The organism is Bradyrhizobium sp. S3.7.6, from assembly GCF_054061875.1.
The window spans coordinates 493,598-548,422 of record NZ_JBSSEQ010000004.1 but is presented as its reverse complement, the minus strand read 5'-3'; the positions used below and the strand labels follow the sequence as shown (position 1 = coordinate 548,422).

Genomic DNA, 54,825 nt, shown 5'->3' with positions numbered 1-54,825 from the left:
CACTTTCTATCAGAGCTTCATCCAGCAAAACGGGCCGGAGGCCCGTGCGCGTCGTCTTCTCCGCGAATGGTTGTCTCCGGATCAGTGTGCGCAGTTTGACGCCAATGATTATTTCGAAGTCACAGGTTGTCACACCGGCAGACGATATCGAGTCCACTATGGCACCATGAGCAATGTTGTAGAGGTCGACGCATCTGGGTTGCCCGTGATCGGTTGGTGTTTCGTTCCCGACCGTACTACTCTGGCGGCTGGCGATGTGATGCTTGCCCAGAAGATCGCGCTTGAAACCGACGAAGCTGCAGTGCTCGCGCTTGCCCACAGGTTCTCTCCGAGAATGTCCCGGCTCCGAGTAGTGCGGCCTGCTTATTAGGCTGGTCACGCGCGCGCCGACCGCTTGTGGCGACGGCCCCTCGTGGCGAAGGCCTCGATACGAAGCGAGGATGCCTTCACGACTGCATCGAGCATCGGCACAGCGTCAGCGAGCGCAAGAGCCTTCGTACGTTTGTATTACTTGGGTCGCTTAACGACGTCGGACGGCTTCGTTGATCGGCTCCGTGAGACCATTTCCTTAACAGTCCGTAGCATCCGAGCGAATTCGGACTGACGATACCGAGCGTGCGCCGTATCTTTTGGCTCTGAGAGGAAAGCAATTTTCACAAGGAAACTGTTCAATATCGCTGTGACCGGAAGATTGTCGGAATGCTGCGAGCGCAAAGCCGTGATCTGTCGTCGCAGCTCGATGAGGTCAAGCGGATCATCGTCCAGTTCATTCGTCACAACGAAGCCCGCGTTATCGACGGTGAAACGAAATCGCCGCGCCGAGTATCTTGGCGCGACGACCCCGCCATGGTGAACCCGGACGGGCAATGTCCGGTGCGGAGAGGCTAGCGCTCCGTAGCTCCGGTGCAATCGAAGACGCGGATTAAGCTTGATGTCGCCGCGGAAAGTTAAATCTGGAACAGGGGCCGCTGTCGCGCGGCAGCATGCCAGCGCGGCGCCGGCATGCAATATAGCCGATCGGGCCGACCTGCCGACGCCGAGGATCATCGAAGAAGTGGAAGTTGCGCTTCGAGGACTGTTGCGGGGGCGGTTTTTTGCAAGCCGATTTCTAAGTGGACGCCAGGGCCGATCGTTCTGCTAGGAGGCCACCCGAAGATCGTATCGGCGCTTCAACCGATCGCTTGTGACCTTGGCGGCATATTGAATGCGGTCGAGATCGCCTCCGTCGTTCGCTATGACACACAATTGCGAGTTGATGCCCTGTGCTTGATGGGCCTCGTATTCGACTTCTACTGAAACGATATGTTCGGAGCCGGGGAAACTACGAATGTCCTGAAGCGCAATGCGTTCGAGGTCCGGCTTTGAAATTAGAGCTTTTGCCACCTTCATCTCCTGAGTTGGCAAACGGCCGCCGACCGGCACACGCTAACCAACTGAGGCCTGCGTGGCAAAGTTCCTATGGGGCTGCAATGCTTCAGTCCTCAGGCCGCGTCGCACAGCGGGCCTTTGCCGATGTCAAAGGCGCCAAGATGGTAGTCTTCAGCGACCGATTGCCCAATCGTCGGCCGCGCGATCAAAGTGACGTCGCATGGGGGTAGCGCGTCCACACCTGAATGTCCTCTGAGGTGACGGTCACATATCCGAAAAAGCACTTATATCGACCCGGCTCCGTTACCCGGCCGATTTTGTTCCGTGTGATTTTATTAACGCGCATCGCTAGCTCCTCTCATTCTCAGGCAACGAGCCCGAAAACGGCTTGAGCTTTTCGAGGCCGGCTTCGATCAACTCCAGTTCTTCTTGGATCGCTTGGACGGCGTTCTGAGGATTGATGCCCGACACGGCTTGCAACTGAGCGAGTACTTTGCTGCGCTGCCCCAGCAAATCCGCCAATGCGCGTCGGTTGTTCACCTTCACGTAGCCCGCGACGATCATCTCCATGGCTCGTGACAATCGCATCTCCATGCAAAAAATCAGGCGAATATTGCCGAAAAATCCTAATCGATCGTTGCGCCCACCGGCCAAGGCGGCGTGGTCGTCGAACTCCTCCAGAGCCCAATTGAAATAATCGCGTCGCGCATGCGTCGCGCTGAACGCCGTTAATAGTCCCATTTTGCCTTTAACGCCTTCCTTCCCTGCAAGTCGCGATATCTCCGTAGTCGCGTTGCCGAAGCCGGACAACGGAACTCTGTCAGGCGCCCTCCATTGTTAGCTGAGGAGGTGCCGAGGCCGACGCGAAACGATTGAAGGCGAATATGGTTGCCGGCCGATGAGGCAATAAAGAGAGCGAACCCGCAGACGGTAATGCGCGCATTCCAGTTTGCCGCCACCATGGTGGCGGCGATAATCGTCATGGCGGCTGCCACCGTCCTTAATACTTCAAGGCTCATGCTGACCTGCTCAAAACAAGGGCCGCCCCGAGTGCTCGGATGAAGCTGGTCGCGCCGCCGAACGGTCCGTCAGTTCTTCAAGGAATTCCTCGAACCAGCGCTGCGAAACCGGCTCGCCATTGCCTCGCTCCTTTGGGAGGAGAATCTGCACGAGGTAACAGTTGTTCATGACTAGCCTTCCTCTGGCGCCGCCCGGCCGCTAGCCGAGAAGGGTTTCGGTCGTTACGCACTCAACCTGCTGCCCGAAGCGGTTCATGTAGATGTTCATCATGGAATCATGCGTTTCGTCAGCCGAGCTGCACAGGGCGTCGGTGACAAGAATGACGCGGTAACCCCAGTCTACTGCGCCGAGTACGGTCGCAAGCACGCAGACATCGGTCTCGCCGCCGGTGACGATGATCGTAACGACGCGCGCCGCGCGCAGCTGCTCGTGAAGATCGCTTCCCGTCCACGGCGAGTAGACATGCTTGTCGAAGACGCGTGCGGGTGGAACGAACTGCGCAAGGTCCTGGACGAGGCCGATCATCTCCCGGCCAAGCTCCTCGATGGTCATCGATCCCCAGCGCTCGTAATAACGCCGCCACATGCCGGCGCCCTGGCCGGGCTTCTGCGCCGGGATGAAACGCGTGGGATGGGCCGCCGTCACCGCAACAATATTGGGCAGGACGCGCGGCAGCCACGGCATCTTCCATGCCGTGCTTTCCGCGAACATCCTCTGCATATCGACGCAGATATGAACCGCGTTCTCTCCGGGTGCCCCATAGCGGAGCTTATCGTTCTTTGACATCGGCGCCGTCCTCGAAAGTGAGCTCCAACGGAGCGACCCGGCCTTGGTTCCTGTCCTGAAAAGGGTTGCGACCAGCAACCCGGCTAGCCACGCGGCAATGAGCGGGGGAAGGCGGTCAAGGGTGCGGTGACGCAGCGCGCTCGTGCGAGCTTGCCCTTTGCGGCTGAAGGGGGCGGCAGAACCTTTACGCGCCAGGGATCTTTAACGCATGGCCGGGACGAAGACCCGGGTGCGGGACTACAAGGGACGCGCTAGAGCCCGGTCGCCCGCACAGCAGGCGGATGCGCCCGAAACGGAACCATGCGCCTTTGCGGATAGTTGGGACACGCATAAATGAAATCGGGGGGCCACATGAAGCGAACTCCGAAATGGCGGTCAGCGGCGAAGCGTGAGCTGATCGAGCCGCGCGGGGACAAGCGCTACATCCGTTGCGATGCGAAAGGCCGCATCAGGGAAAGCGATGACGAGAGCCGTTCGCTGTCTCAGGATCGCCTCAAGATCGCCAGGACATAAGTGAAGGCGGGGCAGGGTGACCGGGGGTGACCATAAGGCCCTCACAGCGCCGGAGCGGAAAAAGCCGAGTGCCGACAAGTAACGCGACACTCGATCTCTTCGGAGGCGGTCTCCTTCCGGAGGGTATGAAGTATGAGACGGAGTTTCTCTCTGCTGAGGAGGAGCGTCAGTTATTAACTGATGTCGAAAGCTCCCCTTCCGGGAGTTTGAATTCCGCGGCTTCACGGGAAATGTTCGTGGAAACATGGCAGAGACGTCCGCGGTATTCGTCGATGGCGATGACGTGTTCGCCATTGGCGAACGACATGAGCATTTGTCGGGTTGCGATCCATACAATCGAGCTTGCACCAGTTGATCTACATGGCTGACGGTGTAGGTCTGTGCCGGGCGCTGGAGATCTCACCCCATTGGGGACCAAGCGGTGATCATTGAAATTCTGGCCCAGATCATTTTACAACTGGCATGGTACTGTTCGGCGGCGTTGTGGCCGAGATTGCGCAGAGAACGCAAGCTGGCGCGCAATGGATGGCAACCTTTCGAAGGAAACAGCGTTCGCCAGGGCGCAGGAACTTCTCAAAGGGAGCGATCAAACTTGACCCAACCAAGGTTCATGTCCGATTACACCGCCCTCAAAGTCACCGCTCTCGACGCGGTTAACGAACTGCTCAACCATGTTGGCTGGGGTGCCGACGATGGGAGTGAGCGTTGCACGATCATCGGGGTGTGTAGATCGCATATCACCGAGAACATCGACAAGATCGCAACCACACGCGAGCAGGCCTTCGCTTTGATCGATGAAGTCGCCCAACAGATGAAAACGGATTGGGACGAAATTCACGACGTGGTCGAAAGAAAATGATCGATGCGTCAGGCACCGATGACGTCGCGCGCTACAATCGGGTGTTGCAACGCTATCCTACTGTCGAGCGCTTCAAGCAATGGGCAACCCGCAAGGGCGTCGTTTTTCACGACGAGCTGCGGCCGAGAACACGATGCACAAGTGCATCACCGCTGTGCGGTCGCTGCCGATGGAGCTGCGGCTCAAGTCGAAGCGGTGGCTGGAGGAGCGGGGATTAGAAGCGCTGGAGGATGGCGATGTCTAGATGCGGTATGGGCCCGGCTCCAGAGCAAGGGGTCATGATGGTGGCTGTCCCCCGATAGATGATGAAACGGGGTCACGACTTGAGTCGGCCCCAAGCATCTGGAGACGGAGGACAGCCGTGGAGAATTATGCCGGAATTGACGTGTCGTTGGAACTGTCGAGCGTATGCGTTGTGGATTCCCAGGGTAAGATCCTGAAGGAGGCGAAGGTCGCAAGCGAACCCGACGCCTTAGTCGAATTTTTCGAGACGCTTGGCTTTGCAGTGAATCGGATCGGGCTGGAGGCTGGGCCACTGTCGCAATGGCTGCATGCGGGGCTGCAAAGAGCAGGATTCGAGACGGTTCTGCTGGAAACACGGCATGTGAAGGCAGCATTGTCGGCGATGACAGTGAAGACGGATCGCAAGGATGCACGCGGAATTGCCCAGTTGATCCGGATGGGATGGTTCCGCGCGGTGCACGCAAAGTCGATAGGGGCTCAAGAGATCCGAGCGCTGCTGGTTGCGCGCAAGCAGCTTCTTGGGCGACTTATCGATGTGGAGTTAAGTATCCGCGGGATTTTGCGTGGCTTTGGGCTGAAGGTTGGCCCGGTGACGCGGAAGAATTTCGAAGCGCGGATCCGAGAGTTGGTTGCGGGTCAGGCGACATTGGAACGCATTGCCATAGCGATGCTTTCGGCACGATCGGCCTTGAAGGCAGAGTACGGAAGGCTACACAAAGCTGTGCTGGCAACGGTGCGTGACGATGCGGTCTGTCGCCGGCTCATGACAGTGCCAGGTGTTGGTCCCCTAGTGGCGATTACCTACAAATCGGCGATTGATGATCCTCATCGCATTGTAAAATCGAAGGCGGCAGGCGCGCTGTTCGGGCTCACGCCAAAGAAATACCAATCGGGAGAAAAGGACGTCACGGGCGGGATCACGCTGGCCGGCGACGAGATAGTGCGTACGGTGTTGTATGAGGCCGCCAACGTTCTGCTATCGCGCATCACGCGATTCTCAAAACTCAAGCGCTGGGGGATGGACGTCGCCAAGCGGAGAGGCTCGAAGCGCGCAAAGGTCGCCTTGGCACGCAAGGTCGCAGTGATCCTGCATCGGATCTGGGTCGATGGCACGACCTACCGATGGGCCGAAGCGGGCTCAATCGCAGCATAGAAGACGTGGAGGAGATCAAGAACGCAACCGGGATGAACTGAAGCCCGGTGCCCGAAGTCCCGTCGCCGGGACGGTGGATGCGGTGAAGCCGTTACACGCCCAGTGGCCGTCGTCCGACGAACCACGCGTATCTAGATAGGCTCACCGCTCCCTCTGACAGCATGATGTGGCGGCCAGGCGTCGACCACGAACAGAAGCATGAGCTCGGCGGCGTGACGTTCACTCGGGAGGCTTGACATCATCGGCCCATTACAGAAGGGCGTGTACTCATAAGGAGGAGAGGTCAGCTTTTGGGTCCAAGGAGAAATTCTTTGCTCAATCGGAGTATTGCGGTTCACGTTGCGGAATTTTCTTCGAAAACATGCGCGCTGTTTCAGGGAACATGCTGGTTGTCTTTCCGGATAGGCGCTCATCCTAACCTCGTTCATATTTCGACAGCCAAAAAGACACCGCAGCTGGTAGTGCTGCAACCAGCCCTGCCATCATCACGGCAAACGGGTCGATGAAGGGAAATCCAATGCATAAGGCCGCAGAATAGCCGAGAGCGGCTCCCGCGATCGTCGTTGCCAAAAGACGGCTTTGCCACCAATCAACCGCAGCCAACAGCCACGCCGGAAGGTCGCAATCACGTATGCCATTTGAGGCGAAGGTTCTGGTCGTCAGACTCACTGCACCTCTAGTGCAATGACGCAGGGGCACCCCTTGTTATCGGCGAGGTGCGGTCCCTGCGGCAATTGTTTGAGTCAATGCTGCCGGAAATGTATTCGACGTTGGTGGAGAGATGCCGCAAACGATCCGGGGCGCGGGGTGGCCGTGAGGTCAGTCGAAACTGATCGACACAGCCTGGTAGCCCGACTGCGCCAAGCGTCCCGTTCCTTCTTCCGGTCTGACAATTCGTTGCGGAGCAGCTTGATAATTTGGCGCTGGGTGTCAATCTCCGCCTGTAGGAGAGCCATTTCTGCCCGTTCCCAGCCCGCAGCGTCTTGCCCCACTGACTCGCCGGAGGCATGTCCCTCGGCCGCTCCAAAGGCGTACACGCGGTGCAGCAGCAACTCGGCGGTGTCGATCTGGCCGATGTTCAAATCGCGAGATACCGGGGCAGCTTCCTTCAGCCTCAACATGGTGGACCTCTTTTTAGGTCACCCCCATTGCAACCTCCCAGATCCGGCTTAACCATTCGTTAACCCTGGACCAGTGGCAGCGGCGCAGATAATCTTTGATCCTAGCCCAATGAATCGTCTGGTGTGCGCCGACCGTTCCTACAAGAGACGTGCGCTTGGTTTCGCGGGCGAGATTCTACGTGATGCCTCGATAGCCCGGCCACTTCGCCCACCGCTTTGCTGCATCGGCGATCTCGTCGGGCGAATTGATCTGCAATCGCGCAAGCAGCCGGGCTTTCTGCTCTGAGATTTACTTGGCAGTACCGCCCACTCGCACCGCGATCTCCGCGTCCGGCAGCCAAGCGCCTCAATAATCGCTTCTCATGCGGACTGAGCAGGTCGCGCATCGTGCGTCCTCACCGCCGACAACCTCAAGCATTTTGTAGCGCCGTTTCGCGGCACGTACATGATTAGCGCGCGACGGCCCCAAGCGTCCGGGAGGCTGGGACAGATGCCGAGACGCTGGGGCCGCGAGCGCGCCGAGATAAGCTCCGGCGCACCGAAGTGAGCATGCCCACCACCGCCTGTTCCATCTGTTCACTTGTATACACTAGGCGTCTCGCTTATTCGCGGGATGGTTGATCCAAATCAACGTCCTAGATGCCAGTCCGCCGCGAATTCGTTGTGGGCAGGACAGCATCCGAAGGAAACTGGAGATGACCGCAGAAATCCAATCAGGACCGATTTCGCGCAGCGGCCCTTCGCACTGGCTGTTGTGGAACGCGGCCGGCTCTGTAGGATTTTGACGATGCCGCGCTATTTCTTCCACGTCACCCACAAACGCCGCGAACTCGACCGCGAAGGCTATGAGTTACCTGACGAGCACGCCGCTTGGTCTGAAGCCACGGTAACGGCTGGGCAGATACTCCAAGGCCTCGGCGAGAAGCTCACACCCCACCGCGAATGGCGGATGGAAGTCGTGGACGAGTCCCGAAACACGCTCTATGTCCTGCGTATTAATGCCGAGAAGCGAACGTAAGCCTTGGCTCAGTTGGCGGATTCATCGTGCTGTTCTAGTAAAAGAACCACAGCGCGATGATGATGAGCGATCCCAGAAACATCACCGACACCACCGCCGCTCCGAGGCAACCACCACTCTGGTTCAATGCCGACCTGCCTTCACGGGAGCAAGCAGGTCGGAGACAAGGAAAACGGCGAGCGAAGCTCCGCTGATTTCAGGCCCCAAGCCGGGCTCGGTATGGCACCGCCGGTCGGGCCAGCTCATTTGCGTTCGAGCAGTTTGGTGAAGGTCAGCCCCGGATTGATCGCCAGCATATTGATGATGTCGGGCAGCGGCATCTCGGGCGCATCCACCATCACCTCGAAATGACAGCCGGGATGCGCGACGTCGAAGTCGCGCAGATGTTGCAGCCACGCCTGTTGCAGGGATTCCGGGACGTGGGCGATGGTGAGGATCTTGACGTCAGCGGGGGCATAGTCGCGCGCTTCGGCATCCTCCGGTGACAGACCTTGCTGGCGATGGACTTCAGCGCCTTGCTTCACTTTCTCCATCCAGCCATCGACCCACGCTTTGAGATCGAGATTCTCCATATGGTCGCCTCCGTTTCATGAATGGTCGTCGGGGCCGGGTGCACAGAGCGAAACCAGATTGATAAGACGGGCACGCCCTTGAGCGCACCCGTCCCCTCCAACGGCGCCGGAAGCTTGGGCAAGGCGGCCGTGGAGACGCGACCCTAACGGATTACGCCGGGTTCTGGTTTCAAATGGGTCGGGGCGGACGTGCCACTACGGCACCCCGCCTCTAGAGCCGCAGGGTTGCCTTCGGCAAGCCCGGGGCGGCGGGGCCGTCGAAGCCATGACGTGAGCGCAGAGCGTTTCGAGCGCGCGGCACCTGCGCGAAGCTGACGCAGTGGGCCGAGCGCCTCGTCGGGAAGTGGCCCCTCTCTTAGGAACGACCGTCCGGTTGCCGGGTTTTCCCGAGCCCCCCACAAGGGTGGCCCGTCGTGACTGGCCTCAGCGCACTGTCCGGCAACAGCGCGCTGGGGCCGTTTCGCCGGTCACCCGATCACGCACTCGTATTCGCTCACTTTAGGCAGATTGCGACTGACCGAGGCCAAGGTGAACAATCCGAACAAAAATCCCGATTGCGACAGTAACAAGTGCCGCTACTCCCGAGGCGAGGTCAGGACCTACCCCGGCGCCCATCCACCGCTGACGCTGTGCGCAACCTGCTGGGCTCATGAGAGCGCGCGACGGCGATTTAAGTCCGGCCTGCCGGTGCTGAAGTGGGCAGAGGGCAGACCTATCAGCGCTCTGTCCTCATATACGGACTGAACTCAGGCGCCGGCTGCGGAGCGGCATTCAAGGAGAGTGATGCTTCACCCCGTGGATGTCGAGACCTTGTTTGCGAATTTCCGAAGACGCTCCAGATAAATGCGCTCAACACGATTGAAACGGCGAGCAGGAGCAAAAGGTCACGGACCATGATGTCCTCCTTTTGCTGTTTTCAATGGCGGAATAAGCCCAACGTTCCTAGACGAGCCGTTCGCGGCCGAGCTGCAAGCAATTCGAGGTGACGCCGCCGGGTGGCGGCGCGGCCTATGGTTGCTGGACGGCTATGCAATCACCCAGTTGATCAGCCGCCAACTGGTCCATCCGATGGCGCCGATCCACACAACCGAGGCCGTACCGGCGACGCATAAGAATACGACCGGCAACAGATAGCCATCAGTCCATTGACGGTCGTTGACCGGCGAGGTTTGCTCAGTCCTACTAAGCAGGTCGTCCCGTCTCGGAAAGACGGACATATCGGCTGAAGAATGACGTAGAAAATCGCTCATTGATGAATGTCCGTTAAGGGGCGCGATCACCGACATCTCGCTACAGTTTCTCGATCACGACAGCGGCTGACACGCGCAGAAAAGGCCCGTTCTGATCTCGCAATTCGACCTTGGTCACGCCCGGAGTACCATGGCGCGATCCATCCAAAATCGCCTGACCTAGCAATTCCAAAGCCAACTGTGGGGCCTCGCAGATATTCGGCAATTCGACGCCCTCGTCGTCGATGATCGTGTCGGTGTCACTGAGAATGTCGAAATAGATGGTGGGCATGCGGCGGGAAGAACCGGCATAACTGAGCGAGGTTCCTATTTTTCCCGACGGGCGATTGTCTGCACGGTAGGGTGCGGAGGCGTGGTACTGATTTGGACGTTCATGAGGAACGCAGCTTAATTCCCCTCGTTTGGTTTGCACCAAAAACGAGATGCCTTGCAATGCCTCGAGCTAAAACGCATGCCGCCGTTATCCTGCGGGAGTATCACAAAGCCGAGTCAGAATTGATCGGCAAGGCAGTCGTGCTTACGGACGGCAAGGCGGGGACCGTCGAAGGATTACACTTGGACGAAGCCCACGGTTTGCGTCTTTCCGTAGCTGGACATCCCGGGAAATGGCCCGTCTCAACGATCATGCTGGCGCAGAAGTGACAAACGCCGTGTCGGCGAGTTTTGGCGTTGTGCGTTTCCTTACGCTTGTACAACGCGAAGCTTGCGCGCATGCGCGGCGCAGACCTGGTTACGGAACCGCCGTGCAAGCACCAGGATAATTGCGAGCGCGAATATGTTCACGAGCTGTGTAGCCATGAACACCTGATCGCCTATGGTGATCGAATGACCGAGAAAGAGCGCTGACGACAACATCCATACTGCGTAAGCGCGCTCGCTGATTCCGGCGGAGCATTGCTCTCTCAAGAGGCGCCAGATCTGAGGGACGTAAGCGCCGATGACAAGCGCGGTCGCAAAATAGCCGATGAGGAAAGGGGACTGTTGCGAAAACCACGTATGCAATGTGTTCATGATAGCCTCTTCGAATAGGAGGAAGAAGCTACTGACTTATACAGCCCGAGAAGAGCATTAACGAATGCCCTTTTCGCAGGACCTTAATGCGGGATATGCAGCCTGCAGTCGCGGTTCCGTGATCGATGCGGTCCACCGCCACTGAGGGAACACCTCAGAAAAATATCAGCCTGATCGCCAAGACGGAAGAAATCCCGCCCAGGGCCATGACAGCAATTTTGAAATGAAGATCGTTATCCGACAGCGCGGTCAGCCCTCGCCACTGGATGACCGGGAAAAACCCGGTGGTTCTTGGAGGAAACCACCGGGCTGATCCGCCGATCAACACATCGTTCCAATGGCTCACAGGCTGAATAAATGGCGCTGGCGCGTCTGTTCGAATCCCGACAAACAGTCTCGGTTTAGACGGACGTGTGGCCGACAAGCCACGTCCCCAGCTTGCACTCCCGCTACCTGCTGGAGCCGCTTTTTTGCTGTCGCCTTAATTCCCCGTTTCTATACTTCCCGCACGACGTAGCTCAGCGGTAGAGCAGCTGCTTTGTAAGCGGATGGTCGCCGGTTCGAGTCCGGCCGCGGGCTCGACTAAGGCCCCAGCTCGCGCGTGTCACCGGTCACGAGCTGGGGACAGGCGGCGTGCCCACGAGGGCAGGAAAACACGTTGCGATCTTGCCGTCGTTACTAATTCAGCGCTCGTCGGCCCAGGCTTCTCCGGAAGGAGACCAAGTGCGGAGCGCCGGGGCCGCGAGCGCGCCAAAAACCCAGCGCACCAACGCGACCTTTCCACTTTGAGTGCACGCCCGCACATAACAAATGTGAAGCTGCGCGCATTAACTTCGGGAGTAGTCCTGTTTCCGGAGAACTCAGGTCTCGGCGCGGCATTTGAATCGCGCTTCGGGCCCTTTTCCCAATTCGTGTGCCGGAGTGCTTTGCACAACGTGGTGACTTCGCGGCTCCAACTTGCTTGCCCCTCGTTGGAGCCGCCTCTTTTCCTCAGGCCTCTGGCTCGCCGGAATTATGGCGGATCAACTTTGGTGAAACTCGACACGCCGACGAGCCTGACGAGCTGCACGACCGCCCTTGGAACGAAAGGCCCGCTCGATGTTTGGGCCCACATGAACCCGATGGCCACGTTCAATCCCGCTGAGCCCTGTCGCGTGCACGACGCCCTTAACAACACGTTCATTGATTGGAAACCCGAATGGGCCGCGCGCTATCGGGAGTATGCCGCCCCGCATGACGAAGGCGTTATCGCTTTTGACGGGTTGCTGTTGGACGGCTGGGTGCAGCTGTTGGACGGCTGGGAGCCGATGTAGCTCCAATCAAAAGCCGCGCGGGCCAGAAATGCGCGGGCATGCGCCACGTCCTCGCCGAGGTCGGCAGATCGCAAAGGACGCGCTTCATGGATGAGCTGCTGGTCCGGGTGACGGCTCCGCATTTCGTGGCGGGCTTCGTCAGCCGCCGCGGCGTCGTCGCGACCGCGGCGCCGATCCTGCGCAAGGCGCTCGGCAAGACCGACGACGAGGCGCGCGCGATCATAAAGCAGAATGGATGGAAAGCCTCCATCGTGAGGAGCTATGTCAGGCGACCAGATCAAGGGCCTGCGTGATCTCCAGCGCGCCAACATGGGCGACATCACCGACATCGCCAGTCAGCTGCTGGCCCGGCAGCTGATCGCGCTGGGCGCCCGCGGCGAGCCGCCGCCGCCACTACCGCCACCGCCACCGCCGAAGAAGGAGCGGGTCCGGCGCTGCTCGCCGACGTCGAAGGCCACGCTCCAGCCCTGGAAGGCCGACTGTGTCCCGGCGCACATGTTACCGGCGGCTCGAAAAAAACTCCTAAAACTCTCGCCCCGTCGTCGGCATCGCCTGTCCCGGCGTCATCAAGGCGGACGGGTCGATCGAGAAGGGCGCCGGAACTGCGGGACAATTGGGAGAGCAGTAAGTTCAACTGCCGACAAGCCTGGTTGAGGCCATCCCGCAGATCGGCGAGGACGACACGGCGATTCGTCATGCACACCGACGACGTCGTCCAGAGATTGTCCGAGATGCCGTTCATTCAGGACGTGAAGTGGTGGGGCGTGCTGACGATCGGGACGGGACTGGGCAACGCCCGCTTCACCAACCGCGGCCACGGCAAAAATTAGCAGACGTTAGCGACCCGCCGTCATCTCTCTCACGGCTTCTACGATCTGCTGCGGATGGTAGGGCTTCTGTAACATACTGCAGAGAAGCCCGTCGCATAGATCACCGGCAACTCCGGATGATTTCGCACAGGTACTCTTCGCGAAACTTCGTCTCGCCGAGGTTCTTGCGCTCGCGGGCCAGGAATTCCGGAGTGATGCGAGGGCAGGAGCCCAACGCGACTTGGATGCGGTGCCAGTCGGCATCGTTGGAGCGCCAAGTTTCGTAGCTTTCCCTTCGGGGTCGATAAGTAGACGAGCTGGCCGCGGGTGTTTGTGGCCAGCATTGGCCGAACCGCCGTAATCAGCGCGTCCGGAGCACCTGGACGTTTCGTCGATGATCGCCGGGCGCACGTTGCCAAGCTGCGGAGCGTGTCGCCGTCGTTGTCACCGGGCAACGCCAGAATGCGGCTTTTGTTCTCGGGTTCGATCCGCCGTGCGGCATCGCCGAGGAGAGCGGGAGCATTCTCGACTCGGCCCGCGCCAGGGCGCCGAGTTGCGGCTAAAGCACCACTACGCGAACCTGGGCGACGCCACGATCGGTAATTCCTAAGCTGCGAGCGGCGCCAAGCGAGAGGTCGATGAGGCGACCGCGAACCCATGGTCCGCGATCGGTGATACGAACGACCACCGATTTGCTGCTCTTAAGGTCAGTAGCGCGAACATGCGTGCCGAACGGCAGATTGCGATGAGCTGCAATCAGCGCATCCCGATCGAACGTTGTGCCGCTCGCTGTCTTCCGTTTCGAATACGAGTAGAAGGAAGCCTTCCCGGAAAACACTCGGTTGAAAGATCCAGCAGCTGAGCGGTCTTCCGAATTTCGCGGCGGTTCTTGCTCGATAGGGGACTGCGTCTGCGGGCTCTGATTGGTCTGCTCCGGTGCCTGAGGGACGGGCTCGGCGTGTGCTTTTGGAATGATGGACCACCTATCATTGAAGTTCTGTGCCACAGCAGAGCCTACATGTAACCATATCGACGCTGGGACTGTTGCAACGGCGACTATTCTACAAAGAAGACGCATGGTCGGCCGAGCTCGCCGGATATCACCCCAAGTCGGTTTATAAGACAATGCGACTGCCAGCCGTTGCGGCTGCGATCTCGGAATCCATACAGCTTGATCTTGCTGTGGTGGGAGCTCCGCTTGCTTATCGAGTGGCCAAGTCGCTCCTCCAGGACACGAGCATTAGCGCCCGTGTCCGAGCCGATCTGTCGATCAAAGTTCTAGATCGGGCAGGGCACATCGCTCCAACTCGTAAGGATACGTCGTTACAACAGAAGGCGCTTTCTGAGATGTCGCGGGATGAGCTCGCTGCTTTCATCGAGCGAAACCAAGCGGAAATAGACAAAGTGGAGGGTGAGCTCGCGTCGCGTGCCAAGGACGTCTCTTATCTGGGTTAAGCTCCGGCGTCGTTTGCTGCGTCACCTGGTGCCTGCTCGAGTTCGTCTGCTTGGGCGTGGTATCGTTCGACAATGATCCGCGGGATGCTGGCATGTCGCTGATGCGGTGGAGACCCGTCTGGCGTCGCTGCGCTCTACTTGGGAAAAAATGAAGCAGGGATCAGGGTCTACATGCGCAAGGTCGGCACGGGCTGGGACTGGACCACTTCCGGCAAGATGCGCAAGGCTCTCGACACCCTGGCAAGTCCAGAGAGTAAGTTGAGTAAGCAACTCAAGAAACCCAAGGCCACTGGGTTGAGCCTGTTTTTACTGCGGAAATCGAATACCGCGACATCACCTCCGAAGGATTGTTGCGAGCAAGCCCCCTAAAAAGATTCTCAAAGTCTTAACGTTTGTTGTTACGCCTTTCCGGTTGCAAGGCGTACTATTCCACATCGCCGAACGGACCGTGGCTTTTATCGGTGATGAGAACGCCTACTTGCGCTCCCGCCTTCCTCTAATGGAAAGGAGCGCGCCATGCAGAAGCGGCGTCGTTTCAAACAAACCGAAACTTTGGAAGAACGTCGCGCGAAGGAAGCCGAGCGGCTGAGGGCAAAGATCCAGACAATGCCACTCGGCCTTCAACGCGATCAACTTCTTCGTAAGGCGAGGCAGGCGGAAACAGCCTCGCACATCAATGACTGGCTCACTTCCCCTGGCTTACAGTCACCAACAAAATGAAGAAGGCCCCGCTGATCATTCATGCCGCACAGGTCTTGCGCCGGGCGCGCAAACTCCCCGTCGGTCCTGCGCGGAATGATCTCCGGCAATTGGCGCGAGGCCTTCTGAGATTGCACAAAGCGGGTGTGCGCGCGAACGTCCAGATCATCGAGGCGAGGTCCCAACCGACGTTCCACTAGGAACGGTGCGCATTGCTACGGGTTTTCCTTTTATGAGTGAACCCATCCCTTGGCTGATTGAGGACTCCATTCAGATCGCCAGGGATTATTTGGAGCGTACCGGCGAGATTGGGAATGCTGCAGAGGTCAGCCGCTTTCTCCTGAGGATAGTCGATGAGATGGTCCTCAAGGGAGAGCACCGAAAGCTGATGCTCGCCAACCGCGCCATTGAAGCATATCAGCGCCATCGACAGGCCATGGCGGCATGACCGATCCCAATTGTCCAATCTGCCATGGCCTCGGTTGGGTCTGCGAAAATCATCCGGACAAGTCGTGGACCGAAGGTAAGGGGGCTGCCAATGTGGCGCTGGTATGCCGTGTATCTGCAATAGGGACGCCGATGGCGTTCCCGATGTTGAGGCGGTCATTGTAGAAATCGAGACCGATACAAAGCGCCTCAATTGAACAAAAACAAGAAGGACCGTCCATGAACGAGATCGACGAAACCATTGCGGCCCGCCCTTACGAGCTGTGGGAGCAGGCCGGAAAGCCGGAAGGGCAAGATGAAGAGTTCTGGCGCCTGGCCGAGCAGGAATTAATCAACGAGGACAAAAGCTCTCCTCGACGGACGCCGGATACGCTCTAGCGAAAGGGATACACCGCTAAATCAGCGTCGCAATCAAGTCGATAATGCCGAAGAAGAACCGACCCATCAATTACCTCTCCTTGCGCACACCCTTGAACTTCTTCGCGTTCTTCTTGACGGCCATGAACTGACCGCCCTTCTTGTTGCGCTTGGTCGAGGTCTTGGTGAGCGGATAGTGTGCGCTTTCCTTGCCAAGAACAGGGCAGAAGAAAGCCGCCCGAAGGGCGGCGAGTTCAGTTTTTAGTTTGCCTACTTCTTTGCAGCATCAGCCGCATCGCGCACGGTATCCTTTACGTCACCGGCCGCGTTGTGTGCAGAGCCTTTGGCATTATCCATCTTTCCTTCAGCCTCCATGCTCTTATCGCCAGTGAGCTTTCCGGCCCCTTCCTTAATTGCGCCCTTTGCTTTGTCAGCGGCGCCTTTCACGTGTTCGCGATCCATAATCGTGATCCTCCTTGAAGAATGTGCTCGACAACGGCGAGCCCTGCGAGCCGTTCCGAATGGAAACATTACAAGCACTCAAGTGTCCTGTGAGTTGATGTCTTGTGCTCACAGTAAACTCGGGTGGTGGAACGAATTGTACACTTTGGCACTTAGGAACCTCGCCAATCAGCGACAAATTCTCGGGGTCCAAGACGCGAGAGGCCGGCGCGGCAAGTGCAGCGCTCAACCCAAGCTCGTCCATAACATGATGGACTCCGCGCGCGGGCTTACCGTCCGCGTGTTCGAATGCCAGTGCGGCGAGCGCACTTGGACCAAGGATCAAGAGTAAGGCCGCCCATTGGCCTCTTTCATCACTACCACGGCGCTGAATAGGTTGGCCGTTGGTGTTTGCGTCACAGTCGTCGCAGGTGAGAAAGTGATGCCGGGCCGGGCCAATGTCGCGCCCGATATGACAAACTCGCAGCCAACTACGTCTACACGGGTCAGCTCCAAGTCCGAAGTGGAACTCGATCCACTTCGTATTGTTTTACCTCAACCCTCCAGCTATCGGCGGGCTGGATAGGACCCGAATGGAAAACTCAGACCGCTTCGATGCTGCACAATCCAGCGAGGGGCGTTATCGGCTTCTTGTTGAGGCGATCACCGACTACGCGATCTATATGCTGGATCGCGATGGGCATGTCACCAGCTGGAACCCGGGAGCGAAGCGCTTTAAGGGCTATGAGGCTGAGGAGATCATAGGGCACCACTTCTCGACATTCTATACGGAGGCCGAGCGGGAGCAGAAAGTGCCTGCCTTGGCGCTGGAGGAGGCGGAGCGAACCGGGCGCTTCGAGCGAGAGGGTTGGCGTGTGCGCAAGGACGGCACGCAGTTCTGGGCCCATGTGATCATTGACGCGATCCGTTCGCCTAAGGGCGAGCTTGTAGGTTTCGCCAAGATCACCCGGGATCTGACCGAGCGAAGGGCGGCCGAGGCCAAATTGCGCGAAAGCGAGCAGCAGTTCCGGCTAATGGTCCAAAGTGTGACGGACTACGCCATCTACATGCTGGACGTGGAAGGCAACGTGGCGAGTTGGAACGCTGGGGCCCAGCGCATCAAGGGGTACGGGCCCGAAGAGATCATCGGTCGCCACTTTTCCAATTTCTATACGGAAGAGGATCGCGCCGCGGGCATCCCGCGAACAGGCCTGCAGACCGCAACCCGCGAAGGACGCTGGGAGCACGAAGGTCAAAGGGTCCGAAAGGACGGCACTCGCTTTTGGGCGCATGTCGTGATCGACGCGATTCGAGACGACGACGGGAAGCTCGTCGGATTCGCCAAAGTGACCCGGGACATTACAGAACGGCGTGAGGCGGAAGCCGCGCTCCAGGCGGCGCAAGCAACATTGATCCGGTCCCAGAAGCTGGAGGCGATCGGCCAACTTACTGGCGGCGTTGCCCACGACTTCAACAATCTATTGCAGGTGATTAGCGGAAACCTGCAACTGCTCAGCAAGGACATCGCGGGTAATGCCCGAGCGGAGATGAGAGTCCAGAGCGCTCTTGCCGGCGTCGCGCGGGGATCGAAACTTGCTACCCAGTTGCTCGCCTTCGCGAGGCGCCAGCCGCTGGAGCCGAGGGTGGTGAACGTCGGTCGCCTGATCAAAGGCATGGATGAACTGCTGCGTCGCGCCATCGGCGAGGAGATCGAGGTCGAGACGGTCGTCGGCGGTGGGCTGTGGAACAGCCTCATCGACCCCGATCAACTCGAGAATGCCATTCTCAATGGACGACGAGTATGTCCGACACCACGATGATCTGATTGCGGGGCAATATGTGATGATCGCGGTAACTGACACGGGCATCGGCATTCCGTCAGATATCCTGGAGCGGGTTTATGAGCCCTTCTTCACGACCAAGGCGGAGGGCAAGGGCACTGGCCTCGGCCTGGCCATGGTCTACGGTTTCCTCAAGCAATCCGGCGGACACGTCAAAATCTACAGCGAGATCGGCGCCGGAACGACGGTGAAGCTATACTTCCCGCGAGAAATGGCCATCGAGGATACGCTAGTTAGTGCCACCTCCGGTGACATCAAAGGCGGCGAGGAAACTGTACTGGTGGTCGAGGATGACGATGAAGTGCGCGAGGTCGCGGTGTCGATGCTCTCCGATCTTGGCTACCGCGTGGTGAAGGCGAGAGATGCGGTGGCCGCGCTAGCCGTCGTCGACAGCGGCATACCAATCGACCTGATCTTCACCGACGTGATGATGCCGGGCAAGCCCGGAGTTGGCGCGGAAAGCCAAGGAACGGTTGCCCAACGTCGCAGTCCTTTTCACATCAGGCTACACGCAGAACGCCATCGTGCACGGGGGACGGCTCGACCCGGGAGTGGAGCTTTTGGCCAAGCCCTATACGCGGGAAGCGCTTGCGCGGAAGATCAGGCATGTGCTCGCCAACCACGCTCAACGGCGTCTCACGGCGAAGCAACCGCGTCAGCCCACAGGCGAAGACGCCGTCAAGGGTGCGACCGTGTTGCTCGTCGAAGACGACGAACTGATCCGCCTGACTGCGACGGAGATGTTGAACGATTTAGGCTGCAAGGTGATGGAGGCCAGCTCGGCCGAAGAGGGTCTGAAAGCCCTGGATGAGGCCGCCGTTGATATCCTCGTGACCGATGTCGGCCTCCCCGGAGTGTCTGGCCTGCAACTCGCAAAGGACGCCCGCTCGCTACGACCTGACTTGTGCATTGTTGTGGCGACAGGTGACAGCGGGATCCAATCCGATGCTGAGCTCTTGGACGCCGTGCTTGTCGTGAAGCCCTACGCGCCGGAAACTCTGCGCCGCAGCCTCGAAAATGCGCTGCAGGCAAAAGCACGACCCTAGACAGGTGTCGACAGCGCTTGCAGCGGAAGCGCTTGCCGCAGCGTCTTCGGATCCCCTATCGAGGAGGAATTGAGTTGCCAAAAGCCGCAATTTTCGATCTGGACGGAACGCTTCTCGACTCGGTGGATATTCACGCGCTCGCCTGGCACGAAGCCATGGTCAAGTTCGGCCACTATGTGAGCTTCGAGCAAGCTCGCAGCCAGATCGGCAAGGGAGGAGACAAGCTCGTTCCCATGTTCTTAACCCCGGACGAACAACGTGACCACGGCAAGGATCTGGAAGAATGGCGCGGCAATCGTTTCAAGACGGAGTATCTGCCGCTTGTCCGACCGTTCTCGGCCGTTCCAGACTTGCTGCGGCGAGTGCGGGATGCCGGACTTCGGATTGCCGTCGCGTCCTCCGCAAAGAAGGATGGACTTGACACGTACCTGGACATCGCACGCATCATAGATCTGGTCGAGGTGGCGACTTCGTCCGACGATGTGGAAGAATCAAAACCGGCGCCGGACGTCTTCGAGATCGTGCTGAAAAAGCTTGCGATTGACGGCCCGGACGCGGTCGCGATCGGCGACACGCCTTACGATGCCATCGCGGCGGGGAAGGCGAAGGTCGCGACCATCGGCGTGCTCTGCGGCGGGTTTACCGAAAGCTCGCTGCGGCAGGCTGGATGCATCGAAGTCTATCCAGGACCTGCGACGCTTTTTGCTAGATTTCAGGAGTCTCTCTGCTCACGCGGTAGACCGACCGGCATGCAATAGGGCGACCTCCGGGACGCGCAGAGCTACCCGGAGATCGATCGTGCGATCTGTAGCGCCCGAGGTTCAGGCGCAACTGGGTTGGACGGGTCTATCAACCGTCGGAGGTCTCAAGGGCCCCTCCAGCAGTCGCCGGACTCGCGGAGATCGGAGAGGATCATCGCCAAGCATCGACGACGGTTGGCGAGAAGGAGCCTGCGAGAACTTGGCCATCCACCGACGCTCGATGCGGTTCAATACGTCTCTGGGCAAGGCAATGTTATCCATCGCGACCACCTTCTCAAGCGGCGAGAAGTCTTGATGTCGAACAGAGACGGTTGGGCTTGCCTCCGGGTGGATTGCGTGGGCCGCCGTCAAGTTCGCACAATGCTTCGAGTATCTCGTCGATGGTGACCGGCGCTTTAAGTCCCGCTGGTGCCCGCAAGGAGGGACAGGAAGCGATTGCCGACGCGTCGGACGCCCAAGACGCCAGAATGGCGCGTTTCTCGGAGACCGAAAGCGAAAGGTCTGCCAGTACGTCCCTCGGGTGGTCAAACGCGGTGCCGGGATGCAGCAGCGCGTTGAAGTCGATGACGTTGTCGTCGGAAGCGGTCGTCGGCCGCATGGTATCCTCCATTCTAAGACGAAATCAGCTGCCGCGCGTCGCCCGGACGCGCGGCATTCCTCTGGTGGATGAGTTAGGCCGCCTCGGCCTCGATCTGGTGAACGTTGCCGGAAGACGTTGCGCCGGCGATGGCGATACGCCGCGGCTTCATGGCCTCGGGGATTTCCCGGACCAGTTCGATCTTCAGCAGACCGTTGTCGAATGCCGCGCCCTTGACCTGGACGTAGTCCGCCAGGTTGAACTGGCGCTTGAAATGGCGGGTCGAGATTCCCCGGTAGAGAAACTCGCGCTCGGCCTTCTCGGTCTTGCCGCCCTCGATCGTGACGACGTTCTGCTCGGCCGTGATCGAGACTTCGTCGGGCGAGAAGCCTGCAACCGCCAGCGTGATCTGGTAGCGGTCTTCGGCAAGCCGTTCGATGTTGTAGGGGGGATAGCTTTCGTCGGTGGCCCGCTGGGCCGTCTCGGCGAGATCGAACAGGCGATCGAAGCCGATCGTCGACCGGAACAAGGGCGAGAAGTCATAAGTGCGCATAGCCAAATCCTCCAAAGAGCAAGATGGGTATGAGGCATCGGACACGACCGGTGCCCGTCTCAATTCCGAGGCCCCGGAGGGCACCTCGGACGTCACCTGACGGTAACGCCAAAAAAATTAGCAAAACCGGTTTTGGTTTCAAGAGGGGACCGAAAAAAATTTCGCTGCCGATCGCCGCGCTGTTAAAGGTCCTCGCGCAGCCCCTTGAAGAAAGGGTGCCTAACCTTTCCCTCTTCAGATTTGGCGCGGTATTCGATCTCGGCGAGCAGTTTCGGTTCGACCCAGATGCCCCTGTGTGCGATACGCTTGGCGTAAGGCTGCGTCTTGCGGACAAGCGGCTCGAGCCGTCTGCGCAGCTCGGCGGCTGATGTCTTGTCGAAGCCGTGGTCGACCTTGCCCGCATAGATCAGGTCGTCGCCCTTGCGCCGCGCGAGATAAATGCCGTCCCACTTGCCCTCATCGAGAGCGAAGCCGGCGATGGTCAGCGTCTCGCGCTGGGCGCAGGTCTTCTTGACCCAATTATTGCTGCGGCCGACCGGGTACACGCCGTCGCGGACCTTGGAAACGACGCCTTCGAGCCCGACCTTGCAAGCATGCGTGAACATCTCGCTGCCGTCGATCTCGAAGCTCTCGCTGAACTGCACGTCGCTGCCAGTGACGACCTTCTTCAGTGCGGCCTTGCGCTCGAATAGCGGCACCTTCCGGATGTCCCTGCCGTTGAGATAAAGCAGGTCGAAGGCGACGAGTACGATCTTAGTCGAGGTGCCCTTTAGCTCGTTCTGCAAGACGGAGAAATCGGTGCTGCCATCGGCGGCCGGCACCACGATCTCGCCGTCGATGATGGCCGAGCTCGCCTTGATGTGCCAGGCGTCGTCGGCGACCTTCTTGAAGCGGCGGGTCCAGTCGTGACCGCGGCGCGTGAACACCCTTGTTGCTTCGTTGGCGAGATGCACCTGGACGCGATAACCGTCGAACTTGATCTCGTGAATCCAACGTTCGCCGGACGGCACGCGGTCGATCGAGGCTGCCAGGGCCGGCTCGATGAAGCCGGGGAAGGGCGCCTTGACGCCCAGCGCTTCCGGCTTTTTTCGCTGGAAGGCCATCGCTACACCAGGCGCAAGCTGTACTGCCGGGTGTCCTGGGCAGCGTAGCGATCGACGAATTCTTGGAGATGCGAAGGAACGTCGGTGAGCTGAAGATTGCACCAGTGCTGGATCTCGCGAGCAACGTCCTCGGAAACGTCTTCTGACCAGCGCTCGGACGTGTTGAAGGCAATAACCCTGATCGGATGTCGATACTCGCCGGCGAGCAGATCCTGAATGACCGTCTCGAGGTCTGCCGATCCCATGTCGGTTTCGCGCCAGGCGCTGCCTGCGCTCCCGAAGTCGTCCGCCACCAGATACACGGTCGGTTCATCGGCCGGCACAATGGAAGGGGTCCATCGGGACTGACTCATACGCAACTCCACGCAACAGAACCGGGATTTAATTTGATCCGCGCCGATTCGTTCCCCAGGTAGGAACTGCCAAGTGCGTTGCGCTTTTTATAAGAGGCAACCAGCGGAGGATACATGGCAGTCAATAAACCGACCGGCGACAATGCTCGCAAGGGCGCGGTGAAGAAGCGCTCACAGGCCAAGACGACAATTGGCGGCGCTACTGGCTACACAAAGCGCGACAGAACGTCGGGCGAGTTCATGGCTGTGAAGAAGCCTAAGACGGCGCAGAAAGGCCGCCAAGAAATTCAAAGGAGTGCGGGTCGAGAGAGCCAAGAAATCCGCCAAGCGGGGGCGCTAGACGTCGGTGGCCGAGGTTTGATCGTCTGATGGACACCGAGGCCGCCGACTGACGCGGCCTACTCGTCGATTTCGCGGAGCTTGTCTTCCAGTTCCCGAACGAGCGTCTGGATACGCTCATAGGTCTGTGGGTCATGCGCAAAACGTCTGGCTATTTGCCGATAGCGGAGTATCCGCATTTCCAGCTCAACGCGTTCGTTCTTGGACTGCACGGCACCAATTCCATCACCTTCTTCAATTCCATCACCTTCTTTAAGTATGCCGGAACAGCCGTTTAGTTTCGATCTAGGCCACCGCCCGCTTGCCGAAAGCCAAGCCGTCGCGCTTGGACGAGGCGCTCCGGATATTTAGGAGTACTTCCGCGAAATCATCAGAAGTTGCGCCGAAAGATGATGCAAGGCCGCCTCGGTGGTGCCGCCGCCCGTTAGTCATCGACCTTCGCCCATGTATGTTTACAACCATGAAGGGAAGGGCGATCCTCATGGCAGACCGCTTTGTCGTTCGGTACGAGCATCCCAAGAACGGCCGATTCACAGTGCTGGACACTTCAATAGATCAGCCTGCAGTCACGCCGGACGGGACGCCTTTAACTGGACTCTCTCATTCAACGGCAGAGGTTGTGGCCGAGAAGCTGAACAAGGGCGACGCTCCGCCCGCCCTCAATCGTAAAACAGGCAGCAGGCTGCGCCTGCACATGACTTGAAGAATCAAAAGTTGAGCGCTGCCTGGTCACGCTGCTTGGGCCCCAGCATCGGGCCGGGGGGCTTGATGATGCTGGGGCCTCCGGACAGGCATTACCTCGTGGGACAGAGGCAGCTACCGCACACACAAGTTACCCAACAATGCGTAGTTCCACATCGCCGAAACTCCCTGTGTCGTAGGTAGGTACCGGTCCAATAAATCCGAAAAGCTAGTTGAAGCAAGTAGTCGGTGGCTCCCTGGAACTAATTGGATATTGCCGACTTTTCCCGATTCAGTTTATGGCTGGGAACTGATGACGCGGCAAAACGATCAAGACGACCGGCGTGTGAGCTTTGAAAGGCCTCTACAGGCCGGCATATTGGCAATTGATGGAACTTGGCGGCGGGCTTGTCTCATCAAGGACGTCTCTGAGAACTCAGCGACCTTACCCGTAGAGAGTTCGATCAGAAGGCTTGCTTAAACGAGTGTTTCCTTGTGCTTTCGTCAACCGGGCTTGCCTACCGTCGATGCCAGTTAGAGCGCGTGAACGGCGGCGAGCTGACGGTAAGCTTTGACCTGCCCCTGAAGTTTCACCCAGTAGCGGTTAGAGTCTCGGCGGATGTTACGCCGTTTGGCGCGGTGTGAGCAACGTGCGATCGGCGGAGCTGGTCGGGGTTGCGCAGCCGATCGCACGTTGCGGTGAGGTAGGCGGCATAGGCCGCAGGGGTCAGATAGCCGAGCGAGGAATGCGGGCGTTGGCCGTTGTAGTCGCCGACCCAATCCGCAATCTTGGCGCGGGCGTGATCGAGGCCGAAGAACAAGGTTTCGTTGAGAAGCTCGTCCCGCATCCGGCCGTTGAAGCTTTCACAGAAGCCGTTCTGCATCGGCTTGCCCGGCGCAATGAAGTGCCAGTCGATCTTGTTCTCCTCCGACCAGGCCAGCATGGCATTGCAGGTGAACTCGGTGCCGTTGTCGGAGACGATCATGCCCGGCTTGCCGCGCTGATTGATCAGCGCCGTCAGTTCGCGTGCCACCCGCCGCCCCTGGATCGAGGTGTCGGGGATGGCCGCCAGACATTCCCGGGTCACGTCATCGACGATATTCAGGACCCGGAAGCGACGGCCGCTGGCGAACTGGTCGTGGACAAAATCCAGCGACCACCGGGCGTTCGGCCGAGCCTCGACCAGTATCGGCGCTCGGGTGCCCACGGCGCGGCGGCGGGCCCGGCGCTTGCGCACGCTGAGGCCTTCCTCTCGATACAGACGGTAGATCCGGTTCCGCCCGGACGGCTCGCCCTGCTGGCGAAGCAGCACGAACAGCCGGCGGTAGCCGAACCGCCGACGGGCATTAGCAAGCTCGCGCAAGTGGCCGCGTAGTTCGGTGTCCGGCGGTCGGCACGATCGGTACCGAACCATCTTGCGGTCAGCGCCGACGATGCCGCAGGCCCGCCGCTCCGCCAGACCCATGACGGCCTGCAGGTGCGCGACGGCTTCGCGCTTGGCGACGGGCCCTACCATTTTTTTGACAAAAGCTCGCGTAGCGCTGCAGCATCCAGCATCTGCTCGGCCAGCAGCTTCTTCAGCTTGGCGTTCTCGTCCTCGAGTTGCCGCAACCGCTTGGCATCGGAGACGTCCAGACCGCCGAACTTCGCCTTCCAATTGTACAGCGTCGCTTCAGAGACGCCATGCTTCCGCGCCAAATCGGCAGCCTTCGCACCCGCCTCATGCTCACGCAGCACGCCAATAATCTGCTCTTCCGTAAACCTGGCTCGCTTCATCTGTCCGTCCTTCAGAAGGCCGGACTCTAACTTCAACTGGAGGAAATCGGCAGGGGCAGGTCAGCTTCATTCGACACAAAGATAAAGAGAAAAGGCCGGCCGCAGGTTCCGAATAGAGGAATGTAGAAGGAGAAACCGCAGATGAATGGCGTCTCCATACTTCTTGTCGAAGACGAGGCCCTCATTCGCATGATGCTCGTCGGGATGATCGAAGAACTTGGTCATTCTGTTGTTGCGGAAGCTGGAAATTGCGGTGAGGGTCAATCTCTTGCGAAATCTGCGGCATATGATCTAGCGATCCTCGATATCAATCTGCAAGGCACTAATTGCGGCCCCATAGCCAAAACCGTGGTTGATCGCGGCTTGCCACTGCTTTTCCTGAGCGGTTACGGCTCGGCGGGCGTCCCTGCCGGCTATGAGGGGGTGCGTGTGGTAAACAAGCCCTGCACGATTGAATTCCTGAAGCTGGCGATCGAACGATGTCTCGCGGAGCACTCGACTCAACAATCAAGTGACGAGGTCACCAAAACGTCGTAAGCCCTGGACGCCTACTTTGGTTTGCCGACCATGCCAAACGGGCGAGAGGTCCGACATCTCGTATGTTGGGCCTCGTTTTCTTTGGACGCACTATCTTCCAACTTGTAGCCGCTCCCGGAAATAGGATCTGGTAAGCTTGATCGTCTTCTAAGGGGTATCAGACCAGATTCTCTCCGCGCTGGAGCAGCTTCACATAGGTGCCGCTTTCATGCTTCGACAACCAGCCGCGCTGGATCGCGTACTTCAGCCCGTCGCCGAACTCGCGCCCGCTGCCCTCCAGCCCGATCATGAACAGCGCGTTGATCCGGTCGATGTAGATGCGGCCGTGCAGGACGGCCGCGACGTTGGCTGCGAGCTCGAGGAGCTTGCGCGCCGCCGCTTCCGGGACCGTGTAGGGCGTTGTTCGGTGTGCTTCATTGGCGTGTCCCATTGGCCGCCTGCGCGGCGGTGCTGCCGCTCTTGGCCTGGACGAAGGCTTGCAGCGCGGGCCAAAGGTCAATCCCTCCGCGCGCGGCTCGATCCGCCAGTGCAATCCGCAATGTCCTCGGTTGTGTCGCGGGACCAACCTTCGATGGCGTTGAACGCAACCACCCGGCGCGGGTAGGCATATTGGCCAGATACAATATCCCGCAGCACCGTCTCTCGATAGGTGTCCTGTTCGTCCGTCTCTCGCCAGGCGCAGTCGGCTCAAGCCGGCACGATGGACGGCGAGGAACGCACGCTTACCCCGATACTACAGGCTGCGGAGAAACGGCCGCCGCTGCAGGGGCAAGGAAGGGGTAGGCCGGGGAGCCGGGCAGATGCTTCAGACCATCGACGGAAAGCTGTCGCCGGGGCGTCGGGGGAGAACGGCAGCTCGCAAAGCAAGAGACGCTTGTTGTCGAACTGAAGCGCCAGTCCCAAGAGACGACCAAAGCTGGGGCCGAACTTGATCGGATGCGCGCAGATCAGCGACTTCGGAATCAGGATCGACAACGTCTCCTGTCACGGCTGCAACCCTGACTATGCCTCTTCGCCGGTGCCTGGATCCAACGCGGTGGCGCTCTCTGGCAGAACCGACCGGCCGTATTGTTGATCTATCCAGGCGGAATGAAACTTTTGGTCAGGGAGGATATTGTGCTGAGGAGCCTACTATTTTGGGAGGCCGCCATATGGCAGATCCTGTTCGCCACCCGTGGACCTCAGAAGAGATTGAGAAGCTCAAGGCGATGGCCGGGAATCACCGGCGCGAAAAGATAGCCGCTGAATTAAACCGAGGCGCCCCGGCAGTGGCCCTCAAAGCGCATCAGCTCGGGATCTCTTTGCGATACCACGCTATGCCAAAGCGTCGACCATCAACAGCCGAGTCAGCGCCTGGCCGGTGACTCGATTGTTCTCGACCAGAAGGGCTCATTAAGAAGCTCCGCAAGGAAACTAAGGCCACCTCAGTTGGCGGCCTATTTCTTATGGGCAATTTTTGCGGAGTCGCTTGGGTCTCGCAATGAGCAAGCCAAGAATCTCCCGCCAAGTTTCAGGCGCGAAGCTATCCTCCGCAAAGCCAGACAAGCCGAGACTGGATTGCATTGTGCGAGGGGCTGCGGTTCCCCGGCTCGCACGCACCGAAGTGGCTCACAACGCAAAGGACCGCTGTCGTCTACAGCGGCCCCTCACGCTTTCCGGGTTTCAATAATTCCGAAATGAAATGGCTTAGCCAGCCCCGGAATGCCACTTTGTCCCGGTTAACAGATCGTTTCTATAACCTATGTGAATCAGCGCCCCTAATTCTTTCGTGGAGGCCGCCTTGTTTGGCTTGGCCACCGGCGGCACTGCGTCTGAACATCCGGCCGGTTCACGACGTAAGGATTGCTCGGCGGTGTGGGGTTAGCCGTACAAGCGAAGCCACCTTGTGGCGCTCCGGCCCAGCAAGATTTCGGCGCGATCCACCATCAACGTGGTGGCTTGGAGAGCGGGGAGGTCCATAGGAACTTTCGGAGGTGCAACCCATTGAGCGGTCATTCAAGTAGAGGACCGCTCTTGAACCACATCGCCGTTATCTTGATCTTGCTCGTTGGCGGCTCTTCGCTCGCCTTGGCCCAGAGTACAGGTGGATCGAGCAGTGGCGGCTCGGCGGCGAGTGGAACTGCAGCCGCCGGCTCGAAAGGTTATGCGGGCGGCACCCTATCGACCGGGCATACCATAAGCGGCACTGGGGGCTACTCCAGTCCCAACGTGGGCAACGCGCTCAGCCACGCAGCAACCGGCGACGTGGATGCTTCCTCGGTTAGTCCGGCTCCAACTTCCCACGACAACGCGGTGGATACGCCCGCCGCCGAACGCGCCATAAAGAACCTGGGCAACACCGACATCGGCATTCTCAAGAAGTAATACATGCTGCGCAGCCTGCGCGAGGCCGAGCGTTTTCTTCCCTCGCGATCCTGCGAGGCCGATCGCGGCCCGGCAGGAATATAGATGGAGGCATGTGGTTGTGTGCGCGGCCCTGACAACGCCGCATCCATTTGGCCGATAATCTCGCCGGGCGGTGCGCCGATTGCGGCTGCGGCGTTCAGTATCGCCCGCATGCGCCTGCCGACGCGCGCAAGCTGTGCTTTGAATGCGCGCTGCCGTCCCTTGAAGAGAACGACACCAAGCTCGTCACCACCCAGCGCATGGTCGAGGATGTCCACGCCTACATGCAAAAGAAGCGGCACTGATGATCACGGAGGTGCTCGCCCAGATCGAAGCGCCAAACTTTACCGCCGGGATCGTGCTGTTCGACGACGTGGTGGTCGAGACGGCACCCGTCGTCCGCTACATGCGGCGATCCTCAACCTGCACGGCATCTCGGATTTCGAGGCGCTGCATTCCGGCCAGTACAATGAGGAGGTGCAGTTCTACGCCTTCGACATGCTGGGGGAGGATGACGACGATCTGCGTCGGTTCAGATTGCTCAATCGCAAGACTCGGCTGGCATGAACGGCGCGTTGATCCGCTCGATATTAATGCGGCCATCCTGGACGGTCTCGACGTTGGCTGCGAGCTCGACGAGCTTGCGCGCGGCGGCCTCGGGATCGGCGTAGGGGCGGCCGTCGGTGTATTTCATCATCAAGTACCCGTGCCACGGCCGATTGCGGCCGTCCTGGAAGATCGATTGTCGAAAGCTTGCAGAAAACACTCAGTCCCAACGGTTATTTGGAGAACCCGGATTTAAGCGAACCGAATAGTTCCCTCTCGAGGAACGCTTGTGGGCTCAAAGCTTTTGTTTCAGTACACGGGAGAGAGACATGAGCAAGGAAACACCCAAAGACGATCCGCGGCAACAAGCCGAGCAGGCGACGCACAAGCAGACGGACAAGCCTTGGAAGGGCAATCCGGAGACGGAGCAGCGCAACGAAGCCAACCTAGATCTCGAAAACTGGCAGAAGACCGACACACACTAGGCACGCTTATGGCAGTCAACGCGGGAGACTCGCAATGAACATACGCCTATCGATAGCAGCAGCGGTGCTCGTCCTTTCGACTGCCAGTGCAGTTGCGCAGTCTACCGGCGCTCCGAGCGGACGAGGGGCGACCACGGGTGACCCCGCAGCAAGCTCGGCGGCGCCAAGTAAAGATCCGCGTGCCACCACCGGCATGTCCCCTGGTTCGAGCAGCGGAAGTGGAACGTCCACCTCTGGCGGCAAAGACGACAATGGAGATCAGGGCCGGGACAAAATGCCGGACAGCAACATGAATGTTAAGCCCCAAGACCAGCAGCCGCAAAAGCCGCACTAGGTGGAGCCTGCGGTTCTCCCGACGTGCGCAGCGGCTGACCACACGGGCGACATTGCGACGCGGCGGCTTCCGGATCTGCGTAGAGCCGGCTCTCGGCGTGCTTCATCGGTAAACCTTTCCTGCTTGCGCGGCGTAGATGGTAGCTCTCCGCCGGATTCCGGCTGTCGAATGTGGTGCCACAGACGCAGCGCATCAGCGTGCTCCGGGTCTCGCTGTCGAGCTTCTCGCCCCGCGCGCGCCTGGCCTTCATCTCGGCGCATTCGCGATCGTGCTGTGGATTGATGGACGCAGCGAGCACGACGGGTATGAGCGTTTGGTGAGTGCCATATGAGTGCCGCCGAAGAGACGATGGCTAGCGCAATCCAGCAAGCCCGGATGGTGCTGACACGTGGCGTCCTTAATGGACTCCAGTAACCGTCGATCGCTCGAGGGTGACAGAGGCCGCAATCGAGCCGGCTGCCCTGCGTGAAGAAACCTCGACGTGAGTACGTGGTGTACTGCTCCAAAATACGTGCCGCCGCGGCCAGCGCGCATTGTTGTTTTTTTCGCCCGCGACCTTTCGGCAAGCTCTGCAATCCTGACAGAATGCGAATCCGGCGACCATTGTGTCCCAGAATATCGGACCAGTCTCCAGGTACGTCGGCACACGATCGCGAAGCGAAGCAATAGTAGCCTAACCTTTGTTATCCTCGTCGGACTGCTTTTCCCCCAAGCGTGTGCGTAACTTGGTTAGCTTCGAGCCGAGGGTCTCTTCACGTGGCACTTTTCCGTTCTCGCCTACAGTTCGTCCTCTGAAGCGGAGGATGCCGCGGCGAAGGGCGTCGTATGCTTCGAGGAGTGGCGGTGTCAGCGAGAAGAAGGCGCCAAGCGCAACCGCGATGATCAGGTGTCGAAGCGAGAGGGGCGGGTCGTCAGCAGGGGGTTCATCGGCCCGGACCTGTGCGGGCAGAAGAGCGCCCGTCTTGTTCCCGGAGTTGGGCGCCCGGTTCTTTCGCGGCGCTATCATCACAACGACGACCAGAAGATTGATTAACAGCCAGACGCCGAGAATGATGAGAATTGTGCGCATTAAAAATCCCGAGCGCTTGTCGCCTAAATTCGCAGCATTCTAAAACCCACTACGTTTATCTGGATTGTGCACCTAACGCAAAATCACCGGCCGACGCAGGCCAATCCGTCGTAACCGTACTGCGGCTGTCTGCGCAGGTAAGCTCGGGCACCGCAGGCTCGACCAATTGGCCGCTGGCGCGGCGCTTCCTGGACTGGCCCGCGTAGGGGCTCGGCTGAGCGATTGGCTTACCTCTTCGGGACTAGCGCGTGCGGGGTAAGGAACAACAAACAATCCTTTTGGATTTAAAATTATGCCGCGATACTTTTTTCATGTGATCCACCACCGCCGCCGGCTTGGTCAAGAGGGTAAGGACCTGCCCGACAGGCACGCCGCTTGGAAAGCAGCCGTCGAGACGGCCGGACAGAGGTTGAAGGGCCTCGATGGCAGGCTTAAGCCCGAATGCGACTGGCGGATAGAGGTCACGGACGAATTTCAAAAGACCCTATACGCTCTGCACATCGGCGCGGAGAGGCCGAGATAAGGCCGCCTCAGTTGTTCGGCCCGTACGTTTCTTGCGGGTCAGCCGACCGTCACTGAGCGTCAGCTTCACCTAAGTGCCGCTCTCATGCTTCGACAACCGGCCGTGTTCGACGCGAACTTCATGCCGGATTCGCTGCCACTGGGCTTTAGCTTGACCAGGAATAGTGCATAGAACTTCTCGATATAGATGCGGCCAAGCTGGCGGATCGACGCTGGCGGCAAGCTCGACGAACTTGCGCGCGTGCTTCCGGGGCAGGGTAGGGTCGTTCATCGAGATGCTTCACCAGCGAACCTTTCCTGCCGCCTGCGCGGCGTAAATGTGAGCGCGATGCGGGTAGCTCTCCGCCGGCTTCCAGCTATCGAATACCATCCCGCAGACCCAGCGCATTAGCGGGTTTCTGATCTCGCTGTCGATCTTCTTGATGGACGCGGCGAGCACGGCAGGTTTTGTGTGCTGGGGCGGGATAGAGCTTGCTGTGGTAGCTTGTGCGCGTCTAAACTCTACCGCCAAAGCCAAACACTTGAACTCCTATTGCGCCGCCGGGTTGTTCCAGTAGTCTACGTGACAGACAAATTTACGCATTTGGACATCTAATATCCCGCTCGGCATCCACCTATTTGGCCCACGAGCGCCATTTTCGAGAGCTTTTGGCAACCCATTCTTGCGTCGAGGACCCGATGTTGTATGGGCCGATTTTGTTGACGTCGTTTATTTCTACTACTTATCGTCGCGATGTTTCGATTGCCCGCGAAATGTCGGTATGCCCAGACGAACATTAATTCGAGCCGGTCCTTCAGCCGCGCCTTATAAGTAGGATTAATCATTTGGGACAACCACCGACATCTCGCTTGGAGTTTATCGGTATCCAATACTTGAGAGGCGCTGCTGCTTTGATGATCGTCGTCTTTCATTGCGGAGCCCAAATAAGCCGCGGAGGTGCTCCACTTCCTAATCATCAATCGCTCACCCTGGGAGTTGATGTCTTCTTCGTAATCAGCGGCTTCATAATGTGGGTCTCTACTGCTCCACCAAGTGATGTCAGCCCTTGGCGCTTTTGGTGGCGGCGTGTGCGTCGTATCGTTCCGCTGTATTGGCTTGTCACCTCAATTGCCGTCGCCGCGCTCGTGTTGACTCCATCATTAGTTAAGTCGGGAAAATTTGATCTCTGGCACGCCGTGAGTTCGTTCCTTTTCGTTCCCTCGAGTCATCCCATCACAGGGAAGGTGGAACCAGTCGTCATTCCTGGTTGGTCACTGAACTACGAAATGTTTTTCTACTTCATTTTCGGCGCGTGTTTGTTTTTAGGAAGACGCTTTCGATTGCTCGTGCTCTTGACTGTATTGGTGGTGCTCATTGTCGCCGGTTTCGTTTTGAAACCTGAGAACAAGACAATTGCGTTTTACACGTCGCCATATCTTGCTGAATTCGCTGTCGGCGTGGTGCTCGGCTTTTATGTGACAAGGGGAGGGCGCGCACCACGAGCCGCGTGTATAGCGCTTTTGCTTCTGGGCGCGTCATTATCGCCTGCGACTGAATCTGGTCTGATCGGTGCGCTGGTCGCGTCCGCGGCAGTCGTTGCTGGAATCGTGCTTCTTGATGTCTCTCAGCCAATTGAATTTTACTGGTTGCCATGCTTGCTGGGAGATGCGTCCTATTCGATTTATATCACGCATTCCTTGGTGATATCCGCGTTCGGGCAGTTGTATCAGCGAGTGGGTCTGTTCGAACTCACTCACGGAGTTCAGTTGTATATTGCTGGCGCAGTGCTGACTGCAACGGTGGTCGGAGTGATCGTCCACCAAATGATTGAATTGCCTATTCTGGGTAATGCGTTTTCCCGTCGAGCGGAGCCGTCGTCTGCCTAGAAAGAGCGTGCCAATCGCCGGGCTTCTGCAACGCCAAGAGGCCGTCTTCGATATAACGAACGAGCGATGCAATCGGGTAAGTCGCTTTGGCCGCCGGGCGAACGGTGGCTCGGCTCCAATTGTATCACTACCTGCGCGAGGCAAATATGATGCAACACGGTTGACGGTACCGCTTCATCGACGAAAGTGCAGATGGTCGTCACCAATACCTTCATCCCCTCATTCCCCGCCGTGCACGGACGCGGCGGTGAACTGGTGGTTCGAAGCGTCGCCTTGTAAGCGATGTTCTCAGGCCACGCGCCAGCGTTCTTGGGTAGCGAGATAGGCCCAGGGTAGCAGTTCGTCGACTGGCTGTTCGGGTGGTCGTTGACGATGCGGGTGATGACGTCGGCGAGATAGGCGTGGGGTTCGACGCCGATGAGTTTGCAGGTTTCGATCAGTGAGGCGATGACGGCCCAGTGTTCGCCGCCGCCGTCCGAGCCAGCGAACAGGGCGTTCTCGCGGTTGAGCGCGATTGGGCGGATAGCGCGCTCGACGACGTTGGAATCGATCTCGACGCGGCCGTCGGCAATGAAGCGCGTCAGCCCGTCCCAACGCGACAGCGCATATCGGACGGCCTCCGCGAGTTTGGTCTTCTGGCTAATCAGACCAAGCTTGGCGCGCATCCAGGGTTCGAACTCGTCGGCGATCGGCCGGCTCTTCTCTTGGCGGACGGCGCGACGCTCGTCGGCGGTGCGGCCGCGGATCTCGGCTTCGATGACGTAGAGCCCGGCGATACGTTCGAGTGCCTCGCTGGCGATCGGTGCGGGACCGGCCGCGGCGAGTTCGTAGAAGCGCCGGCGCACATGGGACCAGCAGAACGCCAGTTCTACGTCACCGCGCTCGGCCATGACCCGATAGCCGGCATAGCCGTCGACCTGGAGGATGCCGGCAAAACCCGCGAGGTGGACGATCGGCCGTTCGGCCTTGCGATCGGGAGCGTAGACATAGGCGACGGCGGGCGGGTCCGTGCCGCCCCAGGGCCGGTCGTCGCGGGCATAGGCCCAGAGCTGGCCGGTCTTGGTGCGGCCGCGTCCGGGATCGAGCACCGGGGCGGTGGTCTCGTCGGCAAACAGTTTTGGCGACTGCTTCAGCCTCGCGAGCAGTCGCTCATGCACCGGCCGCAACAGGAAGGCTGCCCGCCCGACCCAATCGGCCAGGGTCGAGCGATCCAGCTCGAGGCCCTGGCGGGCGTAAATTTGAGCCTGCCGATACAGCGGCAGATGGTCGGCATATTTGGCGACGAGTACCTGCGCCACGGTGGCTTCGGTCGGTAGCCCGCCCTCGATCAGCCGCGCTGGCGCCGGTGCCTGTACCATGGTCTCGCAGGCCCGGCAGGCATACTTCGGCCGCCTTACGACTAGGACCCGGAACTGGGCCGGGACGATATCCAGTCGTTCGCTCACATCCTCGCCGATCCGGTGCAGCGCCTGCTGACAGCACGGGCAGGCGTGATCGTCGAGGTCGACCAGCATCTCGACCCGCGGCAGATGCGCCGGCAACGCTCCTCTGTTCCTGCGGCGCCGTGCGGCTCGGCTCGATCGCTCGGCAGCATTGGCTGCATCGGTCGCCGCATCACTGCTCGCCTCGACCTGCTCGACCTCCTCCAGGCCGAGCAGCAACTGGTCCTCCGGCAGCGTCTCGGCCCGGCGGCCGAAGCGATGACGCTGCAACTCCTTGATGATCTGCTCGAGCCGCGCGGCGCGCGCCCGTTCGGCCAGCAGCATCGCCTTGAGCGTGCCGGGATCGTCCGGAAGCGTGTCGGCCGTCGTCGCCATGATGCGATTACACCATGCGTCGCGGCATCCCGCGAGCGCGACATGCATACTGATTCACTGTGCCGCAGTTCAACTCGCTTGGATCGGCGACGGTGTCTCGCGCGCGGCGTGGACGCGCTTCCAGTCTAGTCCTTCGAGCAAGGCTGACAGTTGCGCCGCGGTCAGGCGAATGACGCCGTCCTGCACGTTGGGCCAGCAGAACGAACCGGTCTCAAGCCGCTTGGCGAACAGGCACACACCCGTGCCGTCCCAATAGATCAGCTTTACCCGGTCGGCGCGCTTGGCGCGGAACACATACACGGCGCCGGAGAACGGATCGGCCTGGATGCTCTCACGCACCAGGGCCGCGAGCCCTTCGGCACCCTTGCGGAAGTCGACCGGCCTGGTCGCCACCATCACCCGCACCGCGCCCGTCGGACCGATCACGTGCAGGTCTTCAGCGCATGGATCACGGCCGCAATCGTCGCGGCATCCGCGCCGCGGCCGACCCGGACCGCGACGCCGTTGATCTCGAGCTCGATGATGCTGCTGTTCTCGGCGCCCTCGAGCGCCTTCCGGAGGCGTCGGCGCTGCCGCGGTGAGCGCTCCGGCGGCGTGGACGATGGGGTAACGACAGCGGGCACGAACGTCTGCGGCTCGGGAGCCACAGGGATCGCAACCGGCTGTCGCATTTGCCGGCGCCACGTAAACAGCTGTTGCGGCGACAATCCGTGCCGCCGCGCGACCTCCGATACCACGGCTCCCGGGGCCAGCGTCTCCTCGACGAACCGCGCCTTGTCGTCGGCCGAGAACTGCCGACGTCGGCCGCTCTCCGTGATGACCTCGACCAGACGAACCGAGGTCCTGGGCTCAAGCATATGTTCAAGCTTAGACACAAGCCGATCTCCAATCAGAGATCGATCATTCCTCGCTCGACGCCTTCAATGGAAGGTGGGACCGAAACAGCGCTTACGTCGCCTTCGTGCTTGGGGCAGCGCGAGTACGAGTTCTGGCGAACGGCTTCTCCCTGGCGCGTCGATCGAAGCGATTCCACGCGCGAAACCGCGAATGCCATGAAGAGTCACCAACAGGGTAGAAGGCGAACTGCGTTGTAGCGTCCGAGTTACCATGTCGAAGACCTCTCGCGAGACGGTTGCTCGCTTGAGAGGGGCGACAATGGCCTAAGCCACCTTTAATCTTCTTCCGTATAGATGTCTTCAGGAAGATTGAATGCGATGTAAAGGACGAAGATCGCCGCTACAAAGAATAATGAAACAAGCGCTAGATCAATATATAGCCACACGGTTCGATGGTTCTCAAATCGACAAATAAAATTACCACGTAGTCTAGGTGTCGCGTGCCATTGCCACAATCGAACTAAAGTTCAGTAGGTGGAAACGCCGTAGAGTTCAGCGCGGATCTGGCGGACTGCGCGGCAGCGAGCGGTCTGTCCTATCGCCCAAATTGCGGCCTTCATCGTCTGTGATCACACGCGGGGCACCATCCTTGCGGCCAGCGCGCAGGATATCCAGCGAAGCGATCGAGGCTTCAAGAAATCACGCACTTGAGCCGCGCGATCATCGCCTGTGTTGAACGGAGAAGCAACTCTGCTACCTCTGACTGAGAATTCCTGGATTCGATAGGCTTAAAGAGCTCGATCGACTGTTTACCGGAAGTGGATCGTCGAGCTCGAGATGCTCAAGCGGCCAATAGGAAGGCGGCGTTTGTCTGCGCCAGTTGAAGAAGGTCCGTTCCCGAGTGCATGGTGGAATCCACGTGATAGTTCAGGAGGGTGTGAGCGGCGTCATACTGAGCCACCAGCACCGAGCCGTCGTCCTTTTGTATCAGACCGGTGACGCCGAGCGCGTTACCCGCTGCATCGCTGTGGCTGATAAATACGTCTCCATTAGGGGCATGCTTGATGCTATCGACAAATGTCAACGACTTGCTGAAATCGAACAATTTGATGAGCGGATCACCTACGTCGTCGGTCGAGACGAGTTTGTAGCCGGTGAACGTTCCATTCGCATCTGTAATCGCTTGGTAAGGCGTGTTGCTGGCTGCCTGGCCGTGGGCATCGTATTGAACGACTGTTTTTGTGCCGTCGGCGGCTGTGGTCTCGATAGAGCTTCCAGTGACGCTGCCTGTGCTCGAATAGTAGACGGTCGTGACGTTTCCGGCGCTGCCGATTTTCGATATCTCCCATCCTGTCAACGCGTGCGACTCGCTGTAGTGGGCCGTCATAGTCGACCCGTCGGCATTTTGAATGACGCCGGTCAGGCTCTGAAAATTTCCATTCGCGTCGCGCATCTCGGTAAAGACGTTTCCGTTCGACGCGGTGTTGATCGATTCAGTAGTGAGCAACGTTCGCTCGCTGTCGTACATTCGAACAATCTGATTGCCGGCAGAGTCCGATGTCGTTTCGCGGTAACCTGTGAGAACTCCCAAAGAATCGGTTATCGGCTGAAGGTCGTGCGCGCTCTCTCCGACAATAGTAGTTGTGCCTTTGCCCGATATCTCCTTGCTGGTACCGTCATTCGTCGTCAGCGAAAGATCAAGATTGTTGATAGTTAGAGATCCAGAGCCGGAAATTACCTCGGATCCAAAATCGACGGAAGCGAGCCATTCTTTGTCAGAAACGACATTGAGACTTTTGAGGCTATCGAACACGGAATTGATATCAAACGTACCCGCAGGCACATCGTTGTCCAAAATGAGCGCCGTATAGGTGCCCGTATGGTAGAATGTTCCCGAATACGCCCCGTTGGAGTATTTGCCGATGGCATCTCCCCAGGGTTGGAAGGCATTGCCATGGGTCCATATCATGATCTCGTTTGTAACGGTTGACCCGTCGCCATTCGGCGCGCTGGTTAACCAGATATCGAATGAGACATTGAAACCGGTTGTATCTCCCGAATAGGTCGTACTGTAGTCAGCGGTGAGAGCTGCGATGTTCCCCAACTGCATCGGAAAAGTGTGTGTCGTATCGGTCGCATTAACCGTATCGCCGTAGGGCGCTACGCCAAAGATGATGTCCGGATAGGCGCGGACCGGGGAGTATAGATCGGTGACGGTGGGGAACGACCATTGAAACGTGGTCCCTTCCGTCAGGTTATTCAAGTTGGACGTACTCTGAATCGTGTAGTCAACGCCATCAACGAGAGAGCCTGGATTCCAGGCATTGTTCGCAACATATACGCCATTTTTGACGATGGTCTTCTGACCACCGACCATATGGATCTCGTAACTCGAGCTTAGCCCGTCCATGAATCAAGTTCCCACAAATGATGTTGGGTCAACTCTTAGGACGAGGCTGTTTCTCTCACTTTAAGCTGAAAGATAAAAAGCGGCAGGTCGCCCGGCAGACACGCTGGGGGTGGTGCTTTCTTCAGGCAAAAGCCCACCATGAGTTTACATTAATGATGAAACTCGACGAAAAATACTGGCACATGCAATGCATGTTGAAATAAGTAGGAGTAGTTCAAGGTCGTCGGTCGTTAATTTCTAACGAATTCGAGGCCGGTCGGGGCCCTTCCCAAAGTGATTGCGTTTTCAGTCGTAGTCCAAGACATCATCCCCAGCGGTTACCACCGATCCGGATGTCCATCGCAGGACGCCGTCGGCGCAGGTCGATTTCGTGGCCCTTAATCAGATCGAGATGGACACATGAGCACCTTTTCCTGGAGCTCGACAAAGCTGTTGCGCTACGCGATCGCCGTCGTCGGGCCCGTCAGCGTAGCAGCGATCCATCTCACGCTTTCCTTGCTCATGCTGCGAGTATTGTCACCGGCCGAATTCGGCGTTTTTACATTTTTGCTGGTAGCAGCTCAATTCAGCTGGGGCATTTGGAGCGCGTTGTTTTGTGCGCCTTTGCCGGTACTCCTGCTGGAAACTTCGATCGCCGAACAGCGCATCGGGATCAACGTTCTTAGATGTATCAATTGGATTGCAGCAGCGTTTTCGATCGTCGTTTTCTTTCTGGTTGCGGAGCGGCTCGGGCTGAGCACATCAGCGTCGATTTGTTTTGCCCTTTATGGCGCTGTCGCGCTGATTCGCTGGTTTGGGCGTTCTTTTGCCTATGTCCGCTGCCAGCAGCTAAGGGCGGTGGCGTCGGATCTGGCGTACAGCGTCAGTCTTCTCGCGATGCTTGCGGTCACGATCAGACTGCTCGGCTGGCCCCCCCAGATCGCCTGCTACTTTTCGATGTTGGTTGGCGCCATAATCGGGGTGTTGCCGATCGGGAAATCGTATTTTTCGCTGCATGTCGGCGAGGGGTGGGGCGTTGCATTTGCCCGGTACCGGCTGATTTGGAAAGACCAAGCTCGATGGGCATTATTGGGTGTGTTGACAACGGAGGCCACCGCAAATGCACATGTCTACATCGTCACTTTGTTGCAGGGGCCCTCTGCATTTGCACCAATTGCCGCAAGCTCTCTGTTGATGCGCCCGATTAACGTCGCTCAGAATGCACTGACCGATTTTGAGCGCCCACAGATGGCACGATTGATCTCAGGGGGACAATTTTCGGCCGTCAGACAGTCTCTTATGTTGTTTCGTGCCGCGCTTGCGGCGATTTGGATTGCCACCGTTCTGATCAGCGTCGTCATATTTCTGTGGTTGCCGCGTCTATTGTTCCCGCCGACCTATGATTTGGATTACGTGGCAGCTGCAACCGTGCTCTGGACCGTATTCGCCGCACTTCGTCTCCTGCAAACGCCGGAGAGCGCGCTCCTCCAGGCCGCGGGAGAATTCAAGGATCTTGCAATGGCTAGCGTTTATTCGTCTATCGGAAGCGTCGGGGCCGTCTGGATGTTGGTGATGTTCGCCGGTGCTCTGTGGTCCATCGCCGGCCTGTGTCTTGGAGCAATCATTTATCTTGGAGCAACCCTCTATTTTGCTCGTAAATGGTTGAGAGAACTCAGTCGTTTAGAGAGAGCGGCCGAATGCAACGGATAGTTATGATTGCCCCCCATTTCCCGGAATACTCTTATTTGTTGTCCAGGGCCCTGTCGGAACAATCCGACGTTCGATTGATGATCGATCAGGCTGCCCTGATTTCCGAGTATGAAGGACGATCACGTCCCGCTGCGCCCCGGGTCGAGGTCCAGCAAACGAACCTTGTCTCAATTCGCGATTTGTGGACGCTTCTGATCGGTATCATTCGGTTTAGGCCTACGGTGATACACTGGCAGGAGCCTAGCGGATTTAGGAAGGCGGTCTTAGCCGCTATTGTCGTAACCCTGGCGCGACCATTTGCGGTTCTCGCGCTTACCATCCATGATCCTGTCCCTCACATGGGTGGGGATGACGCGATCGCGAGGAGACTAGCACCGCTTCGTCGATATACGCGACGAAGTGTTCACCATATCTTTGTCCACGGCCTCTCATGCCGCGAGCAATACCTTGAGGAGTACCTCCCGGCACCGCATCGCGATGACCGAGTTCATCTCACGGAACATGGAATCATCCTTGCGGGAGAGAAGATTTCCAGCCCGACAGGTCCTTTTTCGATGCTGATGTTCGGCCGAATGGAGGCCTACAAGGGATTGGAGGTACTGTGCGACGCCATGGAGATTTTCCTCCGGGAGGGCGGAGAGGGTACATTGCATATCGCTGGTGCCGGCCCCGAACTGGATCGTCTCGAAGGGCGCTTCCGTTCTCTGCCCTCGGTCGATGTGACCAATCGCTTCCTTCCGGCTGCCGAGATTATCGACAAGATGGGCGCGTGCGACGGCTTGGTGTTGCCATACCTCAGCGCGACCCAAAGCGGCGTGCTGTCAGCCGCCTTCGCGAACGGGAGGTTTGTCGTCGCAAGTCGCGTTGGCGGCATTGTCGATGTGGTTCAGGATGGCGTCAACGGGCTCCTGGTCGAACCGAACGACGCCGGTTCTTTGGCGCGGGCATTGAGCCGCCTCTCGGGAGACCCTGGATTGCGCGAGCGGCTGCGGGCAGGGGCGCTGGAAACCGCCCGTGCCCGTCTCGATTGGTCCAAAATAGCTGCGAAAATGATCGCTGAATATCAATAACTCAGCACGAACGGGGTGTGCCTGCTGAATTTTCTTTCCGCTCGGCGTTTGAGCACGCTTCTAAGTAGGGCTCCGTGTGGGTTGCAGCGATTCGAGCAATAGCGTTGCTGCCGTGGGCCACGCAAAATCCGCTCTCACTTGTCCGGCGTGCGCCGCTGCGCGGGATCTGATGTCAGCCAAGGTGCAGGTGGTCAGATGTGTGACGGCATCTTCCACGGGCTGTAGGCGGCTCACAAGAAACCCGTCATAGTCAGAGATCATGGATCTGGCGCCAGCCAGATCAAGCGCTAGCGGTAACGTGCCCGAAGCCAACGCCTCAAGGACGATGAGCGGATAGGAATCCACTTGCGAGAGGTGCACAAGCACGTCCGCGTTGCGGAGTTGGCCCATCAGTTGTTCAGGCGTGGCCCAACCAAGCAGGCTGACATGCTCGGAGAGGTTCTTCTCCTCAATACTTTTTCGCAGCGAAATGCGCGTTTCCTCGTCTGCACTGCCGACGATCTGCGCCGAAAAAGTCACGCCGGCCGCTTGAAGACGCGCACAAACATCGAGCATCAAAAAAGTGCCCTTCGCAACGGAGAGCCGGCTCGCATGTATGAGCCGCAGTTCACCTGACGGAAGCTCGGACTTGTCGGTGTTGGCCGGCACGGAGATCGGCTCAAGGACCTCCGGCGGTAGGAAGGTTCGGATGAGCGACCGTTGGACGTTCGATGGGAGAGATATTTCGCTCTCCTGGGTTTGGGATAGCAACGCGATCCGATCGGCTCTCGACAAGATCAGCCGAGATATCGTCCGCAGGGTCGAATTGCGCTGCGACTTCCAGTTCAAGCCCAGATGCGGGGTCACGACGGTTTCGTAGCCCAGTGCCTTGGCGAGCAGGACGTAGATCAGATCGGGAAGATTTACATATTGGATCCAGGCCACAGCATTGCCGCTAGCGCGGGAGGCGATGAGACGCAACACGCCGAGCACAAATGCAGGAAGCCGCCGCAATGACAAATATGCCGTGCTGGTCCACAGACGTTCGATCCGGAGTTCGGGGCAAATTCGCTCCATTGAGATTTTGGCTCGATCGCAAAACGCCTCGACGCCTCCCAAGTGATCGCGCGTGCCACCAATGACGAGAATTCTCATCGCGGCAGCGCCTCAGCCGCCGGTTGGTTAGACCTAGGAAATGCAAGCTTGCGCTGCGGAAAACTCATGTCATGTGCCTAAAAATATCTTGAAAGTGCCGCATTTTTGCCCTCCGCGGGCGATTGACGCGCGAATCGCCGATTGTTATCAGAAACTTTAAAGATTTATTACTTTTCTCTTTTTTGATGGTGAAAATTTGCATTCAATCAGCTTGCTGGAAAAAGTTCGCGTATTCGGTAACAGCAAAGATTGCATAGATTGGCTGAATTCAGTCAGAGTCAGCCCGGCAATTGTTTCATTCTTGAATGCGCACGCCTTCAACTTGTCCTGCCGCAATCCCGCGTTTTATAGCGCGTTGATGGCTTCGGAGATCGTGCTGCGAGATGGCGTCGGTACCGAATTGATCATGCAGGCAGCCGCACTGAAGGCGGGTGTTAATACCAATGGCACTGATCTAATTCCTGCGGTGCTTCAGTCTCGGCCGGGAGCGCGAGTTGCCGTCATAGGAACCAGAGAGCCTTGGCTTTCAGCGGCTTGCGCACGAATAGAGGAGTTTGGCGCAAACGTCGTGCTTCGCATCGACGGCTTCAAGGATGTCGGCGCCTATGTCGAGGAGGTCGCGTGCGCGGCTCCGGATATCATCTTGCTCGGCATGGGAATGCCGAAGCAGGAATTCGTCGCCGTGGAACTCGTCAAGCGCCTCGATCGGCATCCGTGTTTGATATTGAACGGTGGAGCGATACTTGATTTCCTCGCCGATAGGTTTCCGCGCGCACCTAAAGGCCTCAGACGCTTTCGCATGGAATGGCTCTTCAGGCTGCTTTTAGAGCCAAGGAGGTTGTGGCGCCGCTACATCGTCGGCGGTGTAATCTTCTCTACAAGGATAGTTCAAGTTGCTTGGGTCAGCCGATCAAACCTACTTGCTAAGGTCAGCGGCTCATCAGAGATCGCAAGCAGTAACCCTGATCATGCTAATTCTAACTCCCGCGGACAAGGCCGTGGCATAGAGCCGGGCAAATCCGAAGCCGCGTGAGAATGTAATGTCAGAAGGCAGGGTGAAGTCCGGCAATCCGATCCAATCCATCCAAGTCATGCGCGGGTTAGCTTCCGTGAGCGTGGTGGCGTTTCACGTAGGTCTTATCATGGCCCATGTTGAATATGGCGGATTGCACCCGTTCGGATGGATCGAGGCGGTCGCGAGCCGCGGATGGTTTGGCGTGAATTTCTTTTTCGTGCTGAGCGGGTTTATCATCTTTCTCGCGCACGCAAAGGATATCGGCAAGCCGCGTCAACTGACGACGTATCTGTGGCGGCGGTTCTCCCGCGTCTATCCAGCCTATTGGGCGTTTCTGACCTTGTTTATTGCCGCAGCTTTCGCTGGTGTGGGAAAGATCAACTTCGGCATCACCTGGGGCGATCTTCTCTCGTCCTACACACTCCTGCGATGGGTAAATGAGCCATCGCTGCCGCTGAAGGTCGCCTGGACCCTCCTGTTTGAGGTCTTGTTCTACTGCATTTTTGCAATTGCGATCTTGAACAGGGCGGCCGGTGCCGTCGTACTCGCCTGCTGGTTCGTCGCGATCATGATATCGTCTTTCTTGCTGCACAGCCTAGATATGGGCTGGATGAGCATGTGGAACATCAACTTCTTCTTCGGGATGCTTGCCTATCTTGCTTACAGGCAGCTTCCGGATTGGTTGGGTTTGCCGATCGGCACACTGGGCATCTTCCTGCTTGTCGCACTGGCCCCGCGAGCGGCATACGAATCCATCGAGGCTCAGCAGGGGTTGCCCAAGGATTTGTTGGCGCTCGGAGTTCCGTTTTTTCTAATCCTGCTCGGATTCGCGCTGGCCGAGCGAAGGCATGGCTTTGTTCCGAGCTGGCCCCTATTGGTGCTTGGCGAGGCATCATATGCAATCTACCTTGTTCATTCGGCGGCCATATCGATTCTTTGTCAGATATTCTTTCGTTTTCAGATCGGACAATCGTCGCCCAATCTCGTTTTCTGGTTCATATTTCCGGCCGCGGTCGTTGCCGGTGTGTTGGCGCACTTCTTGATCGAGCGGCCTCTGACCCAACTCATCCGTCGCGGAAAGCCTGAAGGCGCTCAACTAGCTGCAGGTTTCAGGTGACGTATCGGCTCGCGTCTCGGTCCCGTGGCCCACTGCATCGGCCAGCGCTGGACCAAGACGGCACGAAGCAGAAAAAAGACATGCGTGTAACCGGCAAACTTCATCACCTGCAGGCGCTCCGTGCGATCGCGGCTTCGCTCGTCGTCGCCGATCATGCCTTGGAGTATCCCATACGCAGGCAGCTTCTTGGAGAGCATAACTACGCGCTTGCCTGGATACTAGGCTGGGTCGGGGTTGCTGTTTTCTTCGTGATCAGCGGGCTCATCATGGTCCGTAGCTCGTATGATACATTCGGCGACATCCAACAGGCGAGGCGGTTCGCTGTTCGACGCATCCTGAGGGTCGTACCGCTATACTGGCTGGCGACTTCGGCCTTTCTGGTTGTTTCCGTAGTGCGGACGAATGCTTTCAACCCCGTGGACCTCGTTAAAAGTCTGCTCTTCGTTCCATATCTATCGCCGGGGGCGTCGGGCATGAGGCCGATCGTAGGACAGGGATGGACTCTCAACTATGAGATGATGTTCTACATGTTATTCGCTCTCTCGTTGACATTCAGAAGAGGCTTGGGCCTCGCCTGGATATTCGTCGTTCTCGCAGCCTTGGTGGTTTGCCATGTGATCTTCTGGCCGCCGTTCCCCTATTCCGATCCAGTCACTCCTGCTCAGTTCTGGAGCGATCCCATTATTCTGCTGTTTGCTTTGGGCATGGTCGTCGGGCTGCTGGAGCACAGCGCGCTTCGGCGGTATGCAGTGCCTAATCCCATCGCGTGCTCTCTAATTCTCATGGTCGCCTGCGGAGGCGCGTTCATAGCGCTCGGTGGAGCATTCCCGTTGCCGGTATCCTGGCAGATTCTTTTTGCCGCGATGGCGGTGTGTACTGTCTATATTTGCACCAACGCTGTCACAGCCGCGCCTGGCAGGGTCGAGCAGGTACTTGAGACCGCCGGCGATGCGTCTTACAGCACCTACCTCATTCATCCACTCGTCTTGATGGTTTTCGCGACCGTCTGGGGCCTGTTGCCGCGTTCGATGCAACATCCGGTAGCGTTCTTAATTGCCTCTATCTTATTGTGCAATTTGGTGGGATATCTCGTGCATCTTTCGATCGAGCGCCCTTTGGGCGAAAAACTCCGTCATTTTGCGGAGCGCCCGCGGGATCTGCCGAAGCGGGCCCGACTGTTAGCCTAACCGGAGGGCGCTTACCATTAGCAGAGACCGTTGTGGCTCCTCCGGTTGGGGCATGTTAAATGCATGGGCATGATGAATTGAGAAATCCGGGCTAAACTCCAACCCGCAAGTGAGAGGCGGTTCCTAGGATACTTCCTCACTCTAGCTTGAAGTTTATCGAGCGATCAATTTCGTAAACGTCGTAACGACGTGGGGCAAGTTCCCGACAATTTCGGCAAAGGTTGCAGCATGGATATAGGTCAGTTTGACAGGATGATCGGACAGCGCACGGTTGGCCTGTTCAGCCTCGTTTGGCGCAATTTCGTTCTGTTTATTGCCCTATCGGCAATTGCTTTTGCTGGTCTTTTGTCAGCAATTTTTGCCCTACAACCAAAATACGAAGGATTAGCGCTCGTCTTTGCCAGTCAAAGCAGCACGCAAGATGCAAGCGGGACGCCCCAGAAGATTCCCACAAAGGGCGCATCTCTCGTTCGGATAGCTGAGAGTGACGAGGTCATCCATTCCGCGATTGAATCGGTCGGAATGGAAACGCTCTTCGATCACACGCCGACGATGCCGGACTCAATTTTCACTCGCTTGAGGCAACATTTCTTCGCAGGTGACACTTCACCGCCGGCCAGCCTCGATAAGCTCGACGCTGCTTCGTTTCAACTTCGGAACGGCTTGTCCATCCAAGCTGAGCCCAACAGCGATGTGCTGCGAATCTCGTTCCGGGATAGACGCCCGCTCGTGGCCGCGGCTTTCGCAAACGCGATTGCGCGCTCGCTGATCGATCGTTATCTGGAATTATACAGCAGCCATAGCGCTTCGGAATTCTTCACGCGACAGAAGCAACGCTTCGACGATCAGCTGAAGGAGGCTGCGACGTCTGTGAATGAATTCGCGGAACGCACACAGACCTATTCGGCCGATGAGCAGCGCAAGTTGCTGCTGCAGCGTCAAAGCGACTTGTTGAATTCGATGGCCAGCACACGCGGATTGATCGCGCAGAAAAACGGCGAGCTGAAAGACATGCTCGATCAACTTCGAAAGCTCGCTCCGGTCACGCGTTCTCCATACCTCTCATCGCTGGTCGATAGCTTTAAGCCGGACCGCTCGCAGGGTGGGACAGCGCAGCCGCCGGCATCGAGCCAATTGAGTGCTCCTCGTTCCGGTTCCGACGTCAGCGATAATCCGCCGCTTTTGATGATCCAAGTCTACCAGCAGTCGATGGTCAATCTATTCAAGATAAACTCGGAACTCGTAGGCGCGGTAACCCTCGAGAAGCAACAGGCGGCGGAAGCCGTGGCGATGACGGAACAATTGAATAAACTATCGGATAATGAACGGGAGTTTCTGGTGAGGAGGCGCGCGCTCGATCAAGCGGTGGCGAACTCGGACCTATATTCGCGCCGAATGGTCGAAGAGCAAATCAATGCCGAACTCTCAGCGGCGAAAATTTCGCCGCTGAAAGTTTTGCAACTGGCGACGGTCCCGCTTCGTCCGATATTTCCAAGGTACACTCTGGCCATCGGGTCGGCTGCGATCGCCTCGCTCTTGCTCGGCTTTGCGGGCATCCTGCTGTTTGGTAGGAAGGGCCTCAAGCCCGCGGGTAATAAGTCTGACCGCAACCAGGTCTTCAACCTCGAATCGTCAGAGGAATTTAGCCTGACGTCGCTGGATCGAGTGCGAGACAAGGTGTCTTGAGCTTGTCAGCCGCTCGTAAATTCGAAGTCTCTCCGTCTTATTGGGGACAATGGATTGTCTGCGCCGCATTGTTTGTGGCCTGGGTCGGCTTTACTCCGGTCTTCATTTTCGGCGAAGGCGATATGCAACTTGCCAGCCTTGAAGCGGGGGGCGGTGACCTGGCCAAGCAATGCGCTTTCGCGGCTCTTTTTGCCCTCGTCGTGTGGAGGGTGTGGTACGAGGAGGGAGTGGAGAGCCTTGGCAGCGTGCCGGTATGGCTCGCCATGGTGTTGTTGTGGTGCTTGGTAAGCGTCGTCTGGGCCGTTGACCCGATGATCGCAGTGAGACGCGTCCTGCTGCTCGTAATGGTTACTGTAGCCATTTCGCTCGTTGTTCGGCGCATGACGAGCCCAGAGTTTCTGAATGCGCTCTTCATGATTTCGGTAGCGATACTATTCCTGGACTGGGTCGCATTGCTGGTGTCACCCAATGGCGTTCACACAGCGGCGGGGCCAGATGTTGGATTGATCGGAGACTGGCGAGGGGCTCACATTCACAAGAACGAGACCGGCGCGTTTACCGCGATCGCGACCATTGTGTTCATCGACAGAGCCATGCGAGATCGATCGTTTCTGGTCTGCCCGCTGCTTGCATTGCTCGCGGTCTGCTTCCTGATCGGAACGGGATCAAAGACCTCTCTTGGCCTGCTGTTCGTGGCGATTGCATTCGGTGTTGTCGCCGCGACGACGTGGCCATACCGCCGGCTTCGGCTTGTTGTCTGCTCTTTGGCCATCGTCTGCGTGCTCGGATTTCTGAATTTCTACAACCGTGAGATATCCGAACTGCTGAGTAAACTTGACGATCCTGGCGCCTTCACCGGCCGGCCTCAAATATGGGCCATCGCCTCATCCTATTTTGTTGATCACCCGTTTCTAGGGGCTGGCTACGGTTCGTTTTGGGCGATCGGCAAAGCCAGTCCAGTTTTTCAATACGCCGACGGTTGGGTCGCTGAGCAGATTGACCACACCCACAATGGCTATCTCAACATCGCGATCCAAGTCGGCGCCGCAGGCCTTGTTTTGACATTAATCGCTGCGGTAATAATGCCAGCGAAGGAACTCTTTTCCGCCGAACGCTTGGGAAGAGACCGATTTGTTCTGACTGCGTTGTTGTTCTTTATCGTTTTTCGTGACTTTCTCGAAGATTCGATCGTCGATCGCTCCAACCCATGTTGGATCATCCTCGTCGGCGTCGCGGCTCTCGTAAACCGCGAGACAGTAGTTGAGACTTATCGAGCAATCCAAGAGCGTTACCGCCGCTTGCGTGTGGTGCAACCTATTCCGTAGCGCGCGGAGCGCCTCATCTCGTATACGTCACCTCGATCGAATGAAAGAGCGCGGAACCTGATTTTCTTACCGGCTCGACACCCGTAGCCAATCCATTGAAATACTCTTCGCCGGTCAGATAGATCTTCCCTGTTGTCTGATTCACCCACCTGAGCCAGTTGAGAAGAGCCTTCACATCGAAAGTTGAGGCCAGTTGATCCGATCCGTCGCTCGGACAAAACAGGTAGTAGGGAGTTTTGAAGAAATTCGACTGCTGACGTGTGACTGCCCACCTGACGGATGGACTGCTTCCGATGGCGGCGGACTCATAGATTCCCAATGATTCCAAAGTCGCCATGAAACGCCGTGCCGATGGCGTGGCATGGAGGAATACTTGGATTTCGCACGCCATCGTCGCTTCGGTCGATGAGCCAGATGTGTAAAGAAAGAGGTCTAACGCCACGTTCGCGCTGTCCGAAGGTGCCGAGTAGCCGATATCGGCTTCGTGAATTAGTGCCGATATTGCTTTTATCCTGCTCGGTGGAACTTGGGCGGGTGTAATCGTATTGAGATAGTTTCCGTAATCGATGGCGTTCCAGCTCTTTACGCTGTCGTTCGCGTTGTCAGGCCATTTCCATCGCAGAATCGTGCCTTTGGGAAAGCTTTCGGGAAGAAGCGTGATTGTCTGAAGTCTATCAGCCGACGCGTCGTTCACTGCCTGAAAGGCCAAGAATTGACCCGAACTGTATTCCTGCTTGCTTGCCCCTCTTTGATCGGTCAGCGTGATTTCAGCGAGCTGGGCCGGTGGTAAGCCTCCGGAAGAGACGTCGGCGACCACTCGACCTGGGCGTGCAAGCAGGAGGCTCGTCGCTGCCCCCACGGTGATCGAACGTCTATTAAATAGGGGGCACATCGCGCGGTCATTCTTTTGAATTTGGATGCAATCCGAGATCGAACGCTGTCCGAGCTCCTGAAACTAGAATCCTTGCTTAGCTAAGGTGTACTGCGCACTCAAGCGTTCGGTCTACCGAACGGCTAGTATCACCTCTCCTTGCGGGCTTGGAAGCGCCGCCAATGCGCTCTCTATTGCCCACGCAATTGCGCTTCCTGACAATAATCATACTGGCGCGTCACGAGAAATTCACCTGATTGGCGTGCCCTGACACGTCGCGATGCTCAATAGGCGTTTCGCGCGCTCGCAACCTCAAAGGCTGTCTTGAACAGAATCTTCAGGTCCAACAACAGGCTCCAGTTGTTGATGTACCAGAGGTCGAGTTCCACTCGTCGCTGCATTTGTTCGATCCGAGGAGTCTCGCCCCGAAATCCATTCACTTGAGCCCAACCGGTGATGCCGGGCTTGACGTGGTGGCGAAATGCGTAGTCTGATAGTATTTCGCCATACTGGATATCATGCACAAGAGCATGCGGTCGTGGTCCGACCAGCGACATATCACCCTTCAGGACGTTAAAAAGTTGTGGAAGCTCGTCGACGCTCGACCGACGCAAATGGCGACCTACCCGCGTTACTCTCCGATCGAATCGCGTCGCCTGGACGACCTTGTCGCTATCTTCGCCCACGGTCATGGTGCGGAACTTCAGTATCCTGAATTGCTTCGTGTTAAATCCGTTTCTCCGCTGTCGGAACAGAACCGGTCCTGCCGAATCCAATTTGATTGCAATCGCAGCTAAGAGCATAGGTGGCCATAGCAACACGAGCAGCGCCACGGCACCGACGATGTCCAACGCGCGTTTCAAGAACTGCTCGAAGTGGGAGAGTGGCCCGCGTTTGATTTCAATCGCGGAGTAGGGCTTCGAGGCTAGGGTCAGGTCCTGTGTGATGTCTCGAACAACCCGGTCCGGGACCAATTGAACGGGAAGCGGGGAGGCCCGCATGCGGTCGCGTATGAGTTCAAGCCTGCGCGACTCATTCCAGGAAATTGCCAGTACAATCCTTTCCGCTCCCTTCTGCCTCGCGCTCTCCATAGCCTGATTGAGCACGCTCATCTCACTGAAGCTCAGCTGCATCATCGAGAGGCTGTGGCTTGGGAGAGTTAAGCGGTCGATCTCGGTTAAGCCGAAATCCCTCAAGAGCTGATCGCCGTCCAAAGCCGCCAACTCATCCCGTGATCCAACGAGGACAGCTCGACGACCAGCTAGCATTCCTCCGGTCACGGCCCCCCTAACAACGCGCGTGACAGCCCAGCGCGCACCCATTAACAGCGTCGCCGACAAAGCGACAAAGCTGATAATCGACCCCCGCGAAAAGATCGCGCCAACCTTGAGCAGGAACGCCAGAAAGGTGAGCAGAAGCCCGACGATAAGCCAACGATTGATGATTCTTCGATAAGCGGGGCGCGACGAAACGATTGAGCCGAGTTGGTAGAATCCAGCCGCGTGCGCCATCCACAAATAAAGGATCGCCGCAATGCTTCCCGACAACGCAAAGGCATCGAAATTACTGACAGCGCGGCTTGAGAACGCTTGATAAATTGAGCAGCCTAGAATGCTCGACGCCGTAATGACTGAAAAATCGACCGCGGCGCAAAAGCAACCTGCTGCCGCTTGGGGAAATCGGAATCGAAACTCCCTGGTTGCAAAGCCAATTTGATCAAGAGAGGGAACTGTCCGATCCGAGGCCAATTTACCATTACAATTCGACATAAAAAATACACTCAAAAAACTCGGTGCGAAAAAGCTCACCGCTAACGATTTGGCTGCAAAATTAACCTTGCATTAACTGACCTCTGATTGCGGCGCAACAATGACTTCCGCCTTAGACTAAAGTCGTGCGGATTGGCCGCGGTTTTTATTCACCTGAGGTGTGCTTTGCATCGCGCCGCCTCCCATCCCCCAATAGCTGTTGGCAAGCACTCTGAGCGGTGAGCGTGCGCGTGTCCGCTTCTGATTGGCGACTGCGGACAGGGCGACAGCCGCACCAAGGTGATCGCACATCTGGCCCCCGCTGAGACCTTTCACACGGTAATCAAAGTTTGGCTTGAAAGCCCTAAGACTTGCCGTCCACAATGGGTGCAGCGACGTATCGGAGCCCAAAGCTTCGCATTTGCCGGCATATGCATGAGAGTGAACCCAAAGAGCGTCGTCGACCACACTCGAAATCAGCGGTTATGGAGAATGAGGTGCGCCGGCCACCAAGTGACAATTACCGCCCGCCAAGAGTGGTCGTCGCATAGTCGTTGCAGCAGCCGGTTCAGACCAACGTTTGGCCTTCAGTATCGCGAGGCTGCCAAGGTTGAAGTGCCGCACACAGCAACGGAGGCCCATGACCGTAGTACGTGCATCGATTCGAACTACTTGGCGGGCGAAGGTAGTGCCTTACAGCGTTGATTGATGTAAAAAACGGCACCAGCTAGTGCCGTTCTCGACCGAATTGGTAGTGAACCGACGCAGGCCGTGGGGAGTACAAAGGATGACGCCCTGGCTCGGATGCTGAATTATACGCTTCATTGTGACTGCCGTTCGCTATCTCTAGAGATTTGCTGTGCGGCCTCGAGAGCAACTTGGAGCCTGTCGGCCAATTTGTTCAGGTAGCTCTTATCGCGGGCATGAAAAACAACACTTGCGCCGTTCCGCAGTGCGACCTCCAAGTATGAATTTGATGAAACATCGATGATATTGTACAGAGCAAAGATCATTCCGACGACTGTGAATATAGCAATATAGAACGGCCCATCTCGTGGCTCCTGAATGTGCATCAATGCAGGTATTAGGAGCACTGCGCCGAACGCTAAGCACGTCAGCCCACCCACGGGCGTCTCCGTCTTTACCGAAATGTCGCGTATCATGCTTAGCAGAAATTCCTGGCCGTCCAGCTGAGCTTCGCCATTACTGATGGTGAGGTTTTGATCACAGTATGTAGTCGAAGCCGCTTGAGGAGCAGGGGGGAGTGCCTCTAGAGGCTGCGCCGCTGCGGTGGGAAAAAGATCGGAGAGACGTTTCCACGTCCCGAGTCCTTGTTTCCACACGTATCCGGTCGGCCGAAGTTTTCCCGTGGCGCGCATCGACCTCAACTCTTCAATTGTTATTGGTCCGAATTGATTTCCGTCTTGCCAAACGAACCATTCCGCGATCGACATGGCTCCCCCACGGAAACGACATCAAAGAAACCATATTGGATTACGCAACTATGAGCGTCTAGTCTCGAAAGCATGACGCCGCTCCCACCCGCTGGAGTACGAGCCGTCGGTTGTTTCCCAGGTCAGCATTCCTGGAGGCTGGCGCTAGCCATTTCAATTCTGGCCAATTCGTCAGACGACCAGCGCGCCAAGAAATGCCTCTCCGAACCATCGATGTTAACGTAACGGATCCAGGTTTGCACTCACTCCCATCTGCAGTCAGGAGAGCTTAGAACGCCGCCTGTTGTTCGCCGCGGAATGCGGATAATTCAATTGTCGCGAGGTCGGTCAAATTAGCACCTGCCACGTACCTCGAGAGCTTGAGGGAGAAGGTAACCTCAACTATGTCCGCGCTCAGGTATCAGAGGTAATTTCATGGTTTCTATCGAGCATGTGAATAGATCGGGTGCACCATGACAAATGATGCGCAAGAACAGCTTCTTTTTCCATTGCGACCTGTAGCGTTACGATCTCTTGGGCGAGGCACCTGTACCCACTAGCGTGGGTTATGCGTCGCTAAGCGGAATGCGGTCGCTTGGTATCATTACCTCCGTGCTTTTCTCAAACGCTAGGGCTAGCCGCACGCTATACCTGCCTCGGGTGGCGTCGACCCAAACAAGCCAATGGTGCGGCGTGTCTTTGGGCGCAATGCAGCAAGACCTTGGGCCAACGAGCCCACAAGGCTGTAGAAACAGGGTTCAATCGTGAGGGTCGTTCCGCTTCGGTTCATGCGAACTTTGGCGGATGACCGCGTCCCTCGCCGCGGTCACGCGGGGCGGGGCGTTCGGACGGGTCGCGTCCGAGCTTGGATTGCAGCTCGACGAGGTCGGTGAAGACGTCGGCCTGGCGGCGCAGCTCGTCGGCGATCATCGGCGGCTGGCTCGCGATGGTGGAGATCACGGTGACCCGGACGCCGCGGCGCTGGACGGCTTCGACCAGGGGGCGGAAATCGCCGTCACCCGAGAATAGCACCATCTGGTCGATGTGCTCGGCGAGCTCCATGGCGTCCACGGCGAGCTCGATGTCCATGTTGCCCTTGACCTTGCGGCGGCCGGAGGCGTCGATGAACTCCTTGGTCGCCTTGGTGACGACCGTGTAGCCGTTGTAGTTCAGCCAGTCGATCAGCGGGCGGATCGAGGAGTACTCCTGATCCTCGATGATCGCGGTGTAGTAGAACGCCCGCAACAGCGTCCCGCGGCTCTGAAACTCCTTCAGCAGGCGCTTGTAGTCGATGTCGAAGCCCAGAGTTTTCGCCGTCGCGTAGAGATTGGCCCCATCGATGAAGAGCGCGATCTTGTTTTCAGGGGACGCCATTGTGCTGTTCGCAGAAGTTAAGGTGATGAATTGAAAGTAGAAGGATTTGCTCGCTAAGGACGAATCGGCGGGCGCGCTTTTTGCACATAGTCACGGGAGACGATGAGCGCCAGATAGTGCAACTTGAGTGGTTTGAATTCTGCCTGGAACCCAGACCGTTGTTGTCTGTCAAAATTGTCATTGTCACTTTCCTGTTTGAGGTTGGTCGTGCCATGACGTCTGGCCATTTTGCTCTATACGAACTCTCCATCAGAAAACGGGGCCGCGCATGGCGGTGGTGTGTCTCAGATAGATGCGGAAATCTTCTGATGGGTGGAAGGGAACGCAGCCGCCCCACGGCGCAATACCTTGCCGCTAGGGCCATGTTCCAGCTGTTGTTGACTGCCCCGTATCGCACTCTAGAGAGATCTGACTCTCCTCGGTCGCTGCGCGGTAATCGACATGATCGTCAAGAGGGATTTCGACCCTTGTTAGCGGGGCCGAGGGGAACACGATTAGAGAGGCGGCGAGGGCCCACCGTAGTTCCGAACTGGCTCAACGGCGGCTAGGAATGGGCGAGACGCTAACGCTAGGTGTCCAGAAAAAGCGTACGCGGCTGCGATGAGCAGGGCGACCAGATAGGGTGAGGATTGTTCGCATCCAGCGGCGTGCGAGGAAGATGCCGAGATTGAGCATCTTGCGTAGTTCGACTGCCACCATGATGATCTTTGGCGCCAGACATAGCCCGACAGCACGAAAAAGATCTCAAGGCCGAGGATCGAAATGATTTCCGCCAGCGCTTGCTCCCCCGGCATCGTCATGGCGTAATGGGGGATGACGACGGTAAAAGCGGCTGCACCGCGAAGAAGATCCAGGGATGCGACGCGAGCGGTCACTGAATGGCGTCCGCGATATCGCGTTCGA

Annotated in this window: 59 protein-coding genes, 1 tRNA gene and 5 pseudogenes (1 of these 65 running past the window's edge); 31 read left to right on the top strand and 34 right to left on the bottom strand. The window is 58.0% G+C overall.

Features of this window, described 5'->3' with window-relative positions; all coding sequences use genetic code 11:
- Both ACVJ5M_RS48385 and ACVJ5M_RS48380 read left to right on the top strand, forming a co-directional pair.
- Positions 1-370, top strand: the 3' portion of a protein-coding gene (locus ACVJ5M_RS48385; RefSeq protein WP_085401418.1) for a hypothetical protein. The gene continues 53 nt to the left of window position 1, outside the view; the window shows 370 of its 423 coding nt (coding positions 54-423); its start codon lies beyond the left edge, outside the window; it ends in the stop codon at positions 368-370.
- Between the two features lie 329 nt (positions 371-699).
- Complete coding sequence (locus ACVJ5M_RS48380; RefSeq protein ID WP_161495830.1) at positions 700-888, top strand: hypothetical protein; 189 nt, start codon at positions 700-702, stop codon at positions 886-888.
- A gap of 249 nt (positions 889-1,137) precedes the next feature.
- Here the strand turns inward: ACVJ5M_RS48380 and ACVJ5M_RS48375 are convergent, their stop codons facing one another.
- The 4 genes from ACVJ5M_RS48375 to ACVJ5M_RS48360 all read right to left on the bottom strand — a co-directional run bounded on the left by ACVJ5M_RS48375 (position 1,138) and on the right by ACVJ5M_RS48360 (position 3,174).
- Positions 1,138-1,383 (bottom strand): hypothetical protein, encoded by a 246-nt coding sequence (locus ACVJ5M_RS48375; protein WP_434057394.1) that lies wholly within the window; start codon positions 1,381-1,383, stop codon positions 1,138-1,140.
- 333 nt (positions 1,384-1,716) lie between these two features.
- Entirely contained in the window at positions 1,717-2,109 is a 393-nt protein-coding gene (locus tag ACVJ5M_RS48370; protein WP_245344084.1) for a hypothetical protein, read from the bottom strand.
- Positions 2,097-2,387 (bottom strand): hypothetical protein, encoded by a 291-nt coding sequence (locus tag ACVJ5M_RS48365; RefSeq protein WP_354100556.1) that lies wholly within the window; start codon positions 2,385-2,387, stop codon positions 2,097-2,099. Before ACVJ5M_RS48365 ends, ACVJ5M_RS48370 begins: the two co-directional genes overlap by 13 nt.
- A gap of 199 nt (positions 2,388-2,586) precedes the next feature.
- Complete coding sequence (locus ACVJ5M_RS48360) at positions 2,587-3,174, bottom strand: cysteine hydrolase family protein (RefSeq protein ID WP_354098403.1); 588 nt, start codon at positions 3,172-3,174, stop codon at positions 2,587-2,589.
- A gap of 351 nt (positions 3,175-3,525) precedes the next feature.
- Between ACVJ5M_RS48360 and ACVJ5M_RS48355 the strand changes: the two genes are divergently transcribed.
- The 3 genes from ACVJ5M_RS48355 (at position 3,526) to ACVJ5M_RS48345 (ending at position 5,942) form a co-directional block, all read left to right on the top strand.
- The gene (locus tag ACVJ5M_RS48355; protein ID WP_201266180.1) at positions 3,526-3,687 is read left to right on the top strand and encodes a hypothetical protein; all 162 of its coding nucleotides are present in this window, start codon (positions 3,526-3,528) and stop codon (positions 3,685-3,687) included.
- A 421-nt stretch (positions 3,688-4,108) separates the two neighbouring features.
- Positions 4,109-4,546 carry a hypothetical protein gene (locus ACVJ5M_RS48350; RefSeq protein ID WP_144030516.1) on the top strand — a complete coding sequence of 146 codons (438 nt, stop codon included), beginning with the start codon at positions 4,109-4,111 and terminating at the stop codon, positions 4,544-4,546.
- A gap of 361 nt (positions 4,547-4,907) precedes the next feature.
- Positions 4,908-5,942, top strand: a complete 1,035-nt coding sequence (locus ACVJ5M_RS48345) for an IS110 family RNA-guided transposase (RefSeq protein WP_354100555.1) — start codon at positions 4,908-4,910, stop codon at positions 5,940-5,942.
- 414 nt (positions 5,943-6,356) lie between these two features.
- On the opposite strand, the gene ACVJ5M_RS48340 is transcribed toward ACVJ5M_RS48345, so the two are convergent.
- Entirely contained in the window at positions 6,357-6,611 is a 255-nt protein-coding gene (locus tag ACVJ5M_RS48340; RefSeq protein ID WP_354100554.1) for a hypothetical protein, read from the bottom strand.
- 74 nt (positions 6,612-6,685) lie between these two features.
- The gene (locus ACVJ5M_RS48335) at positions 6,686-7,063 is read right to left on the bottom strand and encodes a hypothetical protein (RefSeq protein ID WP_354098915.1); all 378 of its coding nucleotides are present in this window, start codon (positions 7,061-7,063) and stop codon (positions 6,686-6,688) included.
- A gap of 787 nt (positions 7,064-7,850) precedes the next feature.
- On the opposite strand from ACVJ5M_RS48335, the gene ACVJ5M_RS48330 reads away from it, so the two are divergent.
- Positions 7,851-8,081: a DUF6894 family protein gene (locus ACVJ5M_RS48330; RefSeq protein WP_085398121.1), complete on the top strand. Its 231-nt coding sequence runs from the start codon at positions 7,851-7,853 to the stop codon at positions 8,079-8,081.
- Between the two features lie 242 nt (positions 8,082-8,323).
- On the opposite strand, the gene ACVJ5M_RS48325 is transcribed toward ACVJ5M_RS48330, so the two are convergent.
- Both ACVJ5M_RS48325 and ACVJ5M_RS48320 read right to left on the bottom strand, forming a co-directional pair.
- The gene (locus ACVJ5M_RS48325; RefSeq protein WP_212479644.1) at positions 8,324-8,653 is read right to left on the bottom strand and encodes a hypothetical protein; all 330 of its coding nucleotides are present in this window, start codon (positions 8,651-8,653) and stop codon (positions 8,324-8,326) included.
- Positions 8,654-9,943: 1,290 nt separating this feature from the next.
- Entirely contained in the window at positions 9,944-10,174 is a 231-nt protein-coding gene (locus ACVJ5M_RS48320; RefSeq protein WP_085398245.1) for a DUF6894 family protein, read from the bottom strand.
- 161 nt (positions 10,175-10,335) lie between these two features.
- Here ACVJ5M_RS48320 and ACVJ5M_RS48315 point away from each other — a divergent pair, with 161 nt between their 5' ends.
- Positions 10,336-10,545, top strand: a complete 210-nt coding sequence (locus ACVJ5M_RS48315; RefSeq protein ID WP_085398246.1) for a PRC-barrel domain-containing protein — start codon at positions 10,336-10,338, stop codon at positions 10,543-10,545.
- A gap of 39 nt (positions 10,546-10,584) precedes the next feature.
- Here the strand turns inward: ACVJ5M_RS48315 and ACVJ5M_RS48310 are convergent, their stop codons facing one another.
- Together ACVJ5M_RS48310 and ACVJ5M_RS48305 are read right to left on the bottom strand one after the other, a co-directional pair.
- Positions 10,585-10,914 carry a PQ-loop repeat-containing protein gene (locus ACVJ5M_RS48310; RefSeq protein WP_354098916.1) on the bottom strand — a complete coding sequence of 110 codons (330 nt, stop codon included), beginning with the start codon at positions 10,912-10,914 and terminating at the stop codon, positions 10,585-10,587.
- 154 nt (positions 10,915-11,068) lie between these two features.
- Positions 11,069-11,338, bottom strand: a complete 270-nt coding sequence (locus tag ACVJ5M_RS48305; RefSeq protein ID WP_144030547.1) for a hypothetical protein — start codon at positions 11,336-11,338, stop codon at positions 11,069-11,071.
- A gap of 82 nt (positions 11,339-11,420) precedes the next feature.
- Here ACVJ5M_RS48305 and ACVJ5M_RS48300 point away from each other — a divergent pair.
- The 3 genes from ACVJ5M_RS48300 to ACVJ5M_RS48290 all read left to right on the top strand — a co-directional run bounded on the left by ACVJ5M_RS48300 (position 11,421) and on the right by ACVJ5M_RS48290 (position 12,520).
- Positions 11,421-11,493: transfer RNA gene (locus tag ACVJ5M_RS48300), tRNA-Thr, on the top strand.
- Between the two features lie 452 nt (positions 11,494-11,945).
- Positions 11,946-12,227 (top strand): hypothetical protein, encoded by a 282-nt coding sequence (locus tag ACVJ5M_RS48295; RefSeq protein ID WP_144030548.1) that lies wholly within the window; start codon positions 11,946-11,948, stop codon positions 12,225-12,227.
- An 86-nt stretch (positions 12,228-12,313) separates the two neighbouring features.
- Positions 12,314-12,520 carry a hypothetical protein gene (locus ACVJ5M_RS48290; RefSeq protein WP_144030549.1) on the top strand — a complete coding sequence of 69 codons (207 nt, stop codon included), beginning with the start codon at positions 12,314-12,316 and terminating at the stop codon, positions 12,518-12,520.
- A gap of 42 nt (positions 12,521-12,562) precedes the next feature.
- Here ACVJ5M_RS48290 and ACVJ5M_RS48285 read toward each other — a convergent pair whose 3' ends face one another.
- Positions 12,563-12,724 carry a hypothetical protein gene (locus ACVJ5M_RS48285; RefSeq protein ID WP_161495717.1) on the bottom strand — a complete coding sequence of 54 codons (162 nt, stop codon included), beginning with the start codon at positions 12,722-12,724 and terminating at the stop codon, positions 12,563-12,565.
- 38 nt (positions 12,725-12,762) lie between these two features.
- On the opposite strand from ACVJ5M_RS48285, the pseudogene ACVJ5M_RS48280 reads away from it, so the two are divergent.
- Positions 12,763-13,057: pseudogene (locus tag ACVJ5M_RS48280) on the top strand (ROK family protein); the annotation flags it as partial.
- A 538-nt stretch (positions 13,058-13,595) separates the two neighbouring features.
- On the opposite strand, the gene ACVJ5M_RS48275 reads toward ACVJ5M_RS48280, so the two are convergent.
- On the bottom strand, positions 13,596-14,114 hold the full coding sequence (locus ACVJ5M_RS48275; RefSeq protein WP_354098917.1) for a septal ring lytic transglycosylase RlpA family protein: 519 nt from the start codon (positions 14,112-14,114) through the stop codon (positions 13,596-13,598).
- Between the two features lie 694 nt (positions 14,115-14,808).
- Here ACVJ5M_RS48275 and ACVJ5M_RS48270 point away from each other — a divergent pair.
- The 4 genes from ACVJ5M_RS48270 (at position 14,809) to ACVJ5M_RS48255 (ending at position 16,015) form a co-directional block, all read left to right on the top strand.
- Positions 14,809-14,880, top strand: coding sequence for a hypothetical protein (locus ACVJ5M_RS48270; RefSeq protein WP_349642858.1), 72 nt, complete (start codon positions 14,809-14,811; stop codon positions 14,878-14,880).
- A gap of 127 nt (positions 14,881-15,007) precedes the next feature.
- A complete protein-coding gene (locus ACVJ5M_RS48265) occupies positions 15,008-15,211 on the top strand; it encodes a hypothetical protein (protein WP_085398252.1) in 204 nt (67 codons plus the stop codon).
- 211 nt (positions 15,212-15,422) lie between these two features.
- The gene (locus ACVJ5M_RS48260) at positions 15,423-15,638 is read left to right on the top strand and encodes a hypothetical protein (protein WP_085398174.1); all 216 of its coding nucleotides are present in this window, start codon (positions 15,423-15,425) and stop codon (positions 15,636-15,638) included.
- Between the two features lie 218 nt (positions 15,639-15,856).
- Positions 15,857-16,015, top strand: coding sequence for a DUF2934 domain-containing protein (locus ACVJ5M_RS48255; RefSeq protein ID WP_354100553.1), 159 nt, complete (start codon positions 15,857-15,859; stop codon positions 16,013-16,015).
- A 249-nt stretch (positions 16,016-16,264) separates the two neighbouring features.
- Here the strand turns inward: ACVJ5M_RS48255 and ACVJ5M_RS48250 are convergent, their stop codons facing one another.
- A complete protein-coding gene (locus ACVJ5M_RS48250) occupies positions 16,265-16,456 on the bottom strand; it encodes a CsbD family protein (protein ID WP_354098918.1) in 192 nt (63 codons plus the stop codon).
- Between the two features lie 572 nt (positions 16,457-17,028).
- Between ACVJ5M_RS48250 and ACVJ5M_RS48245 the strand changes: the two are divergent.
- Both ACVJ5M_RS48245 and ACVJ5M_RS48240 read left to right on the top strand, forming a co-directional pair.
- Positions 17,029-19,322 (top strand): annotated as a pseudogene (locus ACVJ5M_RS48245) (PAS domain S-box protein).
- Positions 19,323-19,396: 74 nt separating this feature from the next.
- Positions 19,397-20,080, top strand: a complete 684-nt coding sequence (locus tag ACVJ5M_RS48240) for an HAD family hydrolase (protein WP_085398275.1) — start codon at positions 19,397-19,399, stop codon at positions 20,078-20,080.
- Positions 20,081-20,357: 277 nt separating this feature from the next.
- Here the strand turns inward: ACVJ5M_RS48240 and ACVJ5M_RS48235 are convergent, their stop codons facing one another.
- From ACVJ5M_RS48235 to ACVJ5M_RS48220, 4 genes are all read right to left on the bottom strand, one after another.
- Complete coding sequence (locus ACVJ5M_RS48235; RefSeq protein WP_085398276.1) at positions 20,358-20,681, bottom strand: hypothetical protein; 324 nt, start codon at positions 20,679-20,681, stop codon at positions 20,358-20,360.
- A gap of 73 nt (positions 20,682-20,754) precedes the next feature.
- A complete protein-coding gene (gene hspD, locus ACVJ5M_RS48230) occupies positions 20,755-21,213 on the bottom strand; it encodes a small heat shock protein HspD (RefSeq protein WP_354100552.1) in 459 nt (152 codons plus the stop codon).
- 182 nt (positions 21,214-21,395) lie between these two features.
- Positions 21,396-22,316: a non-homologous end-joining DNA ligase gene (gene ligD / locus ACVJ5M_RS48225; protein ID WP_085398273.1), complete on the bottom strand. Its 921-nt coding sequence runs from the start codon at positions 22,314-22,316 to the stop codon at positions 21,396-21,398.
- Between the two features lie 2 nt (positions 22,317-22,318).
- The gene (locus ACVJ5M_RS48220; protein WP_085398272.1) at positions 22,319-22,669 is read right to left on the bottom strand and encodes a hypothetical protein; all 351 of its coding nucleotides are present in this window, start codon (positions 22,667-22,669) and stop codon (positions 22,319-22,321) included.
- Between the two features lie 114 nt (positions 22,670-22,783).
- Here ACVJ5M_RS48220 and ACVJ5M_RS48215 point away from each other — a divergent pair, with 114 nt between their 5' ends.
- Positions 22,784-23,038 (top strand): hypothetical protein, encoded by a 255-nt coding sequence (locus ACVJ5M_RS48215; RefSeq protein WP_354100551.1) that lies wholly within the window; start codon positions 22,784-22,786, stop codon positions 23,036-23,038.
- Between the two features lie 29 nt (positions 23,039-23,067).
- Here ACVJ5M_RS48215 and ACVJ5M_RS48210 read toward each other — a convergent pair whose 3' ends face one another.
- Complete coding sequence (locus ACVJ5M_RS48210; RefSeq protein WP_155794997.1) at positions 23,068-23,220, bottom strand: hypothetical protein; 153 nt, start codon at positions 23,218-23,220, stop codon at positions 23,068-23,070.
- A gap of 269 nt (positions 23,221-23,489) precedes the next feature.
- On the opposite strand from ACVJ5M_RS48210, the gene ACVJ5M_RS48205 reads away from it, so the two are divergent.
- Together ACVJ5M_RS48205 and ACVJ5M_RS48200 are read left to right on the top strand one after the other, a co-directional pair.
- Positions 23,490-23,711 (top strand): hypothetical protein, encoded by a 222-nt coding sequence (locus ACVJ5M_RS48205; RefSeq protein WP_144030552.1) that lies wholly within the window; start codon positions 23,490-23,492, stop codon positions 23,709-23,711.
- A gap of 291 nt (positions 23,712-24,002) precedes the next feature.
- Positions 24,003-24,334 (top strand): annotated as a pseudogene (locus ACVJ5M_RS48200) (PilZ domain-containing protein).
- Here ACVJ5M_RS48200 and ACVJ5M_RS48195 read toward each other — a convergent pair.
- Positions 24,280-25,347: an IS3 family transposase gene (locus ACVJ5M_RS48195; RefSeq protein ID WP_231142186.1), complete on the bottom strand. Its 1,068-nt coding sequence runs from the start codon at positions 25,345-25,347 to the stop codon at positions 24,280-24,282. The pseudogene ACVJ5M_RS48200 and the gene ACVJ5M_RS48195 overlap by 55 nt on opposite strands.
- A pseudogene (locus ACVJ5M_RS48190) lies at positions 25,314-25,466 on the bottom strand (transposase); the annotation flags it as partial. The pseudogene ACVJ5M_RS48190 and the gene ACVJ5M_RS48195, both read right to left, overlap by 34 nt.
- Positions 25,467-25,607: 141 nt before the next feature.
- On the opposite strand from ACVJ5M_RS48190, the gene ACVJ5M_RS48185 reads away from it, so the two are divergent.
- Positions 25,608-26,003 (top strand): response regulator, encoded by a 396-nt coding sequence (locus ACVJ5M_RS48185; protein WP_085398270.1) that lies wholly within the window; start codon positions 25,608-25,610, stop codon positions 26,001-26,003.
- A gap of 157 nt (positions 26,004-26,160) precedes the next feature.
- On the opposite strand, the gene ACVJ5M_RS48180 is transcribed toward ACVJ5M_RS48185, so the two are convergent.
- From ACVJ5M_RS48180 to ACVJ5M_RS48170, 3 genes are all read right to left on the bottom strand, one after another.
- On the bottom strand, positions 26,161-26,433 hold the full coding sequence (locus ACVJ5M_RS48180; protein ID WP_085398269.1) for a hypothetical protein: 273 nt from the start codon (positions 26,431-26,433) through the stop codon (positions 26,161-26,163).
- Positions 26,434-28,195: 1,762 nt separating this feature from the next.
- A complete protein-coding gene (locus ACVJ5M_RS48175; protein WP_456679808.1) occupies positions 28,196-28,666 on the bottom strand; it encodes a hypothetical protein in 471 nt (156 codons plus the stop codon).
- A 263-nt stretch (positions 28,667-28,929) separates the two neighbouring features.
- Complete coding sequence (locus ACVJ5M_RS48170; protein ID WP_161495767.1) at positions 28,930-29,085, bottom strand: hypothetical protein; 156 nt, start codon at positions 29,083-29,085, stop codon at positions 28,930-28,932.
- A gap of 178 nt (positions 29,086-29,263) precedes the next feature.
- On the opposite strand from ACVJ5M_RS48170, the gene ACVJ5M_RS48165 reads away from it, so the two are divergent.
- The gene (locus ACVJ5M_RS48165) at positions 29,264-29,419 is read left to right on the top strand and encodes a hypothetical protein (RefSeq protein WP_201266136.1); all 156 of its coding nucleotides are present in this window, start codon (positions 29,264-29,266) and stop codon (positions 29,417-29,419) included.
- Positions 29,420-30,426: 1,007 nt separating this feature from the next.
- Here the strand turns inward: ACVJ5M_RS48165 and ACVJ5M_RS48160 are convergent.
- The gene (locus ACVJ5M_RS48160) at positions 30,427-30,822 is read right to left on the bottom strand and encodes a hypothetical protein (RefSeq protein ID WP_201266135.1); all 396 of its coding nucleotides are present in this window, start codon (positions 30,820-30,822) and stop codon (positions 30,427-30,429) included.
- Between the two features lie 292 nt (positions 30,823-31,114).
- Here ACVJ5M_RS48160 and ACVJ5M_RS48155 point away from each other — a divergent pair, with 292 nt between their 5' ends.
- Positions 31,115-31,345, top strand: a complete 231-nt coding sequence (locus ACVJ5M_RS48155) for a DUF6894 family protein (protein ID WP_085399368.1) — start codon at positions 31,115-31,117, stop codon at positions 31,343-31,345.
- An 824-nt stretch (positions 31,346-32,169) separates the two neighbouring features.
- Positions 32,170-33,210 carry an acyltransferase family protein gene (locus ACVJ5M_RS48150; protein ID WP_456679807.1) on the top strand — a complete coding sequence of 347 codons (1,041 nt, stop codon included), beginning with the start codon at positions 32,170-32,172 and terminating at the stop codon, positions 33,208-33,210.
- A gap of 288 nt (positions 33,211-33,498) precedes the next feature.
- On the opposite strand, the pseudogene tnpC reads toward ACVJ5M_RS48150, so the two are convergent.
- From tnpC to ACVJ5M_RS48130, 4 genes and pseudogenes are all read right to left on the bottom strand, one after another.
- Positions 33,499-35,027: pseudogene (tnpC, locus tag ACVJ5M_RS48145) on the bottom strand (IS66 family transposase).
- A 69-nt stretch (positions 35,028-35,096) separates the two neighbouring features.
- On the bottom strand, positions 35,097-35,453 hold the full coding sequence (tnpB, locus tag ACVJ5M_RS48140; RefSeq protein WP_007606730.1) for an IS66 family insertion sequence element accessory protein TnpB: 357 nt from the start codon (positions 35,451-35,453) through the stop codon (positions 35,097-35,099).
- Positions 35,450-35,902, bottom strand: a complete 453-nt coding sequence (gene tnpA, locus ACVJ5M_RS48135; protein WP_144030647.1) for an IS66-like element accessory protein TnpA — start codon at positions 35,900-35,902, stop codon at positions 35,450-35,452. The genes tnpB and tnpA overlap by 4 nt, the downstream gene beginning before the upstream one ends.
- 802 nt (positions 35,903-36,704) lie before the next feature.
- Positions 36,705-38,240, bottom strand: a complete 1,536-nt coding sequence (locus ACVJ5M_RS48130; protein ID WP_354100675.1) for a GH12 family glycosyl hydrolase domain-containing protein — start codon at positions 38,238-38,240, stop codon at positions 36,705-36,707.
- A gap of 432 nt (positions 38,241-38,672) precedes the next feature.
- Here ACVJ5M_RS48130 and ACVJ5M_RS48125 point away from each other — a divergent pair, with 432 nt between their 5' ends.
- Positions 38,673-39,962 (top strand): polysaccharide biosynthesis protein, encoded by a 1,290-nt coding sequence (locus ACVJ5M_RS48125; RefSeq protein ID WP_085399363.1) that lies wholly within the window; start codon positions 38,673-38,675, stop codon positions 39,960-39,962.
- A complete protein-coding gene (locus ACVJ5M_RS48120) occupies positions 39,911-41,032 on the top strand; it encodes a glycosyltransferase family 4 protein (protein ID WP_085399362.1) in 1,122 nt (373 codons plus the stop codon). Before ACVJ5M_RS48125 ends, ACVJ5M_RS48120 begins: the two co-directional genes overlap by 52 nt.
- A 60-nt stretch (positions 41,033-41,092) precedes the next feature.
- Here the strand turns inward: ACVJ5M_RS48120 and ACVJ5M_RS48115 are convergent, their stop codons facing one another.
- Positions 41,093-42,166: a glycosyltransferase family 4 protein gene (locus tag ACVJ5M_RS48115; protein ID WP_085399361.1), complete on the bottom strand. Its 1,074-nt coding sequence runs from the start codon at positions 42,164-42,166 to the stop codon at positions 41,093-41,095.
- A gap of 196 nt (positions 42,167-42,362) precedes the next feature.
- Here ACVJ5M_RS48115 and ACVJ5M_RS48110 point away from each other — a divergent pair, with 196 nt between their 5' ends.
- The 5 genes from ACVJ5M_RS48110 to ACVJ5M_RS48090 all read left to right on the top strand — a co-directional run bounded on the left by ACVJ5M_RS48110 (position 42,363) and on the right by ACVJ5M_RS48090 (position 48,496).
- The gene (locus ACVJ5M_RS48110; protein WP_144030646.1) at positions 42,363-43,199 is read left to right on the top strand and encodes a WecB/TagA/CpsF family glycosyltransferase; all 837 of its coding nucleotides are present in this window, start codon (positions 42,363-42,365) and stop codon (positions 43,197-43,199) included.
- A 7-nt stretch (positions 43,200-43,206) separates the two neighbouring features.
- A complete protein-coding gene (locus ACVJ5M_RS48105; protein WP_354100674.1) occupies positions 43,207-44,298 on the top strand; it encodes an acyltransferase family protein in 1,092 nt (363 codons plus the stop codon).
- Between the two features lie 80 nt (positions 44,299-44,378).
- Positions 44,379-45,485: an acyltransferase family protein gene (locus tag ACVJ5M_RS48100; protein WP_144030645.1), complete on the top strand. Its 1,107-nt coding sequence runs from the start codon at positions 44,379-44,381 to the stop codon at positions 45,483-45,485.
- A gap of 228 nt (positions 45,486-45,713) precedes the next feature.
- A complete protein-coding gene (locus ACVJ5M_RS48095) occupies positions 45,714-47,171 on the top strand; it encodes a GumC domain-containing protein (RefSeq protein ID WP_354100673.1) in 1,458 nt (485 codons plus the stop codon).
- On the top strand, positions 47,168-48,496 hold the full coding sequence (locus ACVJ5M_RS48090; RefSeq protein WP_144030644.1) for an O-antigen ligase family protein: 1,329 nt from the start codon (positions 47,168-47,170) through the stop codon (positions 48,494-48,496). Before ACVJ5M_RS48095 ends, ACVJ5M_RS48090 begins: the two co-directional genes overlap by 4 nt.
- 13 nt (positions 48,497-48,509) lie before the next feature.
- Here ACVJ5M_RS48090 and ACVJ5M_RS48085 read toward each other — a convergent pair whose 3' ends face one another.
- The 5 genes from ACVJ5M_RS48085 to ACVJ5M_RS48065 form a co-directional block, all read right to left on the bottom strand.
- Positions 48,510-49,313: a hypothetical protein gene (locus tag ACVJ5M_RS48085; RefSeq protein ID WP_144030643.1), complete on the bottom strand. Its 804-nt coding sequence runs from the start codon at positions 49,311-49,313 to the stop codon at positions 48,510-48,512.
- Positions 49,314-49,651: 338 nt separating this feature from the next.
- A complete protein-coding gene (locus ACVJ5M_RS48080) occupies positions 49,652-51,175 on the bottom strand; it encodes an undecaprenyl-phosphate glucose phosphotransferase (protein ID WP_144030642.1) in 1,524 nt (507 codons plus the stop codon).
- 761 nt (positions 51,176-51,936) lie between these two features.
- Positions 51,937-52,569, bottom strand: a complete 633-nt coding sequence (locus ACVJ5M_RS48075) for a DUF4339 domain-containing protein (protein WP_085399353.1) — start codon at positions 52,567-52,569, stop codon at positions 51,937-51,939.
- 765 nt (positions 52,570-53,334) lie between these two features.
- The gene (locus ACVJ5M_RS48070; protein ID WP_354100672.1) at positions 53,335-53,922 is read right to left on the bottom strand and encodes a LabA-like NYN domain-containing protein; all 588 of its coding nucleotides are present in this window, start codon (positions 53,920-53,922) and stop codon (positions 53,335-53,337) included.
- Positions 53,923-54,416: 494 nt separating this feature from the next.
- A complete protein-coding gene (locus ACVJ5M_RS48065) occupies positions 54,417-54,797 on the bottom strand; it encodes an acyltransferase family protein (RefSeq protein WP_354100671.1) in 381 nt (126 codons plus the stop codon).
- Between the last annotated feature and the right edge of the window lie 28 nt (positions 54,798-54,825).

Excerpts from the sequence above, each read along its gene's own strand:
- ACVJ5M_RS48380 (WP_161495830.1), top strand. The coding sequence starts at position 700 with ATGCTGCGAGCGCAAAGCCGTGATCTGTCGTCGCAGCTCGATGAGGTC.
- ACVJ5M_RS48370 (WP_245344084.1), bottom strand. The coding sequence starts at position 2,109 with ATGGGACTATTAACGGCGTTCAGCGCGACGCATGCGCGACGCGATTAT.
- ACVJ5M_RS48365 (WP_354100556.1), bottom strand. The coding sequence starts at position 2,387 with ATGAGCCTTGAAGTATTAAGGACGGTGGCAGCCGCCATGACGATTATC.
- ACVJ5M_RS48360 (WP_354098403.1), bottom strand. The coding sequence starts at position 3,174 with ATGTCAAAGAACGATAAGCTCCGCTATGGGGCACCCGGAGAGAACGCG.
- ACVJ5M_RS48355 (WP_201266180.1), top strand. The coding sequence starts at position 3,526 with ATGAAGCGAACTCCGAAATGGCGGTCAGCGGCGAAGCGTGAGCTGATC.
- ACVJ5M_RS48335 (WP_354098915.1), bottom strand. The coding sequence starts at position 7,063 with ATGTTGAGGCTGAAGGAAGCTGCCCCGGTATCTCGCGATTTGAACATC.
- ACVJ5M_RS48330 (WP_085398121.1), top strand. The coding sequence starts at position 7,851 with ATGCCGCGCTATTTCTTCCACGTCACCCACAAACGCCGCGAACTCGAC.
- ACVJ5M_RS48325 (WP_212479644.1), bottom strand. The coding sequence starts at position 8,653 with ATGGAGAATCTCGATCTCAAAGCGTGGGTCGATGGCTGGATGGAGAAA.
- ACVJ5M_RS48320 (WP_085398245.1), bottom strand. The coding sequence starts at position 10,174 with ATGCCCACCATCTATTTCGACATTCTCAGTGACACCGACACGATCATC.
- ACVJ5M_RS48315 (WP_085398246.1), top strand. The coding sequence starts at position 10,336 with ATGCCTCGAGCTAAAACGCATGCCGCCGTTATCCTGCGGGAGTATCAC.
- ACVJ5M_RS48310 (WP_354098916.1), bottom strand. The coding sequence starts at position 10,914 with ATGAACACATTGCATACGTGGTTTTCGCAACAGTCCCCTTTCCTCATC.
- ACVJ5M_RS48290 (WP_144030549.1), top strand. The coding sequence starts at position 12,314 with ATGGATGAGCTGCTGGTCCGGGTGACGGCTCCGCATTTCGTGGCGGGC.
- ACVJ5M_RS48285 (WP_161495717.1), bottom strand. The coding sequence starts at position 12,724 with ATGTGCGCCGGGACACAGTCGGCCTTCCAGGGCTGGAGCGTGGCCTTC.
- ACVJ5M_RS48275 (WP_354098917.1), bottom strand. The coding sequence starts at position 14,114 with ATGCGTCTTCTTTGTAGAATAGTCGCCGTTGCAACAGTCCCAGCGTCG.
- ACVJ5M_RS48265 (WP_085398252.1), top strand. The coding sequence starts at position 15,008 with ATGCAGAAGCGGCGTCGTTTCAAACAAACCGAAACTTTGGAAGAACGT.
- ACVJ5M_RS48260 (WP_085398174.1), top strand. The coding sequence starts at position 15,423 with ATGAGTGAACCCATCCCTTGGCTGATTGAGGACTCCATTCAGATCGCC.
- ACVJ5M_RS48255 (WP_354100553.1), top strand. The coding sequence starts at position 15,857 with ATGAACGAGATCGACGAAACCATTGCGGCCCGCCCTTACGAGCTGTGG.
- ACVJ5M_RS48250 (WP_354098918.1), bottom strand. The coding sequence starts at position 16,456 with ATGGATCGCGAACACGTGAAAGGCGCCGCTGACAAAGCAAAGGGCGCA.
- ACVJ5M_RS48235 (WP_085398276.1), bottom strand. The coding sequence starts at position 20,681 with ATGCGGCCGACGACCGCTTCCGACGACAACGTCATCGACTTCAACGCG.
- hspD (WP_354100552.1), bottom strand. The coding sequence starts at position 21,213 with ATGCGCACTTATGACTTCTCGCCCTTGTTCCGGTCGACGATCGGCTTC.
- ligD (WP_085398273.1), bottom strand. The coding sequence starts at position 22,316 with ATGGCCTTCCAGCGAAAAAAGCCGGAAGCGCTGGGCGTCAAGGCGCCC.
- ACVJ5M_RS48220 (WP_085398272.1), bottom strand. The coding sequence starts at position 22,669 with ATGAGTCAGTCCCGATGGACCCCTTCCATTGTGCCGGCCGATGAACCG.
- ACVJ5M_RS48215 (WP_354100551.1), top strand. The coding sequence starts at position 22,784 with ATGGCAGTCAATAAACCGACCGGCGACAATGCTCGCAAGGGCGCGGTG.
- ACVJ5M_RS48205 (WP_144030552.1), top strand. The coding sequence starts at position 23,490 with ATGGCAGACCGCTTTGTCGTTCGGTACGAGCATCCCAAGAACGGCCGA.
- ACVJ5M_RS48185 (WP_085398270.1), top strand. The coding sequence starts at position 25,608 with ATGAATGGCGTCTCCATACTTCTTGTCGAAGACGAGGCCCTCATTCGC.
- ACVJ5M_RS48180 (WP_085398269.1), bottom strand. The coding sequence starts at position 26,433 with ATGGGACACGCCAATGAAGCACACCGAACAACGCCCTACACGGTCCCG.
- ACVJ5M_RS48170 (WP_161495767.1), bottom strand. The coding sequence starts at position 29,085 with ATGATGAAATACACCGACGGCCGCCCCTACGCCGATCCCGAGGCCGCC.
- ACVJ5M_RS48165 (WP_201266136.1), top strand. The coding sequence starts at position 29,264 with ATGAGCAAGGAAACACCCAAAGACGATCCGCGGCAACAAGCCGAGCAG.
- ACVJ5M_RS48160 (WP_201266135.1), bottom strand. The coding sequence starts at position 30,822 with ATGCGCACAATTCTCATCATTCTCGGCGTCTGGCTGTTAATCAATCTT.
- ACVJ5M_RS48155 (WP_085399368.1), top strand. The coding sequence starts at position 31,115 with ATGCCGCGATACTTTTTTCATGTGATCCACCACCGCCGCCGGCTTGGT.
- ACVJ5M_RS48130 (WP_354100675.1), bottom strand. The coding sequence starts at position 38,240 with ATGGTCGGTGGTCAGAAGACCATCGTCAAAAATGGCGTATATGTTGCG.
- ACVJ5M_RS48125 (WP_085399363.1), top strand. The coding sequence starts at position 38,673 with ATGAGCACCTTTTCCTGGAGCTCGACAAAGCTGTTGCGCTACGCGATC.
- ACVJ5M_RS48120 (WP_085399362.1), top strand. The coding sequence starts at position 39,911 with ATGGTTGAGAGAACTCAGTCGTTTAGAGAGAGCGGCCGAATGCAACGG.
- ACVJ5M_RS48115 (WP_085399361.1), bottom strand. The coding sequence starts at position 42,166 with ATGAGAATTCTCGTCATTGGTGGCACGCGCGATCACTTGGGAGGCGTC.
- ACVJ5M_RS48105 (WP_354100674.1), top strand. The coding sequence starts at position 43,207 with ATGTCAGAAGGCAGGGTGAAGTCCGGCAATCCGATCCAATCCATCCAA.
- ACVJ5M_RS48100 (WP_144030645.1), top strand. The coding sequence starts at position 44,379 with ATGCGTGTAACCGGCAAACTTCATCACCTGCAGGCGCTCCGTGCGATC.
- ACVJ5M_RS48095 (WP_354100673.1), top strand. The coding sequence starts at position 45,714 with ATGGATATAGGTCAGTTTGACAGGATGATCGGACAGCGCACGGTTGGC.
- ACVJ5M_RS48075 (WP_085399353.1), bottom strand. The coding sequence starts at position 52,569 with ATGTCGATCGCGGAATGGTTCGTTTGGCAAGACGGAAATCAATTCGGA.
- ACVJ5M_RS48070 (WP_354100672.1), bottom strand. The coding sequence starts at position 53,922 with ATGGCGTCCCCTGAAAACAAGATCGCGCTCTTCATCGATGGGGCCAAT.